Source organism: Micromonospora arida (assembly GCF_042873195.1).
Classification (GTDB): domain Bacteria; phylum Actinomycetota; class Actinomycetes; order Mycobacteriales; family Micromonosporaceae; genus Micromonospora; species Micromonospora arida.
In genome coordinates this window covers 1-55,403 of the sequence record NZ_JBIALC010000019.1, presented here as the reverse complement: position 1 = coordinate 55,403, position 55,403 = coordinate 1, and the positions used below count along the sequence as shown (strand labels likewise).

The following is a 55,403-nucleotide window of genomic DNA, read 5'->3' as shown; positions in this document are numbered from 1 at the left end:
TTCTCCAGCGCCGCCGCGGCGACCACGATCTTGAAGGTGGAGCCCGGCGGCAGTGTCTCGGAGAGCGCGCGGTTCTTCAGCGGTTCGGCCGGGTCCTGCTCCAGCTTGTTGAACGCCGCAGAGGCCTCGGTGCCGTCGTGGCTGGCCAGAGGGTTCGGGTCGAAGCTGGGCATGGAGACCAGCGCCTGGACGGCACCGGTACGCGGGTCGATGGCGATCGCCGCGCCCTTCTTCGCACCCACCTCGTTGTTGCGCAGCTGGTCGTACGCCACTTCCTGAGCCCGCTTGGAGAGCGTGAGCAGCACGTTGCCGCCACCGGTGTCGTCGCCGGTGAACATGTCCTTGAACCGGTCGCCGATCAACTGGTCGCTGGTGCCGGCCAGGAAGTCGTTCTCCACGCGCTCGATGCCGGTTTCGGCAAGGTTGACCGGCTTGTAGCCGAGCACATGGGCGTACTTCGCGCCGCCCGGGTAGCTACGCCGGAACTTCAGCTTGCCGGTGGTCTCCTTGCTGGTGGCCAGCGCGGTGCCACCAGCCTCGATGTTGCCGCGCTTGCTCTTGTAGTCGGCGACCTGGACCCGACCGTTGTAGTCGCTGGTCCGGTATTCGTCCGCCTTGTAGGCCTGGATCCAGTTGAGGTTGGCGAAGAGCAGACCGAACAGGACCATGACGACGACGCCAACGCGGCGCAGGGGTGCGTTCACGGCTTGATCACCTCCGTGGGAGCACCGTGCAGCTGCTCGGGCGGGCCACCGCTGGGACGAGCCGCCTTGCCGCCGCCTCCGCCGGTCACCGGTCGGCGGGCGCCGTCGGAGACCCGCAGCAGCACCGCGATGAGCAACCAGTTGGCCATCAACGACGAGCCACCGGCGGACAGGAACGGGGTGGTCTGACCGGTCAGCGGGATGAGTTTGCTGATCCCGCCGACGATCACGAAGACCTGGAGGCCGAGGGTGAACGCGAGACCACCGGCGAGCAGCTTGCCGAACGAGTCCCGTACCGCCAGCGCGGCGCGCAGCCCGCGCTCCACGATGAGCAGGTAGACGACCAGCAGCGCGGACAGGCCGAAGAGGCCGATCTCCTCACCGATGCCGGCGAAGATGAAGTCGTTCTGCACCTCGGGCAGGATCTCCGGCTGACCGCCGCCCGGCCCGGCACCGAAGAGCCCGCCCGTGCCCAGGGCCAGCAGGCCCTGCACGAGTTGGTAGCCCTTGTTGGTCGGGTCGGCGAACGGGTCGAGCCAGATTTCTGCCCGCACGTAGAAGTTGGCGAACGGCCCGCCGACCGTCGAGCCGAGGACGTAGGCGAGGTACGCGCCGCCGAAGAAGAGGACCAGGCCGATCAGCAGCCAGCTGACCCGTTCGGTGGCGATGTAGAGCGTCACCACGAACATGCCGAAGTAGAGCAGCGAGGTGCCCAGGTCCTTCTCGAAGACCAGCACCAGGACGCTGATCAGCCAGACGCCGACCACCGGCCCGAGGTCGCGGCCGCGCGGGAAGTCGATGCCGAGGAAGCGCCGGCTGGCCAGCGAGAGCACCTCACGCTTGCGCACCAGGTAGTAGGCGAAGAAGACCAGCAGCGCCAGCTTGGCGAACTCGCCCGGCTGGATGGAGAAGCTGCCGACCCGGACCCACAGCTTCGCGCCGTTGATCTCGGAGATGCTCGACGGCAGCACCGCCGGGATCATCACCAGCACGATGCCGGCCAACCCCAGGGTGTACGCGTACCGCGAGATCGACCGGTGGTCGCGCATGATCGCGAGCAGGCCGGCGGCGAGGATCACCGCACCGAGCGTCCAGGCCAGCTGACGCCCGCCCTGCCCCGCGAAGACGGCCAGGCTCTCCCGTTCGGCCACCGGGGCGTCACCCAGGTCGATCCGGCGCAGGAAGCCCACCCCGAGACCGTTGAGCAGGGCCACCGCCGGGAGCAGCGCCGGGTCGGCGAACGGGGCGAGGAACCGGATGACCAGGTGCAGGCCGAGGAAGACCGCGCCGAGCGCGGCGGCCGGCATCCAGAAGTCCGGGGTGACCGTGTCCAGCAGGTTCGCCTCGACGGTCGCCCCGTACGCGGCCACCAGCACCATCGCGAGCAACAACAGGTACAGCTCGGCGTTGCGGCGCGACCGCGCCAGGCGTACGCCGGATTGCTCGCCCGCAGTGGCGGGCGAGGGTGCCGGTGTGGCCGCTACGGTCACGGGTTGGGTCCTCAGGATCTCAGCCGACGCTCACTCAGGAGACCGGCAGCCGGCCGGGTCGAGCGCCGGCGTGGCCGAGTCGGAGGGCGTGACGTCGGGTGTGGTGGTCGCGCCGGCCCCACCGAGAGCGGTGGTGGCACCGGCGGTCGGGCTTGCGCTGACAACTCCGTCGGGGGTCGGCGACGCGTTGGCGCTCGGGCTGCCGTTCGGGGTCGGCGTCGAACCGAGCGGCGTCGGCGTCGACGTCGGCGTGTTGACCCCGGCGGCGGTCGGGTCGAGCGGGCAGAGCGGCTTCAGGTTGGGGTTGCTCGGCGTGTCGCTGGTCAGCTCGGCGAGCTGACGCTCGGCGTCCGGCTCACTCTTCGCCCGGATGCCGACCTTGACGGTGTCCTGTGCGGCGACGGTGAGGTCGTCCAGGCGGGTGCCGCTGCGGCGGTGCACGCTGGACAGGTCCATCCCGGCGATCTGACCCTGGACACCGCGGAAGACGGCAACCTGGCCCTCTTCGGTGGCTCCCACGTAGTACTGCCGCTGGGTGTACGTCCAGCCACCGAACGACGCACCGCCGACGATCACCAGCAGGGCCAACGCCATGGCGGCGGTCCGGACCGGGCGTCGCTTCGGCCGGTCGGCGTCATCGTCGGAGGCCGCCGGCTCCTCGGGCGCGGCCGGACGCGGCGCGGAGAGCGCCGAGGCTCGGGCGGCCGGAGTCGAGTCGTCGGCGGAGGTCGCCATGCCCCGGTCCCGGGCGGCGGCGCCGCCCACGATCGGGGTCGCCTCGACGATGTCCTGGTCGGTGGCGTCGGCGATGATCACCGTGATGTTGTCCGGCCCACCGCCGCGCAGCGCGAGCTGCACCAGCCGCTCGACGCACTGCTGCGGGTCCGTGTATTCCCGCAGGGTCTCGCCGATGGTTTCGGCGCTGACCACACCCGAGAGGCCGTCGCTGCAGATCAGGTACCGGTCGCCAGGCATGACCTGGCGGACCGAGTATTCCGGGTCGATGTCCCGACCGTCGAGGGCGCGGGTGAGCAGGGACCGCTGCGGGTGACTGCTCGCCTCCTCGGCGCTGATGCGGCCTTCGTCGACCAGCATCTGGACGTAGGTGTCGTCCTTGGTGATCTGCGCGAAATCGCCATTGCGCAGCAGGTAGGCCCGCGAGTCGCCAATGTGGACCATTCCCAGCTTGCTGCCGGTGAAGAGGGTCGCCGTCAGCGTGGTGCCCATCCCCTCCAGCTGCGGGTTGGCGTCCACTGTGTCGCGGAGTTGTTGGTTGGCGGTGCCCACTGCCGAACGCAACGCGTCGACGAGAGCGTCCCCTGGGACGTCCTCGTCGAGCGGCGCCATGGCACCGATGACGATGTTGCTGGCGACGTCACCGGCGGCCATACCGCCCATGCCGTCGGCAACGGCGAGTAACCGCGGCCCGGCGTAGACGGAGTCTTGATTGCCGTCTCGGATCAGACCGCGGTCGCTGTGGGCCGCATAGCGCAGGGTCAGAGTCATGGCCGTAATTCGAGGGAAGTGCGGCCGATCCGGATCGGCACGCCGAGGGGGACGGGGGTTGGTCCGGAGACCTTAGCGCGATCGAGGTACGTGCCGTTAGTCGAGCCGAGGTCCTCGACGTACCACTGCCCCTCACGCGGCACGAGCCGGGCGTGTCGCGCGGAGGCGTAGTCGTCGGTGATGACCAGGGTGGAGTCCTCAGCCCGACCGATGGTGATCTGCGCTTCCCCGAGAGTGATTTTGGTGCCGGCCAGCTGACCGGCCGTCACCACCAGCTGGTGCGCCGCTCTGCCCCGTTTCACCTTCGCTGGCTTGGACGCCTGCCCCGTCGAGGCGCCCACCGCGCGTGGCGCGGCCACCAGACGACCGGACCGGGCGCCCGCGAAGAGGTCCCTGCGGATCACGCCGACCACCGTGAACACGAAGATCCACAGCAGGATCAGGAACCCGAACCGGGCAACGGTGATGACCAGTTCCGGCAAGGCGGGTCAGCCGTCCACGCGGAAGGTCAGCGTCGTCGTCCCGAGCTGGACCATGTCACCGGGGTTGAGCGCGACGGCGGAGACCCGCTGCCCGTTCACCATGGTGCCGTTGGTCGAACCCAGGTCGGTCAGCACGACCTGGCCCCCGTCGAAATCCAGCCGGGCGTGTCGCCGGGAGATGCCGACGTCGGGCAGACGCAGGTTCGCCTGGTCGCCACGACCGATCACCGTCGACCCCATCTGGAGGGGGTAGGTGCGCCCGTCGCCGGAGACCAGCCGCACGTTGCGACCGCCACCGTGCCCGGGCGGCGGGCCGTAGCCACCGCCCTGGTCGTACGCGGGGTAGGCGGGCGGGCCGGCGTCGTAGCCGGGTGCCGACACCGGGGCGACCTCGCCGCCGGTGTAGACCTCGGCCGTGACACGGAACATGCCCGTGTCCAGGCCCTCGCCTCGCTCGATCTCGACGATCACGTCGCCGTAGACCGTCCACGCCTGCTCGCCGATGAACTCCGCCTGCGACTGGGCCAACTCCTGGGCCAGCGCGGCGGCGTACGGCGCCAGCCGACTGTGGTCGAACGGCGAGAGATCGATCACGTAGCGGTTGGGCACCAACGTGCGCCCACCGGCCAGGATCGCCTTGTGCGCCTCGGCCTCCCGCTGCATGGCGTTGAGGATCTCCACGGGGTGGACCACCCCTTTGAAGACCTTGGCGAAGGCCCCTTCGACCAGGCCTTCCAGACGCTTCTCGAAGCGTTGCAGCACGCTCACCGGCTCCTCCTCGGGTCCCGAGGACATGATGGTATCCGGCCGGCGCGCGCGCAGCTCACACGCCGCTCGGCCGGCTGCTCTCGACCCGTTCGGAAGGGCCGGGACTGTCGTGCTAATCTTTCGTCCGCCACGAACGGTAACCGCTCGTGGCGAGCGTCAGGGACAGCGTAGTATTCCCGAAGCCCGTTGGAGACAGCGGGGCCGGGCAGCTAGAGTGTTCCGGGTTGTGCCACGGGGATGTGGCGGAATGGCAGACGCGCACGGTTCAGGTCCGTGTGCCCGAAAGGGCGTGGGGGTTCAACTCCCCCCATCCCCACCACCGACGAGGGCTCCGCTTCATGCGGGGCCCTTCCGTCATATCGGGGCGTGCTGGACGTCACGCTATGCTCCGATGGATTCTGCCTCCGATGGACCAGGAGTGGCGTGTGAGTGTCGCGTTGGTGACAGGGTCGGGTGGTCTGATCGGCTCCGAAGCGGTCCGGCATTTCGCCGGCCTCGGTCTGGACGTCGTCGGCATCGACAACGACATGCGCCGGTACTTCTTCGGCGAAGACGGCTCCACCTCGTGGAGCCTGGAACGGCTCGGCCGTGACCTGGGTAACGCCTACACCCACTTCGCGGTGGACATCCGGGACCGGGACGGTCTGGAGCAGGTGTTCAAGAAGTACGGCTCGGACATCGCCGTGGTGATCCACAGCGCCGCCCAGCCGAGCCATGACTGGGCAGCCAAGGAGCCGTACACGGACTTCGACGTGAACGCCGGCGGCACGCTCAACATCCTGGAGAACACCCGCCGGCACGCGATCGACGCGCCGTTCATCCACTGCTCGACGAACAAGGTGTACGGCGACCGGCCCAACAGCCTGCCGCTCATCGAGTTGGAGACGCGGTACGAGCTGCCCGAGGACCACCGCTGGTACGAGGGCATCACCGAAGAGATGTCGATCGACCACTCGCTGCACTCGGTCTTCGGCGCCTCCAAGGTCGCCGCGGACGTGATGGTCCAGGAGTACGGGCGCTACTTCGACATGAAGACCGCCTGCTTCCGGGGCGGCACCCTGACCGGCCCGGCGCACTCCGCGGCCGAGCTGCACGGGTTCCTGGCCTATCTGATGCGCTGCGTCATGGAGGGCCGGACGTACAACCTCTTCGGCTACAAGGGCAAGATGGTTCGGGACGCGATCCACTCGCACGACGTGCTGACCGCATTCGAGGCGTTCTTCCGGGCCCCGCGATCCGCGGAGGTCTACAACCTCGGTGGCGGCCGGCACTCCAACACCTCGCACATCGAGGCGTTCCGGATCGCCGAGGAGATCACCGGCCGTGAGGCACGGATCAACTACGTCGAGCAGAACCGCACCGGCGACCACCAGTGGTACGTGAGCAGCATGGCCCGGTTCGAGACGCAGTATCCGGACTGGAAGATCACCTACGACGTGCCGATGATCCTGCGGGAGATCTACGAGGCCAACGTGGACAAGTGGGTGGCGCAGTCATGAGCGCCCGGACGAAGCGCAACGTGCTCGGCGTCCTGGTCGACGCCACCGACTACGCCACGGCGACCGACGCGGTGGTGACCGCGGCACACGAACGGCGCCCCCTCGCGCTGACCGCGTTGGCCGTGCACGGTGTGATGACCGGGGTGCTCGACCCGGCGCACAACGCGCGGCTCAACTCCTTCGACGTGGTCACGCCGGACGGGCAGCCGGTGCGGTGGGCGCTCAACCTGCTGCACCACGCCGGGCTCAGCGACCGGGTGTACGGGCCGACCCTGACCCTGCACGTGCTGTCGCGCTTCGCCGACGAGGGGCTGCCGGTCTACCTGTACGGCTCGACCGAGGAGACCCTCGCCCGGTTGATCCCGGCCCTGGAGCGGATGTTCCCGGCGCTGAAGATCGCCGGGGTGGAGCCGTCCAAGTTCCGTGCCGTCCAGCCCGGTGAGGACGCCGAGATCGCCGACCGGATCCGGTCCAGTGGCGCCCGGTTGGTGCTGGTCGGGCTCGGCTGCCCGCGCCAGGAGGTCTTCACGTACGCCATGCGGCCGCTGCTCGACATGCCGCTGATGGCGGTCGGCGCGGCCTTCGACTACCACGCCGGGCTGCTGCGCCAGCCCCCGCCGTGGATGCAGCGTGCCGGCCTTGAGTGGTTCTGGCGCCTCGGTCTCGAGCCGAAGCGGCTCTGGCGCCGCTACATCATCCTCAACCCGATTTACCTGAGCCGGCTCGCCGCGCAGAAGATCGGCCTGTGGAAGGCCCGCCCGCCGGCCCCGGCTACCGATCGGCCGGCCACCTTCTCGGTCTGACCCCCGATCCGTACGACGCGAGGCCCCACCCGGTGATGCCCGGGTGGGGCCTCGGTCGTGAGAGACCGGTCAGACGGTCAGGGTCCAGGTGTTGATGTAGCCGGTGTCGGCCGAGTAGGTGTCCCGCACCTGAAGTCGCCAGATGCCGTCGGCGGCCTCACCGGACACGTTGACCGTGTACGTGGCGTTCACGTTGTCGGCGCTGTCCGAGGTGCTGCTGTTCTTCAGCCGGTACGAGCTGCCGTCCGGGGCGAGCAGGTCGATGACCAGGTCACCGCGGTAGGTGTGCACGATGTTCACCGCCACGGTGGAGGCCGAGGAGGCGTTGCGACCGCAGCCGGAGATGGTGATCGAGCTGGTCACCGCCGACCCGGCGTCCGGGATCGACACGTCGGTGCCGTTGGTGCCGGTGCAGCCGGTGGGCGGCGGCGGGGTGCTGCCGGTGCCCACGTAGAGCAACAGGTTCGGCGAGCCCGAGCCGGGGTTGCCCACCACGTTGGGGGTGGCGTTGGCCACCAGTTGGTTGCGGACCTGGGCCGGGGTCCAGCTCGGGTTGGCGCTGGCCACCAGGGCCGCCGCCCCGACCACGTGCGGGGTGGCCATCGAGGTGCCGCTGATCGTGTTGGTAGCGGTGTTGCTGGTGTACCAGGCGGAGGTGATCGACGAGCCGGGCGCGAAGATGTCCAGGCAGGTGCCGACGTTGGAGAACGACGAGCGGGCGTCCGTGCTGGTCGTCGAGCCCACCGTGATGGCTTCCGTGGTGCGCGCCGGCGAGGTGTTGCAGGCGTTCGCGCCGCTGTCGTTGCCGGCCGCGAGACCATACGTGACGCCCGAGGCGATCGAGTTGCGGACGGCGTTGTCCAGTGAGGTGTTCGCGCCGCCGCCGAGGCTCATGTTCGCCACGGCCGGCTTGATCGCGTTCGCGGTGACCCAGTCGACGCCACCGATCACACCGGCGTTGGTGCCACTGCCGGAGCAGTTCAGCACCCGTACGCCGACGAGCTGGACGCCCTTGGCCACCCCGTACGCGGACCCGCCGACGGTGCCGGCCACGTGCGTGCCGTGCCCGTTGCAGTCGTCGGCCGCGCCGCCGTCCACCGCGTCGTAGCCGGAGGTGGCCCGGCCGCCGAAGTCGTTGTGCGAGAACTTGATGCCGGTGTCGATGATGTAGGCGTGCACGTTGCTCGCCGTGTTCGGGTAGGTGTAGGAGCTGTTCAAAGGCAGGTTGCGCTGGTCGATCCGGTCGAGGCCCCAGGAGGGCGGGTTGGCCTGCGTGCCGGAGATCGAGACGGTGTGGTTCTGCTCGACGTACGCCACTGCCGGGTCGGCCGCGATCCGGGCCGCCGCGCTGGCGCTCACCTTGACCTCGAAGCCGCGCAGCGCCGCACCGTAGGTGCGGGCCACCGTGCCGCCGTGGCGGCCGGAGAGCCGCTTCGCGGTGTCGCCGACCCGGTCCCGGGCCACGGCGCTGTCCTTGAGTACGACGATGTAGCTGTCCGGCACGGCGGTGGCTCCGCCGGCGGCCCGAACCACACCCACGGGTTCGGCGGCCAGGGCTGGGGTGCCGACGGCCAGCACGGTCGCCGCAGCCACCCCGATCAGTACGGACCTTCGTGGAAGACCCATTTCCTACCTCCCTCTGACCGGCAGTGGAACGTGACCACCGGTCCCAACATCAATCGACACTTGCCGATCTAGCTGAGGGTAGGTCAGGTGTCGGGCAGTTGAACATGTCGAAACGGCCATAACCTTCGAGTGATGACCCCCCTACGGGCCCGGCGTCCGGGGCGAACGGGGGACACGCCCGGATTCGCCTCGCCGGGATTCGGGAAAGACTCTCGAACATGGAGAGTCAGCTCACCATCCTGCTCCCGGTCGCCGCCGTCTGGCTGGCCGCCGGCGTCGTTGCCGACGGCCTTCCCCGGCTGCGCAACACCCGCATGCTGCGTCGGCGTACCGGATGGCTGCTGGTGCTGGCCCTCACCGGCGTGGCGCTCACCGCGGCCGTGCTCGGCGGCGGGCTGCTCAGCGGCGGCACCGCGCCGGTCGACCGGGCAGCCGCCGGGCTCACAGTGGCCGCCGGCCCGGCGCTCGTGGCGACGGTCTGCTCGGTACGACGGATCCGCCGGCTGTGGGCCGGTGCGGGCGCGTTCGCCAGTGCCCCCGCCACCCCCGCGCCGCACGGACTGCGCGCCGCCGCGGCCCACCCGCTCGTCGGGCTGCCACTACAGGTCACCGCCCTGGCCACGGTGCCGGCGTTGATCGCCGCCGCCGGCACCGACCTCGGAGCCGACCCCGGCGTCACCGGGCCGGCAATCACCGTCGGCGCGCTCGCGGTGATCGCCATCGGGGTACGGCACGCGCTGCGCCACAACCGCCTCGCGGAGCGGGCCCAGCCCGCCGTCGCAGGGTCAACGCGGGCGGCTGGCGCCCTGCACGTATAGCAGCTCCAGGATCGACCTGGTCGCCTCGAACCAGCGGTCCAGCCAGTCCTGCGAGGGCACGGTGCCCTTCGGCGGCAACTCCATCAGCAGACCACGCAGCAACGGGTGGTCCGCCAGGGACTCGGGCGGCTCCATCGGCCAGCCCGTCGGCGGGAACGACGGCTCGATCAGCGGGTTCGGGTCCAGCGAGGGCAGCGAGAGCGGAGGATCCGTCGTCTCGGAAGCACCCTCCCGCCCGCTCAACTCCTGGTCGGTCGAGACCACCTCGGTCAGAACCGTGTCCCGACGAGCGCCGCGGTACTTGCCACCGAACCGCTCCGGTTTCGCCGGACCGGGGGTGAGGTTTTCTGAACCGATCGTCGTCATCCGTCTCGCCTAATCGCTCGGTTGCGGGTCGGTGCGGCGGGTCGTCGACCAGCGCCGTACCGACCGGTTCAACGAGACGGGGACGCTCTGGCGACGGGATTCCCGACGGAACCTCGCCGACCCCGGGCCGCGACCGTCAGCCGCTCCCACCGCGGACACGGCAGAGTCCCCGTCCGGCGAACCGGACGGGGACTCCATTGACCAGTCGGTCAGACGGCGCCGAACACACCACCCCTGGTGCCGGCAACGAAGGAGTGCCAGTCACCCGGTGCGAAGACCAGGGCGGGGCCCGCCTTGTCCTTCGAGTCCCGCACTCCGACCGCCCCCGTCACGTACGCCACCTCCACGCAGTTGTCACAGTTCGGCCCGCTCTTCGAGCTCTTGAACCATGCTGCCTGCGTCAGGTCCACGGGGAACCCTTTGGTCGCCATTTCCACAACGGCTCCTCTGCCAGTTTTGCGATGTGTGCGACGGACTCCTCCGGACGTATGGCCGCAGCGCGGATGTGATCGAAGATGAAGCTGTACTTCTGTAGTTCGTCGCTCTTCTCGAGGAAAAGCCCACCCGTGGCGTTCTCCGCGTACACAACATCCGGATCACCGGGCTCAGGGAAGCTGAGGATCGTGAAAGTGCCGTCCATGCCGGCATGCGCACCCACCTCGAAGGGCAGGATCTGCAGCGTCACGTTCGGCAACTCGGCCACCTCGACCAACCGCTTGAGTTGGCCGCGCATCACCTCGTCCCCGCCCACCGGCCGACTTACCACCGCCTCATCGAGCACCACCCACAGATCGACCGGATCGTCCTGGGTCAATAACGACTGACGGCCCAAACGGACACGCACCCTTTGGTGCACCTGATCGGCGGTGAAGTCCGGCCGAGCGGCACGGATCATGGCCCCGGCGTACTCCTCGGTCTCCAGAAGACCCGGGACGACCTGCTGTTCGTACGCCCGGATCGAACTGGCCGCCGCCTCCAGCCCGACGTACGCGCCGACGAGCACCGTGCTGTAGGGGTGCCACCAGCCCTTCTGGCGGGCCTCCCGGGCGATCTGCACGAGCTCGTCGCTCTCGGCGCCGACCACGCCGTAGATCCGCAGCATGTCCCGCACGTCGCGCGGTGTGGCCGTGGTGTGCCCGGTCTCGATCCGGGAGACCTTCGACGCCGAGCACTCCAACTGTTCGGCGACCACCTCGATGGTGATTCCGGCGGACTCCCGCTGGCGGCGCAGCTCGGCTCCGAGCCGCCGCCGTCTGATGGTGGGACTGCGCCGCTCACTCATCGCGCAACCCGTGAGTCACTGGTCCCCGCCGCTGGCTGCTCGACCCCACTCGGGCTACCTCCGGTAACGCGCCACTGGGTGACACCCGCCGGGGGCGCGATCGTCGACCGGCGAGCGTTCGCGACGAAGGGGGTGGTGCCGGTCCTCGGCCGGCCGCGACGGGCGAAACCGGTCCCCAGTCTGCCGCCCGGACGCGGATGGCTTCAATAGGCCTTTCGCGCGACACGCTCACGTATCGGCAAAAGTCGACGTGCAACTTGCATGAAGCACGTCCCTGATGCAGTCTGTCCGTATGGCACGGATCACTCAGCGTCCCCGTTCGGTCCCTCGGAGTGGTGACCCCGCCGCTCTGGGGAAACCGGGCACGACGCCGGCCCGGCCGACGACAACGAGACCTGCTCCGGGGTAAGGACCCCGCCGCTGCAAGCCGGCAAGCTGCGGCGGCGGGCGCGTTCCCGGAAGCAACCGGGTGGTGGTCGGGTGACGGCACGTCACCAGCGGGGTACGGCCCGACCACCGCCATCCGCACCACCGGTCCACGAGGCACGACCCCGTCACCGGCCGAGACGTCCCCCGTTCAGGCACCGCCGGCGCAACCGCCGGCCGATCCTCCCCAGGAGCCCATGTGCTTCCCCGCACCGGTGACGTACTGCACGTGACACGCGCGGCGAGTGTCCAGTTCCTCAGGCCGATCAAGTTCCGGGTGATCCGGGTGCTCGACTGGCCGACCTACGACGGCTGGCTCTGGCTCGACGGCTACGAGTTGAACGCCTCGGGCGACGCGGTCACCCGACGGTCGATCTTCGTCCAGCGGGAAGGGCTGCAGCAGCTGCAGGCCGCCCCCGAACCCCGCCCACACACCGTGCGGGCCCGCCGCCCGGTCGCGCGTACCCCGCTCCGGGTGGGCTGACCGACCCGAACCGCCGCCGGTGGGCGTGCCGTCGCCATAGAATCGGTACGCCCACCCCGGCACCGTTCCACCCGCTCGTCCAGGACCCTGACCCTGGGATGGTCATGGTCAATCAGCCCGCCCTGCGGCGGCACCACCGCTCCCGTATCGCCTATGCCTTCGGACTCCTCGCCCTCCTCGGGGCGATGGCGACACTCCTGGTCCTCGTCCGCGACCCGGCGATGTCGTCCACCCGGCTGACCGCACCGGTGCCCGCACCGGAGATCACCGTGCTCGACTCCGACCCGCCGACGGGCGACGGTCAGTCGGTCTACGAGGAACCCGGCTGGACCGACACCGGCCCCCCGGTCGACCACGCCGGTGGTGCCGACCCGACCGGTCCGGTGTCCGGCCTGGGTGCCGGCGGCCAGTCCGACGGCCGTCAGGAGCTCACCGAAGCCGCTCCGGCCGGACACAGCGCCACGGACATCCGCCGCTCCCTCTTCTGGTCCGGCATCTTCGGCCTCGCCATCTCGCTGGCCGGCATCGGGCTCGTCGGCACCCGCCGCAGGATGTGGTGACCAGCGGTCACGGCGTGCTCGTCACCGTGGGGCTCGGCGTGGTCGGGCTCGCCCCGGTCGGCGAGTCGGTCTGCGAGATGATCAACAACACCTCGTCGTCGGTCGACACCGACGTGCCCGCCTCCGGCTCCGTGCCCACCACCGTCCCCGGAGGCAGCTCCGACGGTCGGTACACCACCCGGTAGGCCAGGCCGAGCCGGTTCAACAGTCCCTCGGCGGTGGCCTGCGGCAGGCCGGCGAGCGGAGGCACCGGCAGCTCGTCCGGCGCGTCCGTGGTCGGCGAACTGCTCGGCGACTCACTGGTGGGCGCCGCCGACGTGGGGGCTGCGCTGGTCGGCGGGGTGCTGGGGGCACTGGTCGGCGGAAGGGACGGGGTGGGCCCCCGATCGTTGCGGTCGTCCTCCTGCTGGTCACGCACCAACCAGAGCGCGCCCCCGAGCAGGCCGGCGAGCAACAGCGCCAGTACGCCCCAGAGGATCGGCAACCACCACCGCCGACCACCCTGCTCCTCGACGTACCACTCGCCCGCCGGGTCATCCGGAAGGGGCGAGCGCACCTCGGCCCGACCGGACCACGACGGCGGTATCGGCGCCGTCCGGTCGGCCGGCGGACCCGGCCGGGTGCCGGCGGACCGGTCGATCGGCATGGTCTGGTCGGGCGACAGGTCGGGACGAGCCGGGACGGTCCGGTCGATCGGTGCCGTCTCGTCCGGGTCGGGACGAGCCGGGGTGCGGTCGATCGGTGCCGTCTCGTCCGGGTCGGGGGCGGGAGGTTCCTGGCGGTCGTCGCTCATCGCACGTCCTTTCCCGAACCCGGACGGGCGTCATGGCCCTCGACCGCCAACCTAGTCGCCCACACCACCATCGGTGGGGATCAGCGTGCCGAGCCGCGCCGGCTGTCGGCGAGACAGAACGCGGGGTAGGGGCTGGGAGGCTCGAACCCGCCGGCCTGGAATCAGGGCGTGGGTTTCGTGGTCGGCTGACCGTCGGCGCCACACCAGATGCTGACCTGGTCGTTCCACCGGGCCGGGCCGTCCTCGGCGGGCTCCTGCCGGCTGACCTTCCCAGTGCGTCCGCTGAGGTAGCGCGGGTAGAGGCCCTCGTCGACCAACTCGTCGGCGGCGTCGGCGCAACTCTTGCCGACCACGTCCGGCACCTCGGCGGCCGGCGCCGGCCCGGCGACCTGTAGTTGCACGGTCGTCCCTCGGGCGACCTCGGTGCCCACGTCCGGTGTGGTGCTCTCGACCGTACGGCCGACGCCGCCACCGAAGACGAGCCGCCAACCCAGCCGCTGCTTGCGCAGCGTCTCCCGTGCCTGCTCGAAGTCGGTGCCGATCACCGGCGGCACGGTCAGGCCGGGCCCCTTGGTCGAGGTGGCGGAGGTCTGGACCGCCGACGGTGTCGGCCGGCCGCTGCTCGGTCGGGGTGCGGTGGCCCTACTGGTCGACGCGCCAGCCGTGGTCGCAACGGCCAGCGGATCACCAGAGGGTGCGTCGTCCTCGCCGGCCAGCAACCAGCCGCCGGTCGCGCCCACGGCGGCGAGCAGCACCGCCGCCAGCCCACCACCGAGCACGACGCTGGCCCGGCCCGCACCGCCACCGGCGGCATTCCGCTGGCCCGTGTTCGTGTCCGTCATAACGCCCACCGCCTCATCACCGGCGACCGTACCGCCCGCCGCCCAACCCGCCCGCACCGGCGGTCCACACCGGCGGGTCTCTGCGACTCGCCGCGCCGACGACGGGACGTTACGCTGCCCGGCATGGCCAGACAGGGCTGGGGAGTGTCGATCGCGACGGCGATCGGGGTCGCTGCCGGCGCCGGTGCCGCACAACTGGGCTTCGGCTACGGGCTCGGCGTCATCACCTGGACACCCACCGATGCCGGTGCGACCGACACGGCCTGGGCGGACGGCCTCGCCTGGGCCACGTGGCTCGCCGCCAGCTCGACGGTCCTCGGCGCGGTCTGCGCGCAGCGGCTGCATCAACGGAACGCCCCGGCGAAGGCCGTGATCTCTTCGGAGACGTCGCCCGACGGTGGTGCCCGCCACGAGGGCCCGCAGCTCGACGATCGGGCGCCGGAGCACGTGAGCCCGGTCGACGGGTCTCCACCGGCCGTCGACACCGCCCGGCCGGAGGCGGTGGACACGCCACCACCGGTGGCCGAGCCGCCGGCCCACGAGCGCGGTGGCCTGCTGCGCCGGGTGGCCCTGGCGCTCGGCGCCGGGCTGGGTGGGCTGGTCACGGTGCTGTTGATCGCGGTACCCGCGCGGGTCGCGACCGGCGCGGACACCGGCGCTCCGCAACGAACGGCCGCCGTACAGGCGACGCTGGGCATCCTGATCGGCGTCCTCGTCGCGATCTGGGCGCTTCGCTCCCGAGCCGCCGCGGTCAACGTGACCGCGACGGCCGCCTGGCTCTGGCTGCTCGCGGTGATCTCCGTGATCGACGGGGTACGCGTCGGACGAGGGCTGACCGGCGCGCAACTCGGTACCTGGCAGTTCGACCCGGACCACGCCCGGTACTGGATCGGAGGCCAGCTCTACTGGCCCGGTGCGCTGTTGGCACTGGTGCCCGCGCTGCTGATCGGCGTACTGGCCGCCCGGCGGTCCGCCCGCTCGGGCGGGCACCGCGTGGGTGCGGCGGCCTCCGGCGCGGCGGGCCCGGTGCTCGTCGCGCTCGCCTACCTGACCACACTGCCGCACTGGTCGACGCTGGGCCCCGCGCAGCTGTCCACCCAGCTGATCGCCCCGTACGCGGTGATCGCCGGTATCGGCGGCTCGGTGCTGGCCGCCCGCCTCGGCGAGCGCAACGAAAGGAACCGCCCGGCCGAACAGAGGCGATCGGCCGAGCTGAGTGCGGCGCCTCGGGACACGGTGGCCGACCCGGCCCCGGTCGCCGGGAGCGAGGCCTTGCCGCCGGTCTCCGGCTCGACGACCACAACCTCGGCCTCGACCGCCGGAACCGCAGCCTCGACGGCCGGAACCGCAGCGCAGCGCAGGAGGGCCGACGCCCCACCGCAGACGCCCCGGACGGGCTCGCTGCCGGGCGACGCCACCGCCGCACCGCAGGTTCCCGCCCAGCGTACGGACCCAGACCTCGCGGATCCGGCCGGTCGTCCCACCGAAGCAACACCGGCAGAGGATCCGACCCCCACCAGCCGGCGCACCCGCGCAGCCCGCCGCACCACCCGCCCCACCACCGACTGACCGCCCACCGCACCCCTTGAGCCCGAGCGGCGCGCGTTCGGGGGGTGGGTCAGGTGGTTGGCCAGGTGTGGACGGGTTGGTTGGTGCGCTGGAGTTCGGCGTAGCGCTGGACCATGTGGTGCAGCGCGGCCGTCCGGTCCATGCCGTGGCGTCGCTCCGCCGCCCAGACCGCCTCGGTCTGCCAGGCAGCGCCGTTGCGGCCGGTACGGCAGCGCTGCTCGATGATGCCGAGCAGCCGGTCCCGCTGCGCCGGGGCGACACCGAACCCGTCCAGGCCGGTGGCGGCGGTCGGCAGCAGTTGGTCCAGGACCAGCTTGGTGACCGGCATGTCGCCGAGCCCGGGCCAGTGCAGCACGGCGTCGAGGCCACGTCGGGCGGCGGCGTGGAAGTTCTCCTCGGCGGAGCTGAACGTGAGTTGACTCCAGATCGGTCGGTCGGCCTCGGCCAGACCGCGTACCAGCCCGAAGTAGAAGGCCGCGTTGGCCAGCATGTCCACCACCGTCGGACCAGCCGGCAGCACCCGGTTCTCCACCCGCAGGTGGGGGCGGCCGTTCATGATGTCGTAGACCGGGCGGTTCCACCGGTAGACGGTGCCGTTGTGCAACCGCAGTTCCCCGAGCTGTGGCACACCGCCGGCGTGCAGGACCTCCACCGGGTCCTCGTCCTCGCAGATCGGCAGCAGCGGCGGGAAGTACCGGACGTTCTCCTCGAACAGGTCGAAGATCGAGGTGATCCACCGTTCGCCGAACCACACCCGCGGCCGTACGCCCTGGGCCTTCAGCTCGTCCGGGCGGGTGTCGGTGGCCTGCTGGAACAGGGCGATCCGCGTTTCGGCCCACAGTTGGCGGCCGTACAGGAAGGGGCTGTTCGCCCCGACCGCCACCTGCACCCCGGCGATGGCCTGGGACGCGTTCCAGTAGTCGGCGAAGCTGTCCGGGGCGACCTGGAGGTGGAACTGGAGGCTCGTGCAGGCGGCCTCGGGGGCGATCGAGTCGGTGTGCGTGCGCAACTGCTCGACGCCGCGAATGTCCAGCTCGATGTCCTCGCCCCGGGCGCCGACGATCTGGTCGTTGAGCACCCGGTAACGCTCGTTGGTGGAGAGGTTGTCCTCGACCAGGTGCCCCTCGGTGAGGGTGGGCAGGATGCCGACCAGGACGATCTTCGCGTCGGACCTGGCGGCGCGCTCGTCGGCCCGGGAGAGGCTGCCGCGCAGGTCGTGCTCGTAGTCGGCGAAGCCGGTGCCCTCGATCAGTCTGGGCTCCGCGTTGAGTTCCAGGTTGAACTGCCCCAACTCGGTCTGGAAGAGGGGGTCCGCGATGTCGGCGAGGATCTCCTCGTTGCGCATCGCCGGCTCGGCGGCCGAGTCGACCAGGTTGAGTTCGATCTCCAGGCCGGTCATCGGCCGGTCGGCGTCGAAGCCGAAGTCGTCCAGCATCAGGGCGAAGACGTCCAGGCACCGCCGCACCTTCTGCCGATATCGGACGCGATCATCCCGGGTGAAGGCGCCCTCTGAGACGTCCCTGCCCATGTGTCCTCCCGACGGCCGGCGCGGTCGGGATCCTGCCGTCCCGGAAGCGCTTTGTGAAGCATCCACGGTAAGAGCGCCCACCTGACCGGGGCCAGAGGCCGGCGGCGGTGATCCGACGTCGACCGGGCGGACGCGCTCGTGGCGCCATCTGTACCCCGTCGTCGACCGGCCGGACCCGATTGCGGTGCGAACAACCCGTGACAATTACCACCGGTGAGAACGATGCAGGGCCCGCGCCGACGTGCGGCGCGGGCCCTGCATACCGGATCGCCGGAGGGCTCCCCCTGCCCTCCGGCGATCCCCGGGGATCAGGCCTGGCGGACGGCCTCGCCCTCGATCTCGATCTTGATCTTGCGGCTGACCAGCACGCCCCCGGTCTCCAGGGCGACGTTCCAGGTCAGGCCGAACTCCTCGCGGTCGATCTCGGTGCTGGCGGAGAAGCCGAAGATGTCCTGGCCGAACGGGCTGCGGCCGACACCCTCGAACTCCACCTCCAGCTCGACCGGGCGGGTGACGTCCTTGATGGTCAGCTCACCGGTGAGCACGAACTCGCTGCCACGACGGGACTTGACCCCGGTGCTGCGGAACTCGAGCGTCGGGAACTTCTCGGCGTCCAGGAACTCGGGGCTGCGCAGGTGCGCGTCCCGGTCGGCCTGGGTGGTGTCGACGCTGGCGGCCTGAATGGTGGCGACGACCGACGACTGCAGCGGGTCCTCGGCGACGGTGATGGTGGCGGTCGCGTCGTTGAACTCACCGCGAACCTTGCTCACCATCATGTGCCGGGCAACGAAGCCGACCCGCTTGTGCGCCACGTCGAGCGCGTAGGTGCCGGCCGCCGGGATGGTGAGGCCGTCCCAGTCGCGGGTAACCGTCTCGATGCTGCTGGTCATGCTGCTGTCCTCCAGGGGATTGTTTAGTAGCCCAACGACTGCCTGAGCAACTATAACCGCAACAATATTCCCCGTGTCAAGCACTGGTATGATGAACGGGTGACCAACGTCTTCGACGATCCCCGGATCACCGCCGTCGGCCTGCTCTTCGAGGCACACGCCGGGCTGTCCGCCCGGTTCAACGCCCAACTTGAGGAGCACGGCCTCTCCGCGGTCGAGTTCGAGGTCATCACCCGACTGGCCCGCTCGCCGGGCAACCAACTACGCATGACCGACCTCGCCGCACAGACCTCCCTGTCGACCAGCGGAGTGACCCGTGTGGTGGACCGGATGGAGCGCGACGGGTTGCTCACCCGCCGGGCCTGCCCGAACGACCGACGCAGCTCGTACGCGGTGGTCACCGCCGCCGGGATGCAACGCCTGAACGAGACGCTGCCCGGGCATCTGCAGATGATCGAGCAGTGGTTCACCGGGCAACTCGGCCCCGAGGCGCTGGCGGCCCTCCTGGACGGGTTGCGGCGGGTCCGCGACGCCGCGCATCCGTGCGCCACCGCCGGCAGTGACGACGTCAGCCCGGAGCAGGTCGCCGCCACCGACAACACCACCCGACGGCACTGATCAGCACCCGCCGTCGGGCGGCGGCAGAGGCAGAAAGACCGGCAGAACTGACCCGGCCAAGCTGGAGGATTCGGTCCAAGCCGACTTTCTGCCATCGCACCGGTGGCAGGCTTCCTGCACCGGGGATCACCGGGGGGTGACGGCGCGGGCGATCAGCGAGGGGCAGCACCAAGGGGGCTCTTCGCCCGCGCCACTCTCCCGTCGCAATCCGCTTGAGGAGAGCGCTACTGAGCCGGTCCGCCTCGGGCGGCGATCAGCGCGTAGAGCAGGCCCGACTCCTGCGGCAACAGCTGGATGCCGCCCTCCGCACAGACCCGGTCCAGTCGATCGAGCACCGACGGGTCCGCAGTGCTCGCAGCCAGCCCGACCAGCGCCTCCACCACGTCGCGGCGCTCCTGCCCCGCATGGTCGGCGGCGGCCGCGAACCACTCGGCAGCCAACTCCCGGTCGCCCCGGTGCAGCGCCAGGTTCCCCTCGATCAGCGCACAGAGCCCGGCCTCCGGCCCACCCCAGGCCAGCGCCGCGTCGTCCGAGCGCGGTCGCGGCACACTCGGCTGCGCCGGCAGCGCCTCCACGCCCCCGGCGCGCAACTCGGTCAGCACCTCGGTCGCCTCCGCGACCCGCCCGTCCTGGGCGAGCGCCAGCCCGACGGTCCCGAGCACCCGACGGCGACGCCCGGGATCACCCAGCTCGGACAGGGCCGCGATCGCCCTCCGGCCACGGTCGATGGCGTCCGCGTACCAGCCCTCCAGTCGGGCGACCTCGGCGCGATTGGCCCAGCCCAGCACCCGCAGTCGCTGCTCCCCACTCTCGGCGGCGAGTCGGTCCACCGCGGCGAGCCGGCGGCGGGCCGCAGCCAGATCGCCCACGCGGATCTCGTGCCAGGCGAGGCTGTTCTGGGCCACCGCCAGGTCCCGGGTCCGCCCGTTGCGGGCCGCCAACCGCAGCAGCGCCTCGGCCTGCTCGCGAGCCTCGTCCTGCCGCCCGACGGAGATCAGCAGGGTGCCGAGCACGTTTCGCGCCTCCAACTCCCCGGTGACGTCGCCGGCCTGCCGGAAGGTGTCCAACGCCGCACGGGCCGTCGACAACTCCTCGGCGCCCGCGCCGTGCTCCGCCGCCAGCCGGGCGACCCCGAGGGCGGCCCAGCCACGCAGAAGAGGATCGGCGTCGGCGGTTCGCGGGTCCGCCAGCAACCGCCGCAACCACTGCCGCCCGACGACGTCGCGTCCACGGAACCGCCACCACCGGGTCAGGCAGGCCGCCAGCCGCAGCGCGGTCAACGGGTCGTCGGTAGCCGCATGGGCCAACGACGAGCTGATGTCACTGCTCATCTCGTCCAGCCGGTGCACCGCATCGGGTAACCGTGGGCCGATCAGGTCGGTGGCGGTACGGGCCACCAGGCGCGCGATGACTTCCGCGTGCCGACGCCGGATGCAGGTCAGCTCACCCGCACCGGCCGCCTGCTCGACTGCGTAGTCACGGACCGCGTCGAGCAGCCGGAACCGGAACGACCCGGTTCCGCGTACGCTCAGCAGCCCCAACTCGACGAAGCGGTCCAACAGTGGAACCGGGTCGATCGCCACCGTGCCGTCCCGGTCGGCCTCGTCGGCGAGCATCTCCTCCGCCAACTCGACCGACCACCGGTTACCGAAGACGGCCAGCTGCCGTAGCGCGGCCTGTTCGTCCGACGCCAACAGGCGGTAGCTGAACGCCACCGCATCCCGCAGGGTGACGGCGACCGAGACCGCCGCACGGGTGTCGGGTCCGCTCGTCCGGCTGCTGAGCGCCTCCGGTGCGTTCCAGGCCGGGTGGGCGGACGCGTCGGGGGGAGTGGCCAGGTCGAGCACCCGGTCGCCGTAGCGGTCGAGCAGTTCGGTGAGGTCGAGGAGACGGCCCCTGGCGGCCATCAGCTCGATGGCCAACGGCAGCCCGCCCAGCCGGCGCACCAACGCGGCGAGCGCGGGCAGCTCAGCGGGAGTGGGTGGCTCGCGGCGGACCTGAGCGAGCCGGGCGGTGAACAACGCGACAGCCGGCCACGATTCGAGCCCGGAGTGCTCGGCCTCCGGTGGTGGCACGTCCAGCGGCGCGACCGGCCAGACCCGCTCACCGGGCAACCCGACCGGATGCCGCCCGGTGACCAGCACCCGCAGCGAGGGCAGTGCGCCGAGCAACCGGTGCAGGGTCGCGGCCACCGGGCCCGGGGCGCGTTCCACCGCGTCCATCACCAGCAGCGTCGGCCGCCCGGCGAGAAGCGCCACGAGTTCGGACAGGCGCGCCACGCCGAGCATGGACATCGAGGCGGCGAGTACGTCCGGACCGTCCGCGCCCTCGCCCACCAGCACCCCGGCGACACCGGCCGGGTGAGCGGCGGCCACCAGGTGCGCCACCGACGTCGCCAGGGCGGTCTTGCCGACGCCGGCCAACCCGACGAGGCTCACCAACCGGGGTCCTCGCTCCGCGGTCAGCATTCCGGCCAGCTCGGTGAGGTCGCGCTCCCGGCCGATCAACGCGACCGGCGGCGGGAGCGCGACCGGCGGGTCGGCGGGTGGGGCCACCGACGTGGCGTTGCCGCCGACCGCGAACGTCGTCGAGGTGGCGTCCGGCGAGGCCGGTTCGGCACCGGCGCCGCGGGCCGCTGCCAGGAACGCCGCCCGACTGGTGCCGGTCAGCGCCAGCGCCCCGGCGAGCAGCTCGACAGTGGTGCGTTGTGGCCGGATCGACCGGCCACGCTCCAGATCACGCACCGTCCGCACACCTACCCCGGCCCGGGACGCCAACTCGGCCTGGGTGAGGCCGGCGGTGCGTCGATGCCCGCGGAGCAGCTCCGGCAGAGTGGCACGTCCAGCCGGGCTCCGCGACCACTCATGATCCGGAGTCATGGGCACGAAGAGTACGGATGGACTCCGACCATCGGCAGTCGAACGTCGGGCTACTGACGCCCGCTCGCCGAAACCCGACAGCCGTACGGACAGTCCGTCCGGGACGACCGGCCGATCAGTTCGGCTGGGCCACTCAGAGGCCCAGATCCCGAGCGATGATCATGCGCTGCACCTCACTGGTGCCCTCGCCGATCTCCAGGATCTTGGAGTCCCGCCAGAACCGGGCCACCGGGTACTCGTTCATGAAGCCGTACCCGCCGTGGATCTGGGTGGCCTCCCGGGCGTTGTCCACAGCGATCGTGCTGGCGTGCAGTTTGGCGATGGCGGCCTGCCGCTTGAACGGCTCGCCGGCCAGCATCCGCGCGGCGGCGTCGTAGTACGCCAGGCGAGCGGTGTGTGCCTTCAGCTCCATGTCGGCGATCTTGAACTGGATGGCCTGGTTGGCGCCGATCGGCCGACCGAAGGCGTGCCGCTCCTTCGCGTACTTGATCGACTCGTCGACACAGCCCTGCGCGAGGCCGACGGCGAGCGCGGCGATGGCGATCCGGCCCTCGTCGAGGATCCGCAGGAACTGCGCGAAACCCCGACCCCGGGCGCCGAGCAGGTTGGCGGCCGGCACCCGGCAGTCGTCGAAGGTCAGCTCGTGGGTATCCGAGGCGGTCCAGCCCACCTTGGAGTAACCGGGCGCGACGGTGAACCCGGGCGTGCCGGTCGGCACGATGATCGTCGACAACTCCTTGGAGCCGTCCGAGTTCGTGCCGGTCACCGCGGTGACCGTGACCATGGCCGTGATGTCGGTTCCCGAGTTGGTGATGAACGCCTTCGACCCGTTGATCACCCATTCGTCGCCGTCCAGCACCGCCCGGGTCTGCGTGCCGGCGGCGTCCGAGCCGGTGCCCGGCTCGGTGAGACCGAAGCCGGCCAGCGCCTCGCCGCTGAGCAGCCGGGGCAGCCAGGTCGCCTTCTGCTCCTCGGTGCCGAAGCGGTAGATCGGCATCGCGCCCAGCGAGACCGCCGCCTCCAACGTGATGGCCACGCTGGAGTCGACCCGGGCCAACTCCTCCAGGGCCAGGCAGAGCGCGAAGTAGTCGCCGCCCATGCCGCCGTGCTCCTCGGCGAAGGGCAGACCGAAGAGGCCCATCTTGCCCATCTGCCGGATCACCTCGTACGGGAAGGTGTGCTGCTCGTAGTGCTCGGCGATGACCGGGGCGATCACCTCGCGGGCGAACTCCCGCACGCTCTCGCGCAGCGCCGCTTGTTCGTCGGTGAGCCGGAAGTCCATCTCATCCTCCTGTAAGGACGGTCCGCCTCGGCGCTCGTGACGCCGGGGGCGGGTCGCTGTGCGGGCCTGAGTCGATGATCAGACCGGGGTGACGCCGTGCCGACGGCGGGAGAAGTGCCGGTCCTTGGTACGCGCCGCCGCGAATCGACGGACCAGCTCGGTGCGCAGGTCGTGCGGCTCGACGATGGCGTCGACCACCAGCTCGCTGGCCAGCCGGACGACGTCGATGTCCTGCTCGTACTCGGCCCGCTTGGCGGCGACGAAGGCCGCCCGCTCGTCCTCGTCCGCAATGGCGGCGATCTTGTTGGCATAGACCGCGTTCACGGCGGCCTCGGCGCCCATCACGGCGATCTTCGCGGTCGGCAGCGCGATCGTGGCGTCCGGCTCGAACCCGGGGCCGGCCATCGCGTAGAGACCGGCGCCGTAGGCCTTGCGGACCACCACGCAGATCTTCGGAACGGTCGCCTCGGAGATCGCGGTGATCATCTTGGCGCCGTGCCGGATGATGCCCTGCTTCTCCACCGCGCTGCCGACCATGAAGCCGGGCACGTCGCTGAGGAACAGCAGCGGCACGTTGAACGCGTCGCAGAGCTGCACGAACCGGGTGGCCTTGTCGGCCGAGTCGACGAAGAGCACGCCGCCCTTGAACATCGAGTTGTTGCCGACCACGCCGACGACCTGACCGTCGAGACGGCCGAAGCCGATGGTCAACTCCTTGGCCCAGAGCGCCTGGATCTCGAAGAACGAACCCTCGTCGAGCAGGCCCTTGACGTACCGCCGCATGTCGAACGCCTGCCGCTCACTGGCCGGCACCAACGCGGCCAGGTCGGCCTTCGCGGACGCGGCGACCGCCGGTGCGGCCGGCGGCGCCTGCGTCCAGTTCGCCGGCAGGTACGACAGGTAGGTCTTCACGACGTCGAGCGCGTCGGCCTCGGTCTTGCAGAGGAAGTGCCCCACGCCGGATTCGGCGGTGTGCACCTTCGCCCCGCCCATCGCCTCCAGGGTGGTCTTCTCGCCGGTGACCATCTCGACCATCCGGTCGGAGCCCAGATACATGCTGGCGTTGCCGTCGACCAGCGCCACCACGTCGCAGAAAGCCGGGATGTACGCCCCACCGGCGGCGCTCGGGCCGAACAGCGCGCAGACCTGTGGGATCGAGCCCGAGGCGCGGACCTGGTTCCAGAAGATCTTGCCGGCGCCACGCCGACCGGGGAAGAGATCCACCTGGTCGGTGATCCGGGCGCCGGCCGAGTCGACCAGGTAGACCATCGGCACGCCGGCGCCGTACGCCCTCTCGATGATCCTGATGATCTTCTCGACGGTGCGGGCGCCCCAGCTGCCGGCCTTGACGGTGGAGTCGTTGGCCATCAGGCAGACCTGTCGGCCGTCGATCGTGGCGGTGCCGGTCACCACACCGTCGGCTGGCAACCCCTCGGCGAGCGCGTTGGCGTAGAGGCCGTCCTCGACGAACGAGCCCTCGTCGACCAGGAGCGCGACCCGTTCACGGGCGAAGAGCTTGCCCTTGGCCGCGTTGGCCGCGTGGTACTTGTCCGCGCCGCCGGACCGGGCCCGCTTGCGCAGCTGCTCCAGTGCCTCACCGTCGAGCGTCACGCCGACTCCTCCGCCATGCTGACCTGAACGATCGTTAGGCTAGCGCATCGGCGCGGTTGTCGGCGACCTACGAGCGAACCAGACAGCGAAGCCGAGAGCAAGACATTGAAAAACGTGAATACAAATCGCTAGGCTCCTGGCACCCCTCCTCCCAGATCGGAGTCAGCGATGACCTCACGACTCAATCGGCTCGCCGTCGCGTTGCTCGCGACGACACTCGCCACCCTCGGCATCACGGTCGCCAACCCGGCACCCGCGTCCGCCGCCATGACCATCTGCTACAACACCAGCCAGGCGGGAAGCTACGCCAGCGTCGCCAACCAGGCCGCCTCGATCTGGAACAACGCCACCGTCAACCTGACGCTCTCCGCCAACTGCGGCTCCAACCTGCGCATCTACCGGATCACCGGCGGCGGCTCGTACGCCCAACGGACCAGCCTCGGCAACGGCCGGGTCTACATCGACACCCAGCAGGCCGCCCAGTACAGCGTGCTGCGGATCATGACCCACGAGATCGGGCACATCCTCGGCCTGCCGGACAACTACAACGGCAACTGCTCGCTGCTGATGTCCGGCGGCAGCGCCGGCACCAGCTGCACCAACGCCTACCCGAGCTCCGCCGAGGCGAGCCGGGTGAGCAACCTCTTCGCCGGCACGTTCAGCGCCACCGACCGCAGCGCGGACATCTTCCGCGACAGCTGGCCGAGCGTGCTCACCACCGTGGGCTGATCGACCGGGCACGTGAAAGGGGCCGGCGCGCGCCGGCCCCTTTCGTCGCGTCCTCAGCTCGGCAGCGGCGTCAGCCGGGTACGCGGGCCGGCTCGCAGCACACCGGACGGCAGCTTCTTGCCGAGCAACTCCTCGGCCAACTCCGCCACCTCGATGAGCGCCGGCAGGTCGATGCCGGTGTCGATGCCCATGTCGTGCAGCATGTGCACGGCCTCCTCGGTGGCCAGGTTGCCGCTCGCTCCCGGCGCGTACGGGCAGCCACCGAGGCCACCGACGCTGGCGTCGAACTCGGTCACCCCCAGCTCCAGCGCGGTCAGCAGGTTGGCCAGCGCCGTACCCCGGGTGTTGTGGAAGTGCAGCAGGACCGGCACGTGCGCGTTGCGGTCACGTACCGCGGTCAGCAGCTCGCGGACCCGACGTGGGGTGCCCATGCCGGTGGTGTCGCCGAAGGCGACCCGGTCCGCGCCGTCGCGGACGACCCGGTCCACGATCCCGGCCACCCGCTGCGGGTCGATGTCCCCCTCGTACGGGCAGCCGAAGCTGGTCGCCACAATCACCTCGACCCGCGCCGACGCACCGTGCAGCAGGTCGATCAGCTCGGCGATGTCGTCCAGCGACTCGTCGGTGGACCGGTTGACGTTGCGCCGGTTGTGCGTGTCGCTGGCCGAGACCACCACCTCGATCTCGGTGAATCCGGCGGCGAGGGCCCGCTGGGCGCCCCGGGTGTTCGGCACCAGCGCGGAGTACCGCACCCCGTCGGCCTTCACCGCCCGCTGCCACACCTCGTCGGCGTCGGCCATCTGCGGAATCGCCTTGGGGTGCACGAACGACACCGCCTCGATTCGGCGTACGCCGGTGCCGGAGAGGGCATCGAGCAGCCGCACCTTGGCGTCGGTCGGGATCGGGTCCTCGTTCTGCAACCCGTCCCGCGGCCCAACCTCGCGGATCGAAACGGAATCTGGCAGGTCCGCCATAAGGGGTCACCTCACTGTGACGAAAGCAGTGCCTAGGGGGTTCTCCCAGCATGCCACCCCGCTGTTGATCAAGAGGTTTGCGTCACCCGCGGCGCGGAACCTGACGCAAACCTCTTGATCACCGGGGAGTGGGGGGCGGGGGTCAGCGCATGCGGGAGACGATGCCGGTGTCGTAGGCGCCGGAGAGGAACTCCTCGTTGGTCAGCAACTCGGCGAAGAAGGGGACGTTGTTCTTCGGACCCTCGATCTGGAAGGCCGCGACGGCTGCCTTCGCGCGATCGAGCGCCTCGTCGCGGGTCGCGCCGCTGACGATCAGCTTGGCCAGCAGGCTGTCGTAGAACGGGGTGACCGTGTTGCCCTCGGTGTAGCCGGAGTCCACCCGGACACCCTCGCCCGTCGGCTCGACCCACGTCCTGATCACACCGGGGCCGGGCAGGAAGCGCTTCGGGTCCTCCGCGTTGATCCGCATCTCGATGGCGTGGCCACCCGGGGTCAACGCGTCCGGGTCGAACGTCGGCGCCAACCCGGAGGCCACCCGCAGCTGCTCCTCGACCAGGTCGATGCCGTAGACGTACTCGGTGACCGGGTGCTCCACCTGCAACCGGGTGTTCATCTCCAGAAAGAAGAACTCGCCGGTGGCGGGGTCGAGCAGGCACTCCACCGTGCCCGCGTTGCGGTAGCCGACCGCCTCGCCGGCTCGCACCGCCGCCGCCAGGAGCCGGGATCGCAGCTCCGGCGAGACCGCCGGCGACGGGGACTCCTCGACCAGCTTCTGGTTGCGCCGCTGCACCGAGCACTCCCGCTCGCCGAGCGCCACCACCCGGCCATCGGCCAGGCCGAGGATCTGCACCTCGACGTGCCGTACCCGGGGAAAGTACCGCTCGATCAGCACCGAACCGTCGCCGAACATCCGCTCGGCGAACGCGCGCACCTTGTCGTACTCGGTGCGCAACCCGGCCTCGTCGACCGCCACGCCCATACCCATGCCGCCACCGCCGGCGGCGGCCTTGACCATCACCGGGTAGCCGATCTCGGCCGCGGCCGTCACCGCCGCGTCCAGGTCGGCGGCCGGGTCGGTGGTACCCGGCGCGACCGGAACACCGGCCGCCGCCATCAGGTTCCGGGCGTTGATCTTGTCGCCCATCGCGGTGATCGCGTCCGCGTCGGGTCCGACCCAGATCAGGCCGCTCGCCTCGACGGTACGGGCGAACTCGGCGTTCTCCGACAGGAAGCCGTACCCGGGGTGGATCGCCTGCGCGCCCGTCGACTTCGCGGCGGCGAGGATCGCCTCGGTGTTGCGGTAGCTCAGCGCCGGGTTCGGTGGGCCGATGAGGACCGCCTCGTCCGCCTCCGCCACGAACGGCAGGTCGGCGTCGGCCTCCGAGTGCACCGCGATCACGCGGATGCCGAGCCGCTTGGCGGTCCGGATGATCCGGCGGGCGATCTCGCCCCGATTGGCGACCAGCAGTGACTCGATCATGTTTCCTCCCGGCGTCCGGATGGTGGGACGATGTCAGGGAATCATGACCGGCGCGGTTCTGACGAGTCGGCTCAGGCGAGCAGCGCGGCCAGGGTCGCGCCGCGCAGCAGCTCGGCGCGGCGTCGCCGGTCCACCTCACCACCGAGGAACGGCGTCGAGTTCATCAGGCCGAACGCGGCGTGCGCGAGCACCCGCGCCTCACCGTCGGGCATTCCCGGGTGCAGCGCGGTGAGCACTGTCACCCACTCCTCGACGTAGAGCCGTTGCAGGCGACGAATCCGGCGCCGCGGCTCCTCGGGCAGGCGGTCCAGCTCGTGCAGGTGCAACGCGATCACCGCCGGGTTGGCCAGCGCGAACTCGACGTGGAAGTCGATCAGCGACTCCAGCACGCCGCGCGGGTCGTCCGAGCGGCCGGCGGCGCGTTCCCGCCCACCGGCCAGCAACCCCTCACTGACCGGAATCAGCGCGGCGGCCAGCATGGCCTCCTTGCCGGCGAAGTGGTGGTAGAGCGCCGGACCGGTGACTCCGGCGGCCGCGCCGATGTCGTCCATCGACACGCCGTGATAGCCACGCGCCGCGAACAGACCTACCGCGATCTCCAGGATCTCGTCCTTGCGGGACCTGCGCCGGCCCGCACCCGCCGCACCCCGTGCCTGCTGCTCCACCGTCACCGGGCAAGCCTAGACCGCGAGGCGCCCGCGATGGTTGCCGGTCAGTTTCGTCCTCCCCGGGCCAGGCCGCCCCTGAGCTGGCCAGGGGCGGCCTGCGAGTTCAGTCGTCCTCGTCCAGGTCGTGCTCCGCGCGCAACGCGGCGGCTTCCGTGGGCCGATCGAGCAGATCCAGCACCCGAGCCAGCAGCCAGGCCGTCTGGCGGACCTGCCGCGAGGCGGCCGGCAACCCACCGAGCACGCGGCGCAGCAGCGGCTCCGCCTCGGCCGGCCGGTCCAGGCGCAGCAGCAACTCACCGATCAGGGCCTCCACCTGGGCGGCCTCGCCGAACGCCTCGATCGACCGCAACCCGTCCGGCACCCCGGTGAGCCGGCCCAGCGCCTCGTCCAGTCGGTTCTCACCGGTGAGCACCCGCGCTCCGACCTCGGCCGCCAGGGCCAGCTCGTACAGCACCGGCGGATCGGCCTGCCCGCCCAGCTTCGCCGCCAACCCGTCCACCACCTCGACGGCGCGCAACGCCGCGTCCCGGTCGTCGGCCCAGAGCCAGGCGTACGCCTCCCGCCGGCGAGCACGCAGCTCGTCCAGCGGCAGGTCACCGAGCCGGTAGGCCTCAGCCGCGGCGGCGAACCGCTCTCCCGCCGCCGCGTCCCGGTCGGCGTCGTAGAGGATTCCGCCGGCCTCCTCCAGCACCTGCGCCCGGTGCGGAAGGTTGTCCGGTCCGTCCAGGTTGCTGGCCAACTGCTCCAACAGGGCCAACGCGGGATCGATCTCACCAAGTCCGGCGTAGACGCCGGCCAGCAGGTGCCGGCAGCGGTCGGCCTCGGCCTGGGCGCCGAGCCGATCCAGACCGAGCACGGCCTCCTCGGCGACCTCGGCGGCCTCGGCGAGCCGGCCCACCATCCGGTACGCGTTCGCCAGCTCCCACCGCAGGAACGCGTCCCCCTCGGCGCCCCGCTCCACGCACAGCGTCACCGCCTCGACGAAGTCGTCCACCGCGTCCGGGGCCCGGCCGGCCGCCAGCAACGCCCGGGCGCGGGCGACCCGGACCGGCAGCTCCGCGTCCGCCGGTGCCGCCTCCAACGCCTCGTCGCAGGCGACCACGGCGTCCGCCGGATCGTCGACCAGCCGCGCGTACGCCAGGCCGGCGCCCGTGACCACCTCGCCGACACCCAACTCCCGGCCGATCCGGCGTGCCTCGTCGACGGCGGCGCGGGCCTCGTCGACGCGGTCCAACTGCTCCAGCAGGTGCCCCCGGTGCAGTGCGATCCGGGCCGCCAGGTGCCGATCGCCGCCCGCGTCGGCAGGTACCCGGTCGAGCGCGGCAAGCGCGTCCGCCCAGCGCTCGCGGTGCAGCAGCACCAACGCCACGCGGTCGTGTCCGGCCGCCCGCTGCTGGGCGTCGCCGAGCCGGTCCAGGACCTCGGCCGCCTCCCGGACCAGCAGCAGGCCTTCCTCGGTTTCCTCGTCGGAGCGGGTCAACAGCACGCCGAGCCGCCCGGCGACCGCCTGGGCGGCCACCTCCTCGCCCGCCTCCCGGTACAACTCCAACGCCGCCCGATTCAGCTTGATCGCACCATCGATGTCGTCCTCGTCGCCACGCTCCGACGCGCGCAGGGCCAGCCGGTGCGCTGACGTGCGGGCGGGCAGCTCGGCGGAGCCGAACCGGTCGTCGAAGGCGACCAGCGCCGCCCGGAAGGTGGCCCGGTCGTGCCGGCCCCAGCTCTGCTCCGCGAGGTTCAGCAGATCGTCCGGGCCGGCGTCGGCGGGCACGGTCACGGCGGGTCGTTCACCCTTACCGCTTCGCACTCGCTCGGCTCGCTCGGTGGACGACGCTGGTGTGCCCGGCTCGTCCGCGACCGGACGGGTCGGACGGGTCGGGCGGGCCGGGCGGCGACGGACGCTCGCCGACAGCGGCACATGCTCCCCGCTGGCCTGCACTGCCAGCCGACGAGCGATCCACTCGGACTGCTGGCTCGTGCCGTTACGGGCGTCGAAGCGGGCGGCCAGACCGGCCGCGGTCTCGGCCAGTTCGTCCGCCAACGACGCCGCCGACACCTCGGCGGCCGGCCGGCCCTCGGCGGCTCGGCGGTACACGGTCGACGGGCCGGCCTGACGCAGCGCTGCGGAGGCCGCCGCCGCGAAGTGCATGGCGGCGGCCGGCGACGGCGGCCGGTCCAGCCAGTCCAGGTGCCGCTCGACCAGCTCGACCGCCCGCGCCTCGTTGCCGGTCAGCGTGCAGAACTCGACGTGGTCCGCGATGTCCCACAGGTCCGCGAGGTTGCCGCGCAGCCGGCGGTACGCCTCCCGGTGCGCGTCCCGCGCCTCCTCGGCCCGCCCGGTGCGCAGGTACGGCAGGAGCAGCGCGGTGAGGATCGCCTGCGGCTGCTCGGTGCAGGTGAGCCGACCGGCGAGCACCGGCTCGGCCAGCGCCACCGCCTCGGCGTCCCGGCCGGTGTCGGCGAGGTAGCTCACCTGGCTCGTCGGATCACAGCCGGCGCAGTCGGAGAGTTCGTCGCGAGGAGTGGTCTGCCAGAGCCGGTACCAGTGCGCGGCGGCCTCGACGTCGCCCACGTGCTCGGCAACCCGGAACCGGTGCTTGTGCACGGCCTGAAGGCTGTGCCCGCCGGCCCGGTAACGCCGCTCCATGTCGTCCAGCACCGCGTACGTGCGGTCCAGTGGCACCTCGGGGAACTTCAGCAGGCCGGACGCCATGTACTTGAAGTGCCACAGCAGTTGGTGCAGGTGGCGCTGATGGTAGGGCTGCGGGTCCCGGTCGAACTCGGACAGACACCAGGAGAAGGTCACGAAGGACTTGGCCGGCTCACCGCCGTAGATGTAGCCGGTGGTGGCCTGCATCCGGGTGACGAACGCGAGGTGCCGGTCGTCGGCGGCGTCCACCCGGCGCAGCAACTGCTCCAGCGCGGCGATCTGCCCCGCCCCGTACGGCATTTCGGAGATGCCGCGCAGCACCCGCCACAGATCCTCGTCGCTCATGCTCACTCCCGTCCCGGGACAGCCCGGCCGAGCAGGCCGAGGAAGGAATCGTTCAGCAGCGCGGCGTCGGCCGCGCGGATCGGATGGTGGCCGAGCAGCAGCGCCTGCCCGTACAGCGCCTCGATGGCCAGACCGACCAGCTCCGGGTCGCTCAGCATGGTCACCCGTCGTACCAGCGGGTTGCGGTGGTTGAGCACCAACTGCGGACGGTCCGGCGGGGCGGTGGCGGCGAGCGCGTCGAGCACTCCACCCCACAGCTCGTCGGCCCGGTCCCGGCTGGCGGCGAGCTGGTCGTTGAACGCCGCCGACCGGCTGACCAGGTAGAGCGCAGGCAGCGAGACCGGGTCGTACGCCCGGATGACCACCTCGCAGCCGGAACGCTCGACGGCCCGCTGCGCCGCCGCGAGGAACGGTCGCAGTGCCAACTCCACCTGCGGGTCGAGCGCGTCGAACCGGGTGGTGAGGTCGCTCGGCTCCAGCCGCTCGATCAGCACCGAGCGGTCCACCACCGGCAGCCGCTCGATCAGCTCGGTGTCGTACGTGTAGCCGGCGTTGACCACCGCCAGGTCCTGCGCGGCGGCGACCGCGGCGAGCTGACGGAACTCGTCCAGGCTCGCCGCGTAGCGGACCACGCCGTAGCGTTCGCGAAACTCGGCGAGGGTGAGCGTGCCGACGTTGGTGTCCATTGGCCACCACCGGTCGACCAGCCGGAGCATCTCGTCGTCGTGCAACGCCAGGGCCTTCACGCCGAGGTGGTGCACCTGGAGGAACTCGGCCAGCCGGTGCGGGTCGTGCCGGGCCAACCGGACCAGCCAGCCGCGCACCTGGTCGCCGAGCGCCTCCCGGGTCGCCGTCAGCAGGGTGTCCTCGTAGAGGGCCTCCCGGCTGGCGGTCGGGCGCAGCTCGGTCGCGTCCACCACGCAGTGCGCGAAGAACGCCCACTCGGGCAGCAGCCCGTCGGCGTTCTCGGTGAGCAGCATCCGCTTGAGGTAGACGCGATGCCCGGCCCGGGCCGCCGGGTTCACCGGCGTCGGCAGGATGACGGCGACACCGGTCAGCCCGGCCTCCGGCACGGCCAGCGGCAGGACGTCGAACGGGTCCACGCCGAGCGTCTCCCGGGCGTACCGGATCAGCGCTGCGCGGTCCAGTGGCGCACCCGGCGTGGTCGGCCAGGGCGGTTCCCCGGTGGTGGTGACGACGTCGCCGACGCGGACGGTGACCGGCAGCAGTGCGCCGAAGAGCCGGGCCAGGTCGGTGACGGTCGCGGTGGTGAACCACTGGTCCGCGTCGCGGCGGGGCACCAGCGTGACGGTGGTGCCCGGCTCGGCGCGGGCGGCCTCCGGCGGCGCCACCGTCACGGCGTAGCGGCCGTCGGCGTACCCGGTCCAGCGAACCGTGGGGTTGTCGCCGTGCCGGGTGAGCACCTGGATCTCGTCGGCCACCAGGAAGCAGGAGAGCAGACCGATGCCGAACTGGCCGAGGAACTCGTGCCGGGAGAAACCAAGCTCGTCGCGCTTCGAGCTGCGGCCGATGGTGGCCAGCAGCTCGTGCACCTGCGCCTCGGTCAGGCCGATGCCGGTGTCGTGCACCCGTAGCGTGCCGTCGCCGGTGCTGTCCGGGGGTTCGATGCGTACCAGCGCCGGCGCGTCCGGCTCGGTCCCGCGTCGGGCGGTGATCGCGTCCACCGCGTTCTGGAGCAGTTCGCGGACGTAGACCCGCGGGCTGCCGTAGAGGTGATGACTGAGCAGGTCAACCACGCCACGTAGGTCGACCTGGAAAGTGTGATCCACGCCTGATGTCTCCCCGGTCCCGATGCCGGCGCTCACCGTACCCATGATCACCGACAGGCGCGGTCCCCTTCTGCCCGGCGGCTTGACCCTCGACCCGGTCGAACCGGCACGGTCGCCGGCATGACTTCCTCCGCTCTGGGCCGGGACTTCCATCTCCTGTGGTCCGCGGCCGTCTCGTCCCGGTTCGGGGACGCGCTGCGTACCCCTGCACTGGCCCTGCTGGCCGCGACCGTGACCCGTGATCCGCGGATCATCGCGGCGGTCACCGTGGCCGGGCAGTTGCCGCCGCTGCTCTTCGGCCTGCTCGGCGGCGTGTACGCGGACCGATGGGACCGCCGCCGGACGATGGCAGTGGTCGACGGGGTACGCGCGGCCGTGGTGGCGGCGCTGGCCGTGGTGGTCGCGCTCAACCGGGTCAGTGTCCTGGTGCTGCTGGTGGCGGCGTTTCTGCTCGCCACGTTGGGCACTCTCTTCGACTCCGCCTCGTTCGCGCTGCTCCCCGCGTTGGTGCCGCCGGACGCGCTGCCCCGGGCGAACGGCCGGCTCCAGGCTGGGTCCGCCGTGGCCGGTGGCTTCATCGGAGCGCCCGCCGCCGGTCTCCTGTTCGCCGTCGCCCCGGCCCTCCCGTTCGCCCTCGACGCCGTCACCTTCGCGGCGGCTGCCCTGCTCGTGCTGGCCCTCAGCCCGCCCGCCGCCATCACCCCGGGGACTGCGCGGCGGCGCGGCTCGGTGTGGAGCGAGATCGTCGAAGGGCTGCGTTGGCTGCGGGCGCACCGGACCCTGTGGCGGGTCACAGTGCTCACCGCCGCGAGCAACCTGGCGATCAGCGGAATCATGGCGGTGCTGGTGCTCTACGCGCTGGACGTGCTGCGGGTGCCGCCGGCCGGGTACGGGCTGTTCACCGCCGCCGCCATCGTCGGGGGTGTGGCGGGGGCGCTCGGGGCGGGTCGGCTCGCGGCCCGGCTCGGTACGGTGCCGGCGCTGCGTGTGGTGCTGGCCGTGGAGACCGTGGCGCTGACCGGCTTCGCGCTGGCTCGGCATCCGGTGTCGGGCGGGATCGCGCTGGCCGTCTTCGCCTCCGGCACTGTGGTGTGGAACAGCCTGTGGGCGTCGTACGGGCAGCGGCAGGTGCCGAGCGAACTGCTGGGCCGGGTCGGCGCGGCCCAGCGGATGGTCGGTCTGCTCACCGCACCGCTCGGGGCGGCGCTCGCCGGGTTGGCCGCTGCGGCGTACGGCACGGTGCCGGTGGCGGGCGCGGCGGCGGGGACGTTCGCGCTGGTCACCCTCGCCGCGTGGCGGACACTGCGAACGGCCACGACCGCTGTGTTGAGCCGCGCGGGTTAGCCGGGAGTCGGCTCGCGGTGCGACAGCCCGGACAGGCGCAGCGCGATGCGCCGACGGGCCGGTGGAACGGCACCGAGCAGCCGGAGCAGCACGTCCCGGGCGGGCCGACGAGCCGGGGAGACGCCGGCCAACCTGGTCAGCCCGGCGGCGAAGCTCAGCACGTCCTCGGCCATCGGGCGCTGCCGGGCGGTGTAGTCGTCGAGCAGCGTCTCCGGGCCGCCGTCGAGCACGTCCGCCACGGCGGTGCCGAGCGCGACAGCGTCGCAGATGCCGAGGTTCATGCCCTGCCCGCCGGCCGGGCTGTGCACGTGCCCGGCGTCGCCGGCCAGCAGCACCGGCCCGGCTCGGAAGGTGTCGGCGATCCGGTGGTGCACCCGGAACCGGGAGCCCCAGAGCACCTCGGTCACCCGGTCGGGTCGTCGCGCCGGGCCGCGCTCGTCGAGCAGCGCCTGGAGGTAGGCCGCATCCGGTTCGGCCGGGGCGTCCGCCACCGCGGCGACCAACCGGACCACCCCGCCGGGCAGTGGCGCCCAGACCAGCGGCCCGGATCGGGCGAGGAAGATCGCCGCCTCGTCGCGGGGCAGCACGCTGCGCACCCGCACGTCGGCGAGCACGAAGGACTCCTCGTCGCTGCCGCCGGTGAAGCCGATGCCGGCGAGCCGCCGGACCGTGCTGTGCAGGCCGTCCGCACCAACCACGAACCGGGCCCGCAGCGCCTCGTCGTCGACCTGCGCGAGCATGCGGTCACCGGCGCGGCTCAGCCCGGTGAGCTGGCACGACCGTCGTACCTGGACACCGAGTTCGGCCAACTTCTCGGTGAGCACGGCCTCGGTGACCGCCTGGGAGACCAGCAGCGCGTAGGGGAAGCGGGACGGCAACTCGTGGAACGGCACCGACAGCAGCACCCGGTCCCGGTCGCGCACCGTGAAACGCGGCGTCCGCACCGCCTGGGCGATCAGCGGCGCCGCGACGTCGATCCGGTCCAGCACCTCCAGGGTGTACGCGTGCACGACGGCGGCGCGGGAGGTCGTCGGCGGCGCGGCCAACCGGTCCAGCACAGTCACCTCGACCCCGCGCCGGGCCAGCGTCAACGCGGTGGCGAGACCGGTGGGGCCGGCACCCACCACCAGGACGTCGGTGCTCGTGGGCAGCATGGCCACCTCCAGGCAATCGTTGCCAACAGTTGTTGGCAAACACTTGTTGGCAACGCTAGGGCGGTCTGGATTGCGTGTCAACACCTGTTGGCCTACGGTCGTTGGCATGACCCCGTCCGCGCAGTCGACCCAGCCCCGCCGCTCCGACGCCACCCGGGCGGCGATCCTGCGAGCGGCCCGGGAACGGTTCGCGGCCGACGGCTACGAGCGCGCCACTATCCGGGCCATCGCCGCCGACGCCCAGATCGACCCGTCGATGGTGATGCGCTACTACGGCAGCAAGGAGGGGCTCTTCGCGGCGGCGGCCGAGTTCGACCTACGTCTGCCCGACCTGACCTCGGTGCCGCCCGCTCGACTCGGTGAGGTGCTGGTCCGGCACTTCCTCGCCCGCTGGGAGGGCGACGAGACCCTGGTGGCGCTGCTGCGGGCCGCCAGCACCAACCCCGGCGCTGCCGAACGCATGCGCGGCATCTTCGCCGACCAGCTCACCGCCGCCGTGGCCACGTTCGGCGCCGACCCGGCGCTGACCGCCCGCCGGGCCGGCCTGGTGGCCAGTCAGGTCCTCGGCCTCGCCTTCACCCGATACATCGTCCGCCTGCCGCCCATGGTGGACACTGCGCCGGAAGAGCTGGTCGCCTGGATCGCGCCGACCCTCCAGCGCTATCTGACCGGAACGCCACCGAGCTGACCCAACCTTTTCCCACCTCCCGTGCGTCTGCCAGATGACGCGTACACCGCGACGGCCGGGAGGGGGGGCGGATGGCGCCGACGAGGGACGACGGACGCGACGGCTACCTCGCCTTCGTGGAGAACCACCAGCACCGGCTGCTCCGCGCGGCCTACCTGATCTGCGGCAACCGGCATCAGGCCGAAGACCTCCTCCAGGACGCGCTGCTGAAGCTGGCGCTGCGCTGGTCCTCGGTCCGCGACGGCGACCCCTCCGCGTACGTGCGCGCCATCCTCTACCGGGACTCGGTGTCGTGGTGGCGTCGCAGGCGGAGGGAATGGCTCAGTGCCGCACCGCCGGACCAGGTGGCCCACGACCGTGACGGCGCGTTACGGCTGACGATGCACGACGCGCTGGGCCTGCTGCCACCACGGCAGCGGGCCGTGCTGGTGTTGCGCTACTACGAGGACCTGACCGAGGTCGCCACCGCCGAGGCGCTCGGGGTGACCGTCGGCACCGTGAAGAGCCAGTGCCACGCGGCGCTGCGCCGACTCCGCGAGGTCGCCCCGGACCTCGCCCGCGATGCCCGACCGAGCCAAGGCTCGGCCGATCTGGCCAGCGGCTTGGAGGTGAACCCGTGAACGAGCAGGAACTGCGCCAACTGCTGACCGTCAGCGTCGAGGACGTGCTCCCCAGCCAGCCGGCCGCCGCCGGATGGGAGCGGGCTCGGCGTACCCGGCGTACCCGGCGGGCCGTCGGAGTGGTCGCCTTGGCCGTGTTGCTGGTCGGTGGCGGCACGGTGGCGGCACTGCGACCGCCCGCCGACCCGACGCCGGCCCCTCCGGTCGGCCCGACGGTGACCCCTACCGTCGACCCCTCCCACGCGGGTCCGGTGCAGAAACCGCCCGCTGAGCTGACCTTTCCTCCCGATCCGTTGGCCCGGCTCGGCGACCCGGCGAGCGTGCCGCTCTCCGAGCGACCGGTCCAGCGGGCACTGGCGCTGTTCCAGCCGCTGGACGAGGAGGGTCGCGAGGACGGCCCGGTCCGGGTGCTCGGCAACGACGGCGTGGTGCGCAGCCTCGACGTGGTGACGCTGGCACCCACCCGGGACGCGAGCGGCAACGAGGCAGCGGCCCTCAAGCCGGGAGTGCTGTCGCCGGACGGCCGGTCGGCCGCGTTCGCGCAGACCAAGGAGCTGATCATGGTGGACCTCACCACGGCGGCCGTCCGCCGGATACCGCTCGACGGCTACCTGGAGCTGGTGGTGTGGGCGCACGACCGGGTCTTGGTCGGGGGCGACGACCGGACGTACGCGGTGGACCGGGTCACCGGGGCCGCCAGCACGATCGACGTGTCGACCTGGGAGTTGATCGCGCCCGACCCGGCCGCCGGCCGCGAGGCCCCGTTGATCGACATGTACGGCGAGGGGACCGGCCTGAAGCTACGCAGCCGGACCGCCCGGGAGGGTGAGATCCGCTCCGAACAGCTGATCGACCGCTCGGCGTTGCCGTCTCCCTACCAGGTCAACGAGTTCTACGGCCGGGGTTGGCTGCACGGCGAGCGGCTGGCTCGGGCAGCCTGGATCACCAGCAGTGAGATCGACGGCGCCGAGGGGGCGGCAGTGCTGGACGCACGGACCGGCGCCGTGCTCCACCTGCTCGACCTCGGCCGGGACCGCAGCAAGGGCTGCTGTGTCGTGCTGGGCTGGGACAACAAGGGCGCGGTGCTGCTCCGACTGGAACCGGCGGCTGCCCTGGCCCGTTGGCACCCGGAGACCGGCGAGATCACCGGCATCGTCCGCGACCTGCGTGGCGTGATCGCACTCGCTGGCTGACAAGGGTCGCGTCTGGACGTGATCGACTCGGGTTTTCATAGATACCGTGGTGTCCCAGCGAAGGGGGCAGCACGACATCAGGGAACCCGAGTCGATCACACGACGATCTGGTCAGACGGCCAGGCCGCCGGGCTGGTCACCCTTGACGACGGGTGCCCGGACCAGGTTGCCCCACTCGGTCCACGAGCCGTCGTAGTTGCGCACCTGCGGGTAGCCCAGCAGGTGCCGTAGCACGAACCAGGTGTGGCTGGACCGCTCGCCGATGCGGCAGTACGCGATCACGTCGTCGTCCGGGCTCAGCCCGAGCTGGTCGGCGTAGATCGCCTTCAGCTCGTCGGCGGACTTGAACGTGCCGTCCTCGTTGGCGGCGGACTTCCACGGCTTGCTGACCGCGCCCGGGATGTGCCCACCGCGGAGCGCGCCCTCCTGCGGGTAGTCCGGCATGTGCAGCATCTCGCCGGTGTACTCACCCGGCGACCGGACGTCGACCAGTGGCCGGCCGGAGGCGACGTGCGCCATGACCTGCTCACGGAAGGCCCGCAGCGGCGCGTCGTCCCGCAGCGGCACCGGGTAGTCGGCGCGCGGACGAGCCGGCTTGTCCCGGGTCACCTCGCGTCCCTCGGCGATCCACTTCTGTCGACCGCCGTCGAGCAGTCGCACATCGGCGTGGCCGAAGAGCGTGAAGACCCAGAGGGCGTACGCGGCCCACCAGTTGAAGTTGTCGCCGTAGAAGACGACCGTGTCACCCCGGCCGATGCCCTTCGCGGCACACATCTCGGCGAAGCTCTTGGCGTCCAGGTAGTCCCGGGTCACCTGATCGTTCAGGTCCAGGTGCCAGTCGACCTTGACCGCACCGGGAATGTGACCGGATTCGTAGAGCAGCACGTCCTCGTCGGACTCGACGACGACGAGGCCCTCATCGCCCAGATGCTCGGCCAGCCACTCGGTGGTGACCAGCCGCTGCGGGTCCGCGTAGGACTGGAGGCGGGGATCGGGATCGTTCGGCACAGACATGATCCCCAAGGTACGCCGTTCAGGCGCGGCGGTGGGCGATCCGACCAGCGACGACGGTCACCAGACAGGCCCCGTCGACGCCGTGCACCGCGAGGTCGGCCCGCCCGGCCGACCGCAGCGTCGGCGCCACGGCGGTGGCCAGCACCAGCAGGTCGCCGCGCTCGGCGGCGGCCCGCAGGGCGGGGTCGGTCAGGTGTTCCGCCAGCACCGCCGTCACCCCGGTACGCAGCAGCGCGTGCACCCGCTCACGCGGGGTTGGCGCGGGCGGCAGCGGACGGTCGTGCAGCAGACCCGGCCCCAGCGTTCCGGGCCAGCGGCGAACCCGGGCGTTGGCGTACGCCGAACTCAGCTCGGCCAGTGGGCCGACGGCCTCGATCCGGTCGCCACTGACCAGCACGGCGTGGTCGGGCAACGACTCGCCGTCCTGGTCGCGCCGCAGCAGGGCCGCCGTGTGCAGGGTGAGCATGCTCAGTCGACGAGCGGGCCGAGTTGCGGGCGCTTCGCCGTCACCGTGTCGCCGGACGACCGACCGGTCAACCGCCGCTTCACCCAGGGGGCGAGGTACTGACCGGCCCACCGCAGGTCGGAAGCGCGGGCAGCCAGCCACGGCGACGGTGCCGGGTGCGGCGGAACCATCAGCCACTCCTCGTCGCAACCAACCCCGAGGGCGTTCAACACCTGCCCGGCGACCCGTCGATGCCCGGCCGGGGAGAGGTGCAGCCGGTCGGTGCTCCAGAGCATGGGGTTGAGGAACGTGTCGTCGGCGTACAGGTCGACCATGATGGCGCCGTGCCGCTCGGCGGTCTCGCCGACCGCCTGGTTGAGCAGCTGCACCCGGGGGGCGACGAGGCGTTGGCCGGGCAGTCGGGCCATCACGTCCGCGAACCGGAAGAGGAGCACGTCCGCGCCGCCCGAGCGCAGTTGCCGGACCACCTCGTCGAAGCGGGCGACCAGCGTGTCCGGGTCGAAGGTGCGCCGCAGCACGTCGTTGCCGCCGGCCGCGAAACTGATCAGATCCGGCTTCATCGCCACGGCGGAGGGCACCTGCTCGGCGACCACGCTGGGGAAGAGCCGGCCCCGGATGGCCAGGTTGGCGTACCGGAAGTCGGGCCCGGCGTCGGCGGCGAGCCGGGTCGCGACCAGGTCCGCCCAGCCCCGGTAGGTGCCGTCCGGGTACGCGTCGTCCATACCCTCGGTGAAGCTGTCCCCGACCGCGACATAACTGCGCCAGCGCACCCGCGCCCCCTCACGCCTTCGTTGCCTGCGGCGACCAGTCTGTCACCGGAGAGGCTGCACACGGGGCCCCGATCCGCCGACGTGTCGCACGTCATTGAGCGCCGGCCGGGCGGAACCTGATTCAGGCTCCGCCCGGCCGTCGCCAGTAGCTCAGCCGTCAGGGCGCGTACGCGAGCAGCGCCAGCCCTCGGGTGCCGCGGGCCTCGGCGACTTCGTCCAGCACCTCGAACCTGGCGTCGAGCACGACGATCCGATCCGCTCGACGGATTAGAACCAACTCGTCGGAGGTGAAGAAGATGTTCTTGACCTCGCCCTTGACCGGCAGCTTCTTGACCCTGCTGGTGGCGACCTCGACGACCGCGTGGCTGTCGTCGCGACGAGACGGGTCGGTCCCCTTCCAACCCACCGCCACGTAGCGACCGTCCAGGGACACGCTGCGGACGCTCCAACCGTCGTACTTGTCGGCATCCTCGCTCGGCGGCTCGTAGTGGTAGGGGCGACGGCTTCCCGGACCGGAGACGAACGGCCCCGACTCGTCCATGGCAGCCAGGAAACGACCGTCGGCGGACCAGCACGGGTCCGTCTCCTCACCCCGATCACCGTCAACAGGCCTACCGGTGACTGCGTTCATCAGGACCGACGCCCCGTCGTCCTGCCGGACCATCAGGCGGTCGCTCCCCATCCACACCAGTGCCCTGCTGCCCAGACAGCCGACCTTGGTGGCGAGCTTCCGCTTGCGCGTCCCGTCGATCGCGGCGGTCATCAGCGCCCCGAAACCCGCCGTGTCGGCGTCCTCCACCCAGGCCAGCCGCTGCCCGTCGGGCGAGACGGTGATGGAATTGCCGACGCACGGCTCACCGCCGAGCGGGATCCGGGCCACCGTCCGGTCCGCTCCACCCTGGACGGCGTGGACGACCGCGTCCTTCGACGTACGACCAAGGTAGTAGAGCGTGCCGGTCAGAACCTTCACCGTCGGATCGCCCGGGCTTCCCGAGGTGCCGGGAGACACGGTCGGCGCCGGGCCCGACGGAGATCCGGTCGGCGTGGGCGCCACTGTGACCGAAGGGGTGTTCGCCGGCAGCGGCGCAGGACCGGTGGCATCCGGGCGGATCACGAAGGCAGCACCGGTGGCAGCGCCGATCAGCACCAGGGCCGCGGCCGAGGTCGCAACCGCGCGCTGGATGCCGAGCCGGCGGGACGCTCGCAGGGTACGGTCGCGAAGGTCGACCGGGTCGACCTCCCCAGCCAGGTCGGCCAGGTCGAGCCGGAGACGCTGGTCGTTCATCGGGTGCTTCCTTCCAGGACGTACAGCTCGGCAAGCTCGGGCGCGACGGCACGCAACTTGGCCAGCGACCTGGCCGTCTGGCTCTTCACCGTGCCGACGGTGACGCCGAGCAGGTCGGCCGTCTCTGCCTCGGTGCGGTCCTCGAAGAACCGCAGCACCAGCACGGCACGTTGCTTCGGGGAGAGCTTCAGCAGCGCCGATTTGAGGGTGAGCCGCAGACTGGTCTGCTGGGCGTGGTCGGACACCGAGCCGCCTCCGCGTGGCTCGGGCAGGTCGCCCGGCATCGACTCGGGAACCCGACGGCGGCGCCACCAGGACACTTGCAGGTGATACATGGTCTTGCGGGTGTATGCCTCGGCGTTGCCGGTGCGGTGCAGGCGGTTCCAGGAGCGGTGCGTGCGTGCCAGGGCCGACTGGACCAGGTCCTCGGCCAGATGCTGGTCGCCGGTGAGGAGGTAGGCCGAGCGCAGCAGCGCCGGCGTGCGAGTACGGACGAACGAGTCGAACTCCGTCAGAGAATCCACACGAGCCGATCCTTCGGGTCATGGTGCGGCGAACTTGATGCCCTTCCAGACGTCACGCTGGTCTCCGGTGGTTGCCGCCCAGGGCGCCAACATCCGACAGTGACGCCCCGCTTCGGACCGAATTGGATCGCCGGGCCGGGCACGTCCGCTCTAGGCTGCGCGAATGCTGCTACGCATGTCGACCCTGTTGCTGCGGACCCTGCGCGAGGATCCGGCCGACGCGGAGGTGCCGAGCCACCGGCTGCTGCTGCGCGCCGGCTACATCCGTCGGGCCGCACCGGGCGGCTACACCTGGCTGCCGCTGGGCAAGCTGGTGCTGGATCGGATCACCGAGGTGGTGCGGGGCGAGCTGCTGGCGATCGGCGACCAGGAGGTGCACTTCCCGGCGCTGCTGCCCGCCGAGCCGTACCGCACCAGCGGCCGGTGGACGGAGTACGGCGACGACATCTTCACCCTCGCCGACCGGCGTGGTGCCGAGCACCTGTTGGCGCCCACCCACGAGGAGATGGCGGCGCTGCTGGTCAAGGACCTGTTCACCTCGTACCGGGACTTCCCGGTGACGCTGTTCCAGGTGCAGACGAAGTTCCGCGACGAGGCTCGGCCGCGTGCCGGCTTGCTGCGTGGCCGGGAGTTCCTGATGAAGGACGCGTACTCCTTCGACCTGGACGAGGCGGGGCTGCGGGAGGCGTACGGGCGGCATCGCGCCGCGTACCAGCGGATCTTCGACCGGTTGGGGCTGGACTACATGGTGGTGCGGGCGATGTCCGGCGCGATGGGCGGCTCCGCGTCGGAGGAGTTCCTGGCGGCGACGCCGGTCGGCGAGGACACCTTCGTCGGCTGCACCTCCTGCGACTTCGCGGCGAACACCGAGGCGATGGCCACCCGGGTCCCGAGCGCCGGTGACCCGAACGCGCAGCCGGCCGTCGAGGTGCACGACACCCCGGAGACTCCGACGATCGCGAGCCTGGTGGAGTTGGCCAACGCGCGCCGGTTGGGCGGTCGGGACGGCTGGACCGCCGCCGACACCCTGAAGAACGTCGTGTTGTCCGTTCGTCAGCCGGGTGCCGACCGGGCCGAGCTCCTGGTCGTCGGGCTGCCCGGTGACCGGGAGGTCGACCTGAAGCGGGTCGGTGCCGCACTGCACCCGGCACAGGTGACCGTCTTCGAGGAGTGGACCGAGCATCCGGAGCTGGTTCGCGGCTACATCGGCCCGCAACTGCTCGACAAGCTGGGCATCCGCTACCTGGTCGACCCTCGGGTGGTGACCGGGTCTGCCTGGCTGACCGGGGCGAACGAGCCGGGCCGACACGCGACCGACGTGGTGTGCGGACGGGACTTCACCCCCGACGGCACCATCGAGGCGGCCGACGTCCGCGCCGGCGACCCCTGTCCGGAGTGCGAGGCGGGCGAGCTGACCATCCGGCGGGGCATCGAGATCGGGCACATCTTCCAGCTCGGCCGCCGCTTCACCGACGCCTTCGCGGTCGACGTGCTCGGGCCGGCCGGCAAGCCGGTCCGGCCGACGATGGGCTGCTACGGCATCGGGGTTTCCCGGGCGGTGGCGGCCGTCGCCGAGCAGCACCACGACGACCGGGGACTGGTCTGGCCGGCGGCGGTCGCGCCGTGTGACGTACACCTGGTGGTTGCGGGCAAGGGCCCGCAGCTCGACGCGGCGCTGGAGCTCGGCGGGCGTCTCGCTGCCGCGGGCCTGCGGGTGCTGGTCGACGACCGCACGCACGTCTCGGCCGGGGTCAAGTTCACCGACGCCGAGCTGATCGGCATCCCCCGGGCCGTCGTGGTCGGTCGCCGGCTCGCCGACGGGTACGTCGAGCTGCGCGAGCGGGCCGGTGACGGGCGCACCGAGTTGCCGCTGGACGGTCTGGTGGATCGACTCGTCCACGAGGTACACCAGGAACGTGCGAGCCTGGTGTAGCTGTCGCGTCACGGGGTAGTGCAGTCGGATCGATGGAAACGTCTTCGGAGGCTCTCATGACCGGTTACCGGGTCAGTGACGTGATGACCAAGCAGGTCGTGTACCTGCCGGCCGAGACCACCCTGGACGAGGCGGCCAGGGTGATGAAGGAGGCCGACATCGGTGATGTGGTGGTCACCGACGGCGCGAGCCTCGCCGGCATGCTCACCGACCGGGACATCGTGGTGCGGGCCGTGGCGGAGAACAGCTCCCCTGCGGCCACCACCATCGGCTCGATCATCACCCGCGAGGTCGTCATGATCGAGCAGCACTGCACGGCGGGTGAGGCGGCGGCGCTCATGCGGGATCGGGGCATCCGACGCGTGCTGGTCTGTGACAGTGACCGCAAGCTGGTGGGGATCGTCTCGCTCGGCGACCTGGCCATGCAGCTCGACCCCAGCAGCGCGCTCAGCGAGATCAGCGAGCAGTCGCCCACCGTGTGACCGGGGCCCCGGCACGACGGCGGTAGCCTCGACGCATGGCTGACATGCCGGCCCGACTGGCCGAGATCGTCGACGAGTTCGCCGCCGCGCCGCGCGACCTGGTGCTGGAGATGCTCCTGGAGTACGCGGACGTCATCCCGGCGCTCCCGGAGGGCGCCGCGGAGCGCGAGGGCATGGAACAGGTGCCCGAGTGTCAGACGGCGTTCTTCCTGCGCGCCCGGGTGACCCCGGAAGGCACCGTGGAGACGCTCTTCGACTGCCCACCGGAGGCACCCACCACCCGGGCGTTCGCCGGGATCCTCGCCGAAGGGCTGGCGGGGGCGAGCGCCGAGCAGGTGCTGGCCGTGCCGGACGACCTCTATCAGCGAATGGGGCTGGCCCAGGCGATCAGTCCGCTGCGGATTCGCGGCGGCACGGCGATCCTTGGCCGTCTCAAGCGGCAGATCCGGGAACAACTCGGCTGACCGCGAGGTTGGCACCGATCATGGAGATCGAGATCTACGCGGACGTCATCTGCCCGTGGTGCTACATCGGCAAGCGCCGCCTGGATCAGGCCCTCGCCAGCTACGAGGGTGAGGTGACGGTCCGCTACCGGCCGTTCCAGCTCGACCCGTCGCCGGTGCCGCAGCCCCAGCCTCTGGTGGAGGCGCTGGCCGGCAAGTTCGGCGGCCCGACGCGCGCCCGGCAGATGGTCGACCACGTGACCCAGGTCGCGGCGGCCGACGGACTGCGGCTCGACTACGACCGCGCGGTGATCGCCAACACCTTCGAGGCGCACCGGCTGGTCTCCTGGGCGACTGACCAGGGCAGGGCGGCCGAGATGGTGGAGGCGCTCTACCAGGCGCACTTCAACCACGGGGTCGACATCGGCTCGCGGGAGGCGCTGGCCACCCTGGCCGGTGAGATCGGCCTCGACGCGGCCGACGCGCGCCGGTTCCTCGACTCCGACGAGCGCGTCGCCGACGTCGCCGCCGACCTGGCCGCCGCCCGGGATCTGGGCATCACCAGCGTGCCGACCTTCGTGCTGGCCGGAAAGTACGCGGTCTCCGGTGCGCAGGACGTGCAGACGCTGCTCGCCGCGCTGGCCGAGGTCGAGCAGCGCGAGTCCGCAGCGCACTCACACTGAGTCACCGACCGCCGGGCGTCCGGCATCGATGATCACGATGTTTCACGTGCAACAACATCGATGCCGATGCCTGGTCAGACCGGCCTGGCCAGCCCTTCCACCACCTGAGCTCCGGGCAGTGCGCCCAACGCCGGCCCCGGCAGCGCTATCTTGCTGTGCCGTACGCCGGACCCGACGATCACGTGCGGTGTGGCGATGACCCGCGCGTCCACCAGGATCGGCCACTGCGCCGGCAGCCCGATCGGGGTGATGCCGCCGTACTCCATGCCGGTCAACTCGACAGCGTCGTCCATCGGGGCGAAGCTCGCCTTGCGGACGTCCAGCGCCCGGCGGGCCACCCCGTTCACGTCGGCCCGCGTGGTGGCCAGGATGATGCAGGCCGCGTAGCGCACCACGCCCTCGCGCTTGCCCGCCACCACGACACAGTTGGCCGACACGTCCAGCCCCACCTCGTACGCCGCGCAGAACGCCGCGGTGTCGGCGAGGTCGGCGTCGATCGGCGCGACCAGCACGTCGTTGACGTCCACCGGCGCGTCGGCCGGCCACTGCGCGATGGCCTCCGCGACCGACGGGGCGAGCAGATCCAGGCGGGCGCGGGCCGGTTCGGTCTTCAGCGTTCCCATCACGGGTGCGATCCTCGCATCCGCGACGCTGAACCGCCCAACGGCTCCCCGGCCCCCCGGCGATGCCACCGGGCCGGGCCGGATCGATCCGGCGCTCAACTGCCGGCGAGGAAGGCGTTGTCGCGCATGAAGGAGCGGTCGCGGGAGGCCGCCAACTCCTCCTCGCGCTGGGCCTTGGCCCGTTGCAGCTCCAGATCCTCGAACGCATGCCGGACACCCAGCCGGATCACGCCGTAGAGGAAGACGAAGCCGAAGACGTAGAGGATCACAGTGGTGACGACAGCGAACATGGCGTCACGGTAAGACGAACGTGAACCGTTGTTGCTCTCATTTCCGGCCGGTTCCCCCGTACGTGTCGGCCAGGTGGTCGGGCGGCGGCTCACCTCGACCGGATCAGGTCCAACACGGTGAGCAGCGCGAAGAACGCGATCACGATCTCGTTGACGATCCAGGCATGCCCCTCGGCCCACTTCCGCATACGGGTCAGCACCCGCGAGGCCCTGCTCCCCAGCAGCAGCAACGCCAGCAGGGGCAGCGCGAGCAGGAGCACGGTGACCAACACGAACGGCACCAGGTGCCACCACGGCAGATCGTGTCGGGCCACGCTCGCCCCGACGGTGGCCATGGTCAGGTCGTCGGTGGGCGTCGCGACAAAGAGCAGCGCACCCAGCCGCAGCGCCTGCGGCGGACCGGCGTGCTCGATGCTCCCCAGCCAGCGCGGCGGTCCGGAGCGGCCCCGGCGGACCCAGATCAGCACGGCCAGGATCACGAGCAGGGCCAGCACCACCAGGTCGATGGCGGGGCCGCGGTCGACCTTCCCTGCCACGGCGCTGGCGTCGGCGACCGCTCCACCGACCAGCTTGGCCAACAACCAGGCAACCGTCACCCCGGCGGCGACCACCAGCCCCGCGCCGGCGAGGAAGCCCAGCGACGCCGCCCGGGGCCGATCCGACGAGGCCAGGAAGACCGCCACCACCAACTGCGTCCCGGCGACCATGACCACGGCGAGCGGCAGCACGGTCAGGAAGTTCATCGCCCGCCATCCTCCCGGCACGAGGAGGTGGAACGCGGCCGAATCCGCCGATCACCCGGTGGGTCGTACACCCCCGCCCACCACGACACGGCCGGCGAGCAGCGCCCCGAGCAGCGCCAGTCCCGCGGTCACCGCGAGCGTCGTCGTGTAGCTGGCCGGGCCCGGCGCACTTCCCGCCGCCAGCACGGCCCCGGTCAGCGCGAGCACCGTCGCCGCGAAGAGGGAGTCGCTCAGTTGCAGAGACGAGCTGTTGCGGCCCTGCTCGCCCGGCGCGGACAACTCAAGGGTGAGCACCGACAACGACGGATAGAGCAGCCCCATGCCCAGACCGGCGATCGCCCAACCGACCACAGCGACGGCCACCGGCAGTTCGGGCCGCACGGCCAGCGCCACCGTGGCGGTGCCGACCGTGATGCAGCTGAGCCCGGCACGCGGCAGGCTGGCCCGCGAGGCCGGCACCGGAATCCGGCCCTGCAACCAGGAGCCCGCCGACCAGGCCAGCGCGCCGACGGTGAGGACCAGCCCGGCCGCGGTCGGCGAGAGGCCCCGTTCCCGGGAGAGCATCAGCGGGATGACCACCTCGGCGCCGACGAAGGCCGCCGACGCCAGGCCACGCAGCCCCACCACGGTGGCCAGCCCCCGCGCGGCCCGGAGGAACCCGGCCGGCAGCAGGCGCGGGGCGCAGACCAGCAGGCCGACCACGGCGAACGCGACCAGCACCAGGGCGGTGGCACCGCGCTGCTGTCCCCCGATGTGCAGCAGTGCGGCACTCACCGCGGCCCCGCACGCCCAACCGATCCGCGCGGCCGCACCCGCCGGCGGGCTCGTTGCCGCACTCCGGCCCAGCGACCGCAGGCCGGGATGGATCAGCAGCACCGCCGGCACGGCCACCGCCGGCACCGCCAGGAAAACCCACCGCCAGCCCAGGTACTGCACGATCAGGCCGGCAACCGCCGGCCCGACCAGCGACGGTACGACCCACGCCGCCGCGAACGCCGCGAAGATCCGCCGGTGCAGCTCCTGCGGGTACGCCTGCCCGACGATCACGTAGAGCGCCACCGAGAGCAGCCCGGAGCCGAAACCCTGCACGACCCGCCCGACGACCAGCGCGCTCATCACGGGGGCGGTCCCGGCGATCAGCAACCCGACCACGAACCAGGCGACGCCGTGCCACATCGGCCCCTTGGGACCCCGGGCGTCGCACCAGATGCCGGAGACCACCATGGCCAGCACACCGGTGGCGAACGGGCCACCGAACGCGATCCCGTAGAGCGCCAGCCCGTCGAGGCTGCGCGCGACGGTCGGCATCGCCGTACCGACCGCCAACGCCTCGAACGCGAGGAGTGAGATCAGCGCGACGCTGCCCACCGTCATCGCGCGCAGCCGGGGCGCGAAGAGTCCCGGTGCGGCGGGTGTGGCGGTGACGACTGTGCTCGGCATCGACCGAGCATGCGACTTCAACCCTGATTCATGTCAACCGGCGGGTGACCCGGCTCTCGTCAGGCGTCCTGCAGCGCCCTCCCGACCCCGCGCGCCAGCCCGGAAAAATGCTGGTCTGCCAGCAGATGACCGGCGGTGATCACCACGGCGATCGGCCACTCGATGACCTGTAGCGCGGCGAGGACCCCGAGCCCGGCGTAGTAGACGACCTTGTCCGGTGGCGGCACCGCCACCTCACCCAGCATCGGCAGTTGCACCCGCCGGTTGTACATCTGGACGTTCTCCCGTGAGCCGTTGAGATGTCGCGTCAGCGTGCTCATGCCGGCCTCCCCATGTCCGGTGATGGTCGTCGGATTCCACGGCCCACCCCGTCCATGCGCCAGCGACCGCGGAAAATTCCGCCGGTCAGGGGGCATATCGGATGGCAGGTCGGGAAGCCAGGCCGCCGGACGTCAGTGCGGTGGGAGGACGACATGGACAAGGTCAGGACGAGGGGCAACAGGGAGCCGGGCCGGCGCCCGTCCAGCCGTACGCCTCGATGACGGCGGCGGGTCGCGCTGCCGGCCGCATCCTGCCGTCCTTCGGCGTACCGCACCTGGTCGGCGAGGCGTCCCGGTCGGTCAGCTCGGTCGCGACCCGGCTGGCCCGGTCGGTCGGGCTCACCCGGCGTGGGGTCTGGTCGCGGCCCGGTCGGCACCACATCGAGGTGCACGGCGTGTGCCAGGAGGGCGGCGACCAGCTTGCCCGGCAGGTGGAGGGCACGCTGGAGCGGATGCCCGGGGTGGCCTGGGCCAGGGTGAACGCTCCCTCCGGGCGGGTGGTGGTGGCCGTGCAGGCCCCCGAACCGGATCTCGATGCCCTCATCGCCACGATCAGCCGGGTCGAGCGGACCTGCGACCACGAGCCCGATCCGGAGATCCCACCCCCACATCCGCCGGAGGAGGGCCCGCACAATCCGCGCACCCTCGGCGCGCTCGCCTCGGACGCGCTGGGTCTGACCCTCTGGGCGGCCACCCGGATCCTGCCGTTCGCGCCGTTGCCCGGTGAGGTGGCCGGCCTGCTGTCGGCGGTCGACCTGCAGCCGAAGCTGCACGCGTTCCTCGGCAGGGCGTTGCGCTCCGACCCGCGCGCGGAGATTCTCTTTCCCCTGGCCGAGGCCGTCGTACAGGGCCTGGCCGGCCGCTGGACCGGCATCGTCGTCGACAGCGCCCAACGGTTCGTGGAGTGGGGCGAGGACCGGGCCCAGTTCTCCGCCTGGGAGAGCGCCGAACCGCGGTTGACCGGCGAGCCCGAGCGTGCCGTCGCCCGGTGGCCGATAGCCGACCGTCCGCGACCCAAGCCGCACGGCCCGGTCGAGCGGTACATCAACCGGGCCCTCGCCGCCGGTACGGCGGCCGGCGCGGCGGCATTGCCCTTCGCCGGACGCAAGCGGGCCGCCGCGCTGGGCCTGTCCGCGCTGCCGAAGGCGCCCGGCAGCGGACGCGAGGGGTACGGCGCCCAGCTCGGCCGGATGCTGGCCCGGCGCGGGGTGATCGCGATGGACCGCAGTGTGCTGCGGGAGTTGGACCGCATCGACACGCTCGTGCTGGACGCCGCGGTGCTCGGCTCGGACCGGGGCGTACTGGCCGATCTGGCGCCAGCGGCCGACGCGGACGTCGACCAGGTGGCCGAGCGGGCCTTCTCGTTGTTCGACCCGGACGACCCGGCCGCTTCCCGTACGGCGGACGGATGGCGGCTCGGGCCGCTGGACCAGATGCCCGCCCACGACCCGGACACCATTTCGGACGCGGAACGGCTGCGCTCGGCTGGCGGCCAACTCCTCGGCCTCGCCCACGGCGACCGGCTCGCCGCTCTGTTGCGGGTCGAGCCGGAACCCGCGCCCGGCGTCGACGGCCTGCCCGCCGCCGCCCGACATGCCGGCCTGCGGCTGGTCGTGGCCGGCGGCGACGAGCAGCGGTACGGCTTCGCCGACGCGATGCTGCCCGGCGGGGACCAGTTGGCCGAGTCGGTACGCACGTTGCAGCGCGACGGCGCGGTGGTGATGCTGGTTTCCGCGGACCGGAAGGCGCTCGGCGCGTCCGACTGCGGTCTTGGTTTTGCCGCGCCGGAGGAGCTGCCGCCGTGGGGCGCGCATCTGCTGGTCGGTGCCGACCTGCGGGTGGTGGCGCTGGTGATCGAGGCGACCGGGGTGGCTCGGCGTACGGCCCAGCAGAACATCCGACTGGCCATGGCCGGCACCGGTCTCGGGGCGCTGGGCGCGTTCACGGCCCCGCCGACGGAGCTGCCCGGCCGGTCGCTCGTCGCGGTCAACGGCGCGGCCGGCCTGGCCTTCGCCAACGGGGTCTGGCAGGCCCGCCGGTTGCACGACCATTCGGACACCCCGGCACCGGTGGCAACCGCCTGGCACCTCATGCCGGTTGGCACAGTGCTCGACCACCTGCGCTCCACCCCGGACGGCCTGGCCGGCGCCGAAGCGCAACGCCGACACCACGGCCCCGGCGGAAACGGCAATGCCGGACCGGGGAGCGGAGGGCTGCTGCGTGCCTTCGTGGACGAGTTGTCCAACCCGCTCACCCCGGTGCTGGTGGCCGGGGCGGTGCTCTCCGCGTCGTTCGGATCGCTGGTCGACGCCGCCCTGGTGGGCAGCGTCGTCGGTGGTTCCGCCCTGATCGGGGCGGTGCACGAACGCAACACCGAACGGTCACTGGCCGAGCTCCTGTCCCGTTCGGCGGTGACCGCACGGGTCCGCCGCGACGGGGCCGAGCAGGTTCTCGCCGCCGAGGACCTGGTCCTCGGAGACGTCATCACCCTTGAGCCGGGCGACTCGGTGCCCGCCGACTGCCGGGTGCTCGAGTCGGTGGGTCTGGAGGCGGACGAGTCGTCGCTGACCGGCGAGTCGCTGCCGGTCGCCAAGTCCAACCGACCGGTGGTGGCCGCCGCCATCGCCGACCGACACTCGATGCTCTACGAGGGCACCACCGTCGCCGCCGGGCACGGCACTGCCGTGGTGGTGGCGACCGGCTCGGACACCGAATCCGGCCGCAGTCTCGCCCTGGTCAAGCAGGACCCCCCGGCCAGTGGAGTGGAAGCTCGGCTCGGCTCGTTGACCAGCGCCGCCATCCCGTTGGCGGCCGGTTCCGCGGTGGCGGTGGCCGGCGCGGGCCTGCTTCGAGGCGTACCGCTGGCCGAAACGGCGGCGACCGCCGCGAACCTCGCCGTGGCGTCGGTGCCGGAAGGGCTGCCGTTCCTGGTCAGCGCGGCGCAGCTGGCCGCGGCCCGACGGCTGGCCGAGCACGGCGCGTTGGTCCGCAACCCGCGCACCATCGAGGCGCTGGGCCGGGTGGACGTGCTCTGCTTCGACAAGACCGGCACCCTCACCGAGGGCCAGTTGCTGCTCGCCGGGGTCGGCGACAGCGCCGGCGACCAGTACGCCCCGCTGGACCGGTTGGACGACCGGCTGCGGATGACGCTGGCCGCGGCGCTGCGGGCCACCCCCGCCGCAAAGAATCCGGACGAGTTGGCGTTGCAGACCGACCGGGCGGTCCGGCGGGGCGCCGGGGAGGCCGGGGTGGTGGAGCAGACCGGTGCCGCCGGGTGGCGGGCCGCCGGAGGGCTGCCGTTCGAGCCGTCCCGCGGCTACCACGCGAGCATCGGACAGACCGACGGTCACCTGTTGTTGAGCGTCAAGGGTGCTCCGGAGACGGTGCTGCCGCGCTGCTCGTCCCGGCGCATGGACGGTCGTCAGGAGCCGCTGGACGACGCCGGCCGCGCGGAGCTGGAGCGGATGCTCGCCGACCGGGCCGGCGCGGGAAACCGGATCCTCGCCGTCGCGGAGTGCCCGGTGAACGACCCGAAGGTGACCGACTCCGACGTTAGAGGGCTGACCTTCGTGGGTTTCCTGGCCCTCGCGGACGGTGTCCGGGAGAGCGCAGCCCCGGCGGTACGCCGGATCCGGCAGGCCGGCGTGCACACCATCATGATCACTGGTGATCACCCGGCCACCGCCGAGGCGATCGCCGCCACCATCAGCGAGCACGACGCACAGCGGGTGGTCACCGCCGCTGAGCTCGACCAACTGGACGACGACGCGCTCGCCGAGCGGTTGGCCAACACCGACGTGGTGGCCCGCTGCACCCCGGCGCACAAGGTGCGGATCATCCAGGGGTTGCAGAAGTGCGGGCGAACCGTGGCGATGACCGGCGACGGCGCCAACGACGCCCCGGCGATCCGGCTGGCCGACGTCGGCATCGCCCTCGGCCAACGGGGCACCCCGGCCGCCCGCGCCGCAGCCGACCTGGTGGTCACCGACGACCGGTTGGAGACCATCATCGCCACCCTGATCGAGGGGCGGGCCATGTGGTCGTCGGTGCGGCACGCGCTCAGCATCCTGGTCGGCGGCAACCTCGGCGAGATCGCGTTCAGTGTGCTCACCGCCGCCGCGACCGGCCGCTCCGCGCTCACCGGACGACAACTCCTGCTGGTCAACCTGCTCACCGACCTGGCGCCGGCGCTGGCCATCGCGGTCCGGCCACCCGCGTCGGACCGCACCGACGCGCTGCTACGGGAGGGCCCGGACACGGCGCTCGGCGAGAGCCTCACCAGGGAGATCGGGCTGCGGGCGGCAGCCACCACGCTGGGCGCGACCGCCGGCTGGACGTTGGCCCGATACACCGGACGCCGTCAGCGGGCCGGCACAGTCGCCCTGGTCTCCCTGGTCGGCACCCAACTCGGGCAGACCATCCTGGCCGGCGGCACCAGCCCGGCCGTGCTGGCCTCCACGGCGGCGTCACTGGGCGTCCTGGTCGTGGTGGTGCAGACCCCGGGGGTCAGTCAGTTCTTCGGCTGCACCCCGCTCGGGCCGGTGGGTTGGACCATCGGGGCCGGGTCGGCGCTCGGCGCGACCTTCGCCAACGGCGCGCTCACGAAGCTGATGGAGCATGTGCCGCCGGCCCGACCTCACACCACCACTGCGGACAGCGACGGCGCGAGCGGCTCCAGGGGCTGAGCATCGGGTGTTGCGCTCGGGCGGCGTTGCGGTCGGTGGCGGGGGCGGCCGGCGAAAAACCTGCCGCCCCCCGTTCTTCAGCCGAAGGGCTTGGGGAGCGGAACCTCGCCCCTCATCGCCTTCTCCGCCAATTCCGTTCGCTCCGGGTGGAGCCTGCTCTCGTCCAACGGGTGGCGAGGCGTGTTGATGCATTGTTGGCCGCTCTGGGCACTACAGATCGGACACCAGAGGAAGAGGCCGCCAGACGGCACCAGCTCGATGCCCTGAGCAAGAGCCGACTTGCCGATCTTGATGATGGCCTCGTACAGGCTGTTGTCCCGGTGCCGTGCCGCTGCGGCGGCCGCCTCCCGCATCCCGACCCAGAACTGTTCGGTTGCATCCGGCTCGTCGATATTGATCTGCACATTCGAAGATGCCCGTCCTTGAGTGGCCCAAACCCTCATCAAACCGTCACTGGGATCCCGTTCGTGGTCCGTAAATCAGCCGACCCCTGACCCACCCGCATGCTCTGGTCGGCCCGTCAGCGGCGCCGGGAGGTGAGCCGCGTGCCGACGGCTCACCGGGGTACCGGAGCAAGACCATCCCGCTCACGCCACTCGCCTGACCGCACTGCCGGCTCCGGCCGGTCGGGGCTCCGGCGGCTCCGGCGGCTCCGGCGGCCAGGGGCTCCGGCGGCCAGGGGCTCCGGCGGCCAGGGGCTCCGACAGCTCCGCGGTCAGATGACTTCCCGGGGTTGTTGCGGCTTCTCCTACCCCGGTCGGCGCCTGCCACGCCGCCCGCTGTGTCGTCACCGTCGCCGGAGCGGAGAGGGCCCGTCGGCTAGCGTCGCTGATCTGCATCAAAGCAATGTGGAGGCGAGGATGCCCGAACCAACTCGTGCGGTCGCCCTGGCGGCGTTGACCGAGCTGTGGGAGCAGGGATGTCCGATCGCCTCACCCGATGACCGAGAACGCCTCGTCAACATGGGCCTACGCCGCTGGCACAGCTTTCATCGGCGGCACCCTCGCATCCGCCAGCCTTCGCACGAGGCCAGGATCCGCGACCTGGTGCGCGGGTTGATCGAAGCAGTCGAACCCGAACCGGGCCTGGTCGGCCGGCTGGTCAAGGACTACGAGTGCGTCGCTGAAGCGATCGCCGCAGCTGCTGCCCCGCCGCGGCAGCCGTAAGTGCTGGTGGAGCCCAGGGGGCTCGAACCCTAACCCCTGCCTGCAAAGATCAAGCCTGCTGTCGGTCGGGCGTCT

The 55,403-nt window shown here is 71.6% G+C and carries 51 protein-coding genes and 1 tRNA gene (1 of these 52 running past the window's edge); 19 read left to right on the top strand and 33 right to left on the bottom strand.

From position 1 onward, the window contains the following. The 5 genes in view from ACFYP0_RS32255 to ACFYP0_RS32235 are tightly spaced (at most 30 nt apart) and all read right to left on the bottom strand, a layout consistent with a single transcriptional unit that may run on beyond the window. Positions 1 to 704: the 5' end (the start) of a peptidoglycan D,D-transpeptidase FtsI family protein gene (locus ACFYP0_RS32255; protein WP_355495353.1), read on the bottom strand. It extends 802 nt beyond the left edge of the window; only the first 704 of its 1,506 coding nucleotides appear in the window; its start codon is at positions 702 to 704; its stop codon lies off the left edge, out of view. After that, positions 701 to 2,194 (bottom strand): FtsW/RodA/SpoVE family cell cycle protein, encoded by a 1,494-nt coding sequence (locus ACFYP0_RS32250; protein WP_355495355.1) that lies wholly within the window; start codon positions 2,192 to 2,194, stop codon positions 701 to 703. The genes ACFYP0_RS32255 and ACFYP0_RS32250 overlap by 4 nt, the downstream gene beginning before the upstream one ends. Before the next feature lie 30 nt (positions 2,195 to 2,224). Further along, positions 2,225 to 3,700 (bottom strand): protein phosphatase 2C domain-containing protein, encoded by a 1,476-nt coding sequence (locus ACFYP0_RS32245; protein WP_355495358.1) that lies wholly within the window; start codon positions 3,698 to 3,700, stop codon positions 2,225 to 2,227. Then, positions 3,697 to 4,182 (bottom strand): FHA domain-containing protein FhaB/FipA, encoded by a 486-nt coding sequence (locus tag ACFYP0_RS32240; protein ID WP_124860047.1) that lies wholly within the window; start codon positions 4,180 to 4,182, stop codon positions 3,697 to 3,699. The genes ACFYP0_RS32245 and ACFYP0_RS32240 overlap by 4 nt, the downstream gene beginning before the upstream one ends. Positions 4,183 to 4,188: 6 nt before the next feature. Then, positions 4,189 to 4,977, bottom strand: coding sequence for an FhaA domain-containing protein (locus ACFYP0_RS32235; protein ID WP_007454122.1), 789 nt, complete (start codon positions 4,975 to 4,977; stop codon positions 4,189 to 4,191). A 206-nt stretch (positions 4,978 to 5,183) separates the two neighbouring features. Here ACFYP0_RS32235 and ACFYP0_RS32230 point away from each other — a divergent pair. The 3 genes from ACFYP0_RS32230 (at position 5,184) to ACFYP0_RS32220 (ending at position 7,252) form a co-directional block, all read left to right on the top strand. Beyond that, positions 5,184 to 5,269: transfer RNA gene (locus tag ACFYP0_RS32230), tRNA-Leu, on the top strand. A gap of 64 nt (positions 5,270 to 5,333) precedes the next feature. Then, complete coding sequence (locus ACFYP0_RS32225) at positions 5,334 to 6,449, top strand: NAD-dependent epimerase/dehydratase family protein (protein ID WP_355495361.1); 1,116 nt, start codon at positions 5,334 to 5,336, stop codon at positions 6,447 to 6,449. Next, positions 6,446 to 7,252, top strand: coding sequence for a WecB/TagA/CpsF family glycosyltransferase (locus tag ACFYP0_RS32220; protein ID WP_124860051.1), 807 nt, complete (start codon positions 6,446 to 6,448; stop codon positions 7,250 to 7,252). Before ACFYP0_RS32225 ends, ACFYP0_RS32220 begins: the two co-directional genes overlap by 4 nt. 69 nt (positions 7,253 to 7,321) lie before the next feature. Here the strand turns inward: ACFYP0_RS32220 and ACFYP0_RS32215 are convergent, their stop codons facing one another. Continuing rightward, a complete protein-coding gene (locus tag ACFYP0_RS32215; protein WP_355495364.1) occupies positions 7,322 to 8,878 on the bottom strand; it encodes a S8 family peptidase in 1,557 nt (518 codons plus the stop codon). Positions 8,879 to 9,096: 218 nt separating this feature from the next. Here ACFYP0_RS32215 and ACFYP0_RS32210 point away from each other — a divergent pair, with 218 nt between their 5' ends. Continuing rightward, positions 9,097 to 9,696, top strand: coding sequence for a hypothetical protein (locus ACFYP0_RS32210; RefSeq protein WP_355495367.1), 600 nt, complete (start codon positions 9,097 to 9,099; stop codon positions 9,694 to 9,696). On the opposite strand, the gene ACFYP0_RS32205 is transcribed toward ACFYP0_RS32210, so the two are convergent. The 3 genes from ACFYP0_RS32205 to ACFYP0_RS32195 all read right to left on the bottom strand — a co-directional run bounded on the left by ACFYP0_RS32205 (position 9,664) and on the right by ACFYP0_RS32195 (position 11,344). Further along, complete coding sequence (locus tag ACFYP0_RS32205) at positions 9,664 to 10,062, bottom strand: hypothetical protein (RefSeq protein ID WP_124860057.1); 399 nt, start codon at positions 10,060 to 10,062, stop codon at positions 9,664 to 9,666. The two genes, ACFYP0_RS32210 and ACFYP0_RS32205, sit on opposite strands and share 33 nt — an antisense overlap. Before the next feature lie 209 nt (positions 10,063 to 10,271). Beyond that, complete coding sequence (locus ACFYP0_RS32200) at positions 10,272 to 10,493, bottom strand: DUF397 domain-containing protein (RefSeq protein ID WP_091396369.1); 222 nt, start codon at positions 10,491 to 10,493, stop codon at positions 10,272 to 10,274. Next, positions 10,463 to 11,344: a helix-turn-helix domain-containing protein gene (locus tag ACFYP0_RS32195; protein ID WP_091396372.1), complete on the bottom strand. Its 882-nt coding sequence runs from the start codon at positions 11,342 to 11,344 to the stop codon at positions 10,463 to 10,465. Before ACFYP0_RS32195 ends, ACFYP0_RS32200 begins: the two co-directional genes overlap by 31 nt. Positions 11,345 to 11,969: 625 nt before the next feature. On the opposite strand from ACFYP0_RS32195, the gene ACFYP0_RS32190 reads away from it, so the two are divergent. Both ACFYP0_RS32190 and ACFYP0_RS32185 read left to right on the top strand, forming a co-directional pair. Beyond that, a complete protein-coding gene (locus tag ACFYP0_RS32190; protein ID WP_124860059.1) occupies positions 11,970 to 12,254 on the top strand; it encodes a hypothetical protein in 285 nt (94 codons plus the stop codon). Positions 12,255 to 12,352: 98 nt separating this feature from the next. Then, the gene (locus tag ACFYP0_RS32185; protein WP_355495372.1) at positions 12,353 to 12,814 is read left to right on the top strand and encodes a hypothetical protein; all 462 of its coding nucleotides are present in this window, start codon (positions 12,353 to 12,355) and stop codon (positions 12,812 to 12,814) included. A gap of 7 nt (positions 12,815 to 12,821) precedes the next feature. Here the strand turns inward: ACFYP0_RS32185 and ACFYP0_RS32180 are convergent, their stop codons facing one another. Both ACFYP0_RS32180 and ACFYP0_RS32175 read right to left on the bottom strand, forming a co-directional pair. Then, positions 12,822 to 13,607: a PASTA domain-containing protein gene (locus ACFYP0_RS32180; RefSeq protein ID WP_355495373.1), complete on the bottom strand. Its 786-nt coding sequence runs from the start codon at positions 13,605 to 13,607 to the stop codon at positions 12,822 to 12,824. Between the two features lie 161 nt (positions 13,608 to 13,768). Continuing rightward, on the bottom strand, positions 13,769 to 14,449 hold the full coding sequence (locus ACFYP0_RS32175; protein WP_124859653.1) for a PASTA domain-containing protein: 681 nt from the start codon (positions 14,447 to 14,449) through the stop codon (positions 13,769 to 13,771). A 123-nt stretch (positions 14,450 to 14,572) separates the two neighbouring features. On the opposite strand from ACFYP0_RS32175, the gene ACFYP0_RS32170 reads away from it, so the two are divergent. Further along, positions 14,573 to 16,018 (top strand): hypothetical protein, encoded by a 1,446-nt coding sequence (locus ACFYP0_RS32170; RefSeq protein ID WP_355495375.1) that lies wholly within the window; start codon positions 14,573 to 14,575, stop codon positions 16,016 to 16,018. Between the two features lie 49 nt (positions 16,019 to 16,067). On the opposite strand, the gene ACFYP0_RS32165 is transcribed toward ACFYP0_RS32170, so the two are convergent. Continuing rightward, positions 16,068 to 17,546, bottom strand: a complete 1,479-nt coding sequence (locus ACFYP0_RS32165; protein ID WP_124858551.1) for a glutamate--cysteine ligase — start codon at positions 17,544 to 17,546, stop codon at positions 16,068 to 16,070. 308 nt (positions 17,547 to 17,854) lie between these two features. Then, the gene (locus ACFYP0_RS32160; RefSeq protein ID WP_124858552.1) at positions 17,855 to 18,436 is read right to left on the bottom strand and encodes a YceI family protein; all 582 of its coding nucleotides are present in this window, start codon (positions 18,434 to 18,436) and stop codon (positions 17,855 to 17,857) included. Positions 18,437 to 18,535: 99 nt separating this feature from the next. On the opposite strand from ACFYP0_RS32160, the gene ACFYP0_RS32155 reads away from it, so the two are divergent. Continuing rightward, a complete protein-coding gene (locus ACFYP0_RS32155; protein WP_356975584.1) occupies positions 18,536 to 19,054 on the top strand; it encodes a MarR family winged helix-turn-helix transcriptional regulator in 519 nt (172 codons plus the stop codon). A 224-nt stretch (positions 19,055 to 19,278) separates the two neighbouring features. On the opposite strand, the gene ACFYP0_RS32150 is transcribed toward ACFYP0_RS32155, so the two are convergent. The 3 genes from ACFYP0_RS32150 to ACFYP0_RS32140 form a co-directional block, all read right to left on the bottom strand. After that, positions 19,279 to 21,933 (bottom strand): ATP-binding protein, encoded by a 2,655-nt coding sequence (locus ACFYP0_RS32150; RefSeq protein WP_386998472.1) that lies wholly within the window; start codon positions 21,931 to 21,933, stop codon positions 19,279 to 19,281. A 133-nt stretch (positions 21,934 to 22,066) separates the two neighbouring features. Then, entirely contained in the window at positions 22,067 to 23,215 is a 1,149-nt protein-coding gene (locus tag ACFYP0_RS32145) for an acyl-CoA dehydrogenase family protein (RefSeq protein WP_355495384.1), read from the bottom strand. Between the two features lie 78 nt (positions 23,216 to 23,293). Further along, complete coding sequence (locus ACFYP0_RS32140) at positions 23,294 to 24,826, bottom strand: acyl-CoA carboxylase subunit beta (protein ID WP_124858556.1); 1,533 nt, start codon at positions 24,824 to 24,826, stop codon at positions 23,294 to 23,296. A 168-nt stretch (positions 24,827 to 24,994) separates the two neighbouring features. Here ACFYP0_RS32140 and ACFYP0_RS32135 point away from each other — a divergent pair, with 168 nt between their 5' ends. Then, the gene (locus ACFYP0_RS32135) at positions 24,995 to 25,555 is read left to right on the top strand and encodes a snapalysin family zinc-dependent metalloprotease (protein ID WP_355495387.1); all 561 of its coding nucleotides are present in this window, start codon (positions 24,995 to 24,997) and stop codon (positions 25,553 to 25,555) included. Between the two features lie 53 nt (positions 25,556 to 25,608). Here ACFYP0_RS32135 and ACFYP0_RS32130 read toward each other — a convergent pair whose 3' ends face one another. From ACFYP0_RS32130 to ACFYP0_RS32110, 5 genes are all read right to left on the bottom strand, one after another. Next, entirely contained in the window at positions 25,609 to 26,529 is a 921-nt protein-coding gene (locus ACFYP0_RS32130; RefSeq protein ID WP_355495390.1) for a hydroxymethylglutaryl-CoA lyase, read from the bottom strand. A 142-nt stretch (positions 26,530 to 26,671) separates the two neighbouring features. Next, positions 26,672 to 28,009 (bottom strand): acetyl-CoA carboxylase biotin carboxylase subunit, encoded by a 1,338-nt coding sequence (locus ACFYP0_RS32125; protein ID WP_355495392.1) that lies wholly within the window; start codon positions 28,007 to 28,009, stop codon positions 26,672 to 26,674. A 71-nt stretch (positions 28,010 to 28,080) separates the two neighbouring features. Beyond that, complete coding sequence (locus ACFYP0_RS32120; RefSeq protein ID WP_030331931.1) at positions 28,081 to 28,680, bottom strand: TetR/AcrR family transcriptional regulator; 600 nt, start codon at positions 28,678 to 28,680, stop codon at positions 28,081 to 28,083. Positions 28,681 to 28,780: 100 nt separating this feature from the next. Beyond that, positions 28,781 to 31,672 carry a hypothetical protein gene (locus ACFYP0_RS32115; protein WP_355495395.1) on the bottom strand — a complete coding sequence of 964 codons (2,892 nt, stop codon included), beginning with the start codon at positions 31,670 to 31,672 and terminating at the stop codon, positions 28,781 to 28,783. A 2-nt stretch (positions 31,673 to 31,674) separates the two neighbouring features. After that, on the bottom strand, positions 31,675 to 33,462 hold the full coding sequence (locus ACFYP0_RS32110) for an HSP90 family protein (protein ID WP_355495398.1): 1,788 nt from the start codon (positions 33,460 to 33,462) through the stop codon (positions 31,675 to 31,677). Positions 33,463 to 33,582: 120 nt separating this feature from the next. Here ACFYP0_RS32110 and ACFYP0_RS32105 point away from each other — a divergent pair, with 120 nt between their 5' ends. Next, positions 33,583 to 34,806 (top strand): MFS transporter, encoded by a 1,224-nt coding sequence (locus tag ACFYP0_RS32105; RefSeq protein WP_355495401.1) that lies wholly within the window; start codon positions 33,583 to 33,585, stop codon positions 34,804 to 34,806. On the opposite strand, the gene ACFYP0_RS32100 is transcribed toward ACFYP0_RS32105, so the two are convergent. Further along, on the bottom strand, positions 34,803 to 35,960 hold the full coding sequence (locus ACFYP0_RS32100) for an FAD-dependent oxidoreductase (protein ID WP_355495404.1): 1,158 nt from the start codon (positions 35,958 to 35,960) through the stop codon (positions 34,803 to 34,805). The two genes, ACFYP0_RS32105 and ACFYP0_RS32100, sit on opposite strands and share 4 nt — an antisense overlap. A gap of 106 nt (positions 35,961 to 36,066) precedes the next feature. Here ACFYP0_RS32100 and ACFYP0_RS32095 point away from each other — a divergent pair, with 106 nt between their 5' ends. From ACFYP0_RS32095 to ACFYP0_RS32085, 3 genes are all read left to right on the top strand, one after another. After that, positions 36,067 to 36,648 carry a TetR/AcrR family transcriptional regulator gene (locus ACFYP0_RS32095; RefSeq protein ID WP_355495407.1) on the top strand — a complete coding sequence of 194 codons (582 nt, stop codon included), beginning with the start codon at positions 36,067 to 36,069 and terminating at the stop codon, positions 36,646 to 36,648. Between the two features lie 71 nt (positions 36,649 to 36,719). After that, complete coding sequence (locus tag ACFYP0_RS32090) at positions 36,720 to 37,268, top strand: SigE family RNA polymerase sigma factor (RefSeq protein ID WP_145791953.1); 549 nt, start codon at positions 36,720 to 36,722, stop codon at positions 37,266 to 37,268. After that, positions 37,265 to 38,461, top strand: coding sequence for a hypothetical protein (locus tag ACFYP0_RS32085; RefSeq protein ID WP_355495410.1), 1,197 nt, complete (start codon positions 37,265 to 37,267; stop codon positions 38,459 to 38,461). The genes ACFYP0_RS32090 and ACFYP0_RS32085 overlap by 4 nt, the downstream gene beginning before the upstream one ends. Positions 38,462 to 38,572: 111 nt before the next feature. On the opposite strand, the gene ACFYP0_RS32080 is transcribed toward ACFYP0_RS32085, so the two are convergent. The 5 genes from ACFYP0_RS32080 to ACFYP0_RS32060 all read right to left on the bottom strand — a co-directional run bounded on the left by ACFYP0_RS32080 (position 38,573) and on the right by ACFYP0_RS32060 (position 42,520). Next, positions 38,573 to 39,475: a sulfurtransferase gene (locus tag ACFYP0_RS32080; protein ID WP_124858567.1), complete on the bottom strand. Its 903-nt coding sequence runs from the start codon at positions 39,473 to 39,475 to the stop codon at positions 38,573 to 38,575. 19 nt (positions 39,476 to 39,494) lie between these two features. After that, positions 39,495 to 39,941, bottom strand: coding sequence for an imidazolonepropionase-like domain-containing protein (locus tag ACFYP0_RS32075; protein WP_386998471.1), 447 nt, complete (start codon positions 39,939 to 39,941; stop codon positions 39,495 to 39,497). A gap of 2 nt (positions 39,942 to 39,943) precedes the next feature. After that, positions 39,944 to 40,711: an SGNH/GDSL hydrolase family protein gene (locus ACFYP0_RS32070; RefSeq protein WP_124858569.1), complete on the bottom strand. Its 768-nt coding sequence runs from the start codon at positions 40,709 to 40,711 to the stop codon at positions 39,944 to 39,946. A 157-nt stretch (positions 40,712 to 40,868) separates the two neighbouring features. Beyond that, entirely contained in the window at positions 40,869 to 41,996 is a 1,128-nt protein-coding gene (locus ACFYP0_RS32065) for a hypothetical protein (protein WP_386998470.1), read from the bottom strand. Continuing rightward, positions 41,993 to 42,520 carry a SigE family RNA polymerase sigma factor gene (locus ACFYP0_RS32060; protein ID WP_124858571.1) on the bottom strand — a complete coding sequence of 176 codons (528 nt, stop codon included), beginning with the start codon at positions 42,518 to 42,520 and terminating at the stop codon, positions 41,993 to 41,995. Before ACFYP0_RS32060 ends, ACFYP0_RS32065 begins: the two co-directional genes overlap by 4 nt. Positions 42,521 to 42,683: 163 nt before the next feature. On the opposite strand from ACFYP0_RS32060, the gene ACFYP0_RS32055 reads away from it, so the two are divergent. Genes ACFYP0_RS32055 through ACFYP0_RS32040 form a run of 4 tightly spaced genes read left to right on the top strand, consistent with a single transcriptional unit; the run spans position 42,684 to position 46,061 of the window. After that, positions 42,684 to 44,453, top strand: coding sequence for a proline--tRNA ligase (locus tag ACFYP0_RS32055; RefSeq protein WP_386998469.1), 1,770 nt, complete (start codon positions 42,684 to 42,686; stop codon positions 44,451 to 44,453). Positions 44,454 to 44,509: 56 nt separating this feature from the next. Then, positions 44,510 to 44,935 carry a CBS domain-containing protein gene (locus ACFYP0_RS32050; protein ID WP_355495682.1) on the top strand — a complete coding sequence of 142 codons (426 nt, stop codon included), beginning with the start codon at positions 44,510 to 44,512 and terminating at the stop codon, positions 44,933 to 44,935. A 35-nt stretch (positions 44,936 to 44,970) separates the two neighbouring features. Next, positions 44,971 to 45,399, top strand: coding sequence for a SufE family protein (locus tag ACFYP0_RS32045; RefSeq protein ID WP_124858574.1), 429 nt, complete (start codon positions 44,971 to 44,973; stop codon positions 45,397 to 45,399). Between the two features lie 20 nt (positions 45,400 to 45,419). Beyond that, positions 45,420 to 46,061 (top strand): DsbA family oxidoreductase, encoded by a 642-nt coding sequence (locus ACFYP0_RS32040; RefSeq protein ID WP_386998468.1) that lies wholly within the window; start codon positions 45,420 to 45,422, stop codon positions 46,059 to 46,061. A gap of 74 nt (positions 46,062 to 46,135) precedes the next feature. Here the strand turns inward: ACFYP0_RS32040 and ACFYP0_RS32035 are convergent, their stop codons facing one another. From ACFYP0_RS32035 to ACFYP0_RS32015, 5 genes are all read right to left on the bottom strand, one after another. Continuing rightward, complete coding sequence (locus ACFYP0_RS32035) at positions 46,136 to 46,684, bottom strand: YbaK/EbsC family protein (RefSeq protein ID WP_386998467.1); 549 nt, start codon at positions 46,682 to 46,684, stop codon at positions 46,136 to 46,138. A 95-nt stretch (positions 46,685 to 46,779) separates the two neighbouring features. Next, a complete protein-coding gene (locus tag ACFYP0_RS32030; protein WP_091396465.1) occupies positions 46,780 to 46,974 on the bottom strand; it encodes a hypothetical protein in 195 nt (64 codons plus the stop codon). 89 nt (positions 46,975 to 47,063) lie between these two features. Beyond that, a complete protein-coding gene (locus tag ACFYP0_RS32025; RefSeq protein ID WP_386998466.1) occupies positions 47,064 to 47,717 on the bottom strand; it encodes a GAP family protein in 654 nt (217 codons plus the stop codon). A gap of 51 nt (positions 47,718 to 47,768) precedes the next feature. After that, positions 47,769 to 49,157: an MFS transporter gene (locus ACFYP0_RS32020; protein WP_386998465.1), complete on the bottom strand. Its 1,389-nt coding sequence runs from the start codon at positions 49,155 to 49,157 to the stop codon at positions 47,769 to 47,771. 59 nt (positions 49,158 to 49,216) lie between these two features. Then, on the bottom strand, positions 49,217 to 49,477 hold the full coding sequence (locus ACFYP0_RS32015; protein WP_124858578.1) for a hypothetical protein: 261 nt from the start codon (positions 49,475 to 49,477) through the stop codon (positions 49,217 to 49,219). 218 nt (positions 49,478 to 49,695) lie between these two features. On the opposite strand from ACFYP0_RS32015, the gene ACFYP0_RS32010 reads away from it, so the two are divergent. Then, a complete protein-coding gene (locus ACFYP0_RS32010) occupies positions 49,696 to 54,162 on the top strand; it encodes an HAD-IC family P-type ATPase (protein ID WP_355495432.1) in 4,467 nt (1,488 codons plus the stop codon). Positions 54,163 to 54,239: 77 nt separating this feature from the next. On the opposite strand, the gene ACFYP0_RS32005 is transcribed toward ACFYP0_RS32010, so the two are convergent. Next, positions 54,240 to 54,566, bottom strand: a complete 327-nt coding sequence (locus tag ACFYP0_RS32005) for a zinc finger domain-containing protein (protein ID WP_355495435.1) — start codon at positions 54,564 to 54,566, stop codon at positions 54,240 to 54,242. A gap of 456 nt (positions 54,567 to 55,022) precedes the next feature. On the opposite strand from ACFYP0_RS32005, the gene ACFYP0_RS32000 reads away from it, so the two are divergent. Continuing rightward, complete coding sequence (locus ACFYP0_RS32000; RefSeq protein WP_356975566.1) at positions 55,023 to 55,328, top strand: hypothetical protein; 306 nt, start codon at positions 55,023 to 55,025, stop codon at positions 55,326 to 55,328. Positions 55,329 to 55,403 lie beyond the last annotated feature (75 nt).

What these genes read in the sequence shown, in the direction of transcription:
- ACFYP0_RS32165 (WP_124858551.1), bottom strand. Translation starts at nt 17,546, where the DNA reads ATGGGCAGGGACGTCTCAGAGGGCGCCTTCACCCGGGATGATCGCGTC.
- ACFYP0_RS32115 (WP_355495395.1), bottom strand. Translation starts at nt 31,672, where the DNA reads ATGAGCGACGAGGATCTGTGGCGGGTGCTGCGCGGCATCTCCGAAATG.
- ACFYP0_RS32020 (WP_386998465.1), bottom strand. Translation starts at nt 49,157, where the DNA reads ATGCCGAGCACAGTCGTCACCGCCACACCCGCCGCACCGGGACTCTTC.
- ACFYP0_RS32135 (WP_355495387.1), top strand. Translation starts at nt 24,995, where the DNA reads ATGACCTCACGACTCAATCGGCTCGCCGTCGCGTTGCTCGCGACGACA.
- ACFYP0_RS32100 (WP_355495404.1), bottom strand. Translation starts at nt 35,960, where the DNA reads ATGCTGCCCACGAGCACCGACGTCCTGGTGGTGGGTGCCGGCCCCACC.
- ACFYP0_RS32055 (WP_386998469.1), top strand. Translation starts at nt 42,684, where the DNA reads ATGCTGCTACGCATGTCGACCCTGTTGCTGCGGACCCTGCGCGAGGAT.
- ACFYP0_RS32175 (WP_124859653.1), bottom strand. Translation starts at nt 14,449, where the DNA reads ATGACGGACACGAACACGGGCCAGCGGAATGCCGCCGGTGGCGGTGCG.
- ACFYP0_RS32215 (WP_355495364.1), bottom strand. Translation starts at nt 8,878, where the DNA reads ATGGGTCTTCCACGAAGGTCCGTACTGATCGGGGTGGCTGCGGCGACC.
- ACFYP0_RS32000 (WP_356975566.1), top strand. Translation starts at nt 55,023, where the DNA reads ATGCCCGAACCAACTCGTGCGGTCGCCCTGGCGGCGTTGACCGAGCTG.
- ACFYP0_RS32205 (WP_124860057.1), bottom strand. Translation starts at nt 10,062, where the DNA reads ATGACGACGATCGGTTCAGAAAACCTCACCCCCGGTCCGGCGAAACCG.
- ACFYP0_RS32050 (WP_355495682.1), top strand. Translation starts at nt 44,510, where the DNA reads ATGACCGGTTACCGGGTCAGTGACGTGATGACCAAGCAGGTCGTGTAC.
- ACFYP0_RS32185 (WP_355495372.1), top strand. Translation starts at nt 12,353, where the DNA reads ATGGTCATGGTCAATCAGCCCGCCCTGCGGCGGCACCACCGCTCCCGT.
- ACFYP0_RS32130 (WP_355495390.1), bottom strand. Translation starts at nt 26,529, where the DNA reads ATGGCGGACCTGCCAGATTCCGTTTCGATCCGCGAGGTTGGGCCGCGG.
- ACFYP0_RS32105 (WP_355495401.1), top strand. Translation starts at nt 33,583, where the DNA reads ATGACTTCCTCCGCTCTGGGCCGGGACTTCCATCTCCTGTGGTCCGCG.
- ACFYP0_RS32075 (WP_386998471.1), bottom strand. Translation starts at nt 39,941, where the DNA reads ATGCTCACCCTGCACACGGCGGCCCTGCTGCGGCGCGACCAGGACGGC.
- ACFYP0_RS32090 (WP_145791953.1), top strand. Translation starts at nt 36,720, where the DNA reads ATGGCGCCGACGAGGGACGACGGACGCGACGGCTACCTCGCCTTCGTG.
- ACFYP0_RS32170 (WP_355495375.1), top strand. Translation starts at nt 14,573, where the DNA reads ATGGCCAGACAGGGCTGGGGAGTGTCGATCGCGACGGCGATCGGGGTC.
- ACFYP0_RS32235 (WP_007454122.1), bottom strand. Translation starts at nt 4,977, where the DNA reads ATGTCCTCGGGACCCGAGGAGGAGCCGGTGAGCGTGCTGCAACGCTTC.
- ACFYP0_RS32150 (WP_386998472.1), bottom strand. Translation starts at nt 21,933, where the DNA reads ATGACTCCGGATCATGAGTGGTCGCGGAGCCCGGCTGGACGTGCCACT.
- ACFYP0_RS32045 (WP_124858574.1), top strand. Translation starts at nt 44,971, where the DNA reads ATGGCTGACATGCCGGCCCGACTGGCCGAGATCGTCGACGAGTTCGCC.
- ACFYP0_RS32065 (WP_386998470.1), bottom strand. Translation starts at nt 41,996, where the DNA reads ATGAACGACCAGCGTCTCCGGCTCGACCTGGCCGACCTGGCTGGGGAG.
- ACFYP0_RS32095 (WP_355495407.1), top strand. Translation starts at nt 36,067, where the DNA reads ATGACCCCGTCCGCGCAGTCGACCCAGCCCCGCCGCTCCGACGCCACC.
- ACFYP0_RS32035 (WP_386998467.1), bottom strand. Translation starts at nt 46,684, where the DNA reads ATGGGAACGCTGAAGACCGAACCGGCCCGCGCCCGCCTGGATCTGCTC.
- ACFYP0_RS32025 (WP_386998466.1), bottom strand. Translation starts at nt 47,717, where the DNA reads ATGAACTTCCTGACCGTGCTGCCGCTCGCCGTGGTCATGGTCGCCGGG.
- ACFYP0_RS32160 (WP_124858552.1), bottom strand. Translation starts at nt 18,436, where the DNA reads ATGACCAGCAGCATCGAGACGGTTACCCGCGACTGGGACGGCCTCACC.
- ACFYP0_RS32220 (WP_124860051.1), top strand. Translation starts at nt 6,446, where the DNA reads ATGAGCGCCCGGACGAAGCGCAACGTGCTCGGCGTCCTGGTCGACGCC.
- ACFYP0_RS32210 (WP_355495367.1), top strand. Translation starts at nt 9,097, where the DNA reads ATGGAGAGTCAGCTCACCATCCTGCTCCCGGTCGCCGCCGTCTGGCTG.
- ACFYP0_RS32010 (WP_355495432.1), top strand. Translation starts at nt 49,696, where the DNA reads ATGACGGCGGCGGGTCGCGCTGCCGGCCGCATCCTGCCGTCCTTCGGC.
- ACFYP0_RS32200 (WP_091396369.1), bottom strand. Translation starts at nt 10,493, where the DNA reads ATGGCGACCAAAGGGTTCCCCGTGGACCTGACGCAGGCAGCATGGTTC.
- ACFYP0_RS32145 (WP_355495384.1), bottom strand. Translation starts at nt 23,215, where the DNA reads ATGGACTTCCGGCTCACCGACGAACAAGCGGCGCTGCGCGAGAGCGTG.
- ACFYP0_RS32040 (WP_386998468.1), top strand. Translation starts at nt 45,420, where the DNA reads ATGGAGATCGAGATCTACGCGGACGTCATCTGCCCGTGGTGCTACATC.
- ACFYP0_RS32080 (WP_124858567.1), bottom strand. Translation starts at nt 39,475, where the DNA reads ATGTCTGTGCCGAACGATCCCGATCCCCGCCTCCAGTCCTACGCGGAC.
- ACFYP0_RS32180 (WP_355495373.1), bottom strand. Translation starts at nt 13,607, where the DNA reads ATGAGCGACGACCGCCAGGAACCTCCCGCCCCCGACCCGGACGAGACG.
- ACFYP0_RS32245 (WP_355495358.1), bottom strand. Translation starts at nt 3,700, where the DNA reads ATGACTCTGACCCTGCGCTATGCGGCCCACAGCGACCGCGGTCTGATC.
- ACFYP0_RS32225 (WP_355495361.1), top strand. Translation starts at nt 5,334, where the DNA reads ATGCTCCGATGGATTCTGCCTCCGATGGACCAGGAGTGGCGTGTGAGT.
- ACFYP0_RS32030 (WP_091396465.1), bottom strand. Translation starts at nt 46,974, where the DNA reads ATGTTCGCTGTCGTCACCACTGTGATCCTCTACGTCTTCGGCTTCGTC.
- ACFYP0_RS32015 (WP_124858578.1), bottom strand. Translation starts at nt 49,477, where the DNA reads ATGAGCACGCTGACGCGACATCTCAACGGCTCACGGGAGAACGTCCAG.
- ACFYP0_RS32125 (WP_355495392.1), bottom strand. Translation starts at nt 28,009, where the DNA reads ATGATCGAGTCACTGCTGGTCGCCAATCGGGGCGAGATCGCCCGCCGG.
- ACFYP0_RS32195 (WP_091396372.1), bottom strand. Translation starts at nt 11,344, where the DNA reads ATGAGTGAGCGGCGCAGTCCCACCATCAGACGGCGGCGGCTCGGAGCC.